Genomic DNA, 45,707 nt, shown 5'->3' with positions numbered 1-45,707 from the left:
AGGCTATAAGGGGTCGTACGACCGCGTCGCAGCCTTCGGAAGGCGGTGGAAGGTGGGTCAGATGGAGAGGGTCAATTCTGCGAGCAAATCAACAGGCCACGCTTACGAACAGACGGGCTTGCCAATATCCAGAGGGGCCTGAGCAGCGCTTCGAGCCCCTCCTCGCACCAGACCATCCGTTTCGGATCTCCGATTTGACCAGGCGAACACCATCGCCGAAGTCCGACCAGCCGTCACATTGCACGCCCTCAAGCGGCAGATCCCGGCTGCTCCGCCTGGCTCCTGCCGCCACCCACGACCACGGTGTGAAGAAAAAGTCACGCCTCCCCTCTTGCGCGTTTTGAGCTGCACACCCCAGCTGAGCCCACCCGCACCTCTTTGAGCGACCCTTGGTTGCCTCAGGTTGGCATTTTCCCTTTTGCTTCAGCTTGCCAACCAGCAAACGGCACTTTCGTGCGATTTACTGAAGTATTTCAATCCGATTGAATCCCTGCGGGACCAACAAAACAAGACCTGCCCATCCAGCCACAGTCCGTGGCCCGTGCGGCAGGAAACAGGTCCCCGGGGCAGGACGCCGCGCGCGAAGACCTGCCCCGCATCACAACGCCATTCCATGGCGCACTTGAAAGGGAATGGCGTCAATGTGCTGGTCTATGGCATGCCGCGTTCGTACCAGCTGGATTACGACCAGGGCGGTGAAGTCGAGGGCTACTGGGGAACCTGCGGCGAGACCAGCGTAGCCAACGTCACCTTGATGGGCGGCCATGCGGCTTCGGAAAAGGAAGTCGTCCAGCGCGGCATCAAGGAAAACCTCTGCGATACCGCCGCCGAGTCCGCCGACATGCGTGGCGCCACCTCGGAAGACGACCGCCAGGCCTTGCTGCAGGACTTCGGTTTTGCCTCCACCATCGACGAGCAAGTCGATCTCGCGGCAGTCGCCCAAAGCATCAAGGACGGCAAGGGCGTCATCATCAGCGTCAGTGCCAGCAAGCTATGGGACCTGCACGAAGCGAACGAGGACACCAGCGACCACGCCATCACCGTGACCGGCGTGGCCTGTTCGGCGGCCACCGGCAAGACGGTGGGGTTCTACATCGCCGACTCGGGACGCGGCCTGTCCAGCGACATGTGCCGCTTCGTCTCCCTGCAGCGCCTGCGCGAAGCCACCAGCGTCTACGGGGCCGATACCGTCACCACCGACGATCCCATCAAGCTGCGCAACCAGGACCTGGACGCCACCGGCAATGCACTCGCCAACATCCTGGTCGGCAATCGCGGCAACAACCTCCTCACCGGCGGGCGCGGCAACGATCTGCTCATCGGCGGTGCCGGCAACGATAGCTACACCTTTGCCAAGGGCGACGGACAGGACGTGCTCTACGACCACGATGCCACCCAGGGCAACCTCGATACGCTCACCTTCAGCGACGCGAAGCAGACCAATCTCTGGTTCAGCAAGGCCGGCAACGATCTGCGCATCGATGTGCTGGGCGGTACCGACGAGGTACTGGTGAAGGACTGGTACCAGGGCACAGGCAGCGAGAACCACGTCGAACGCATCAAGACCACCGACGGCAAGACGCTCTACGACACCGACATCGACAAGCTGGTGCAGGCCATGGCCAGCTTTGCCGCGCCGTCCGCCACCCAGACCAGCTGGCCGACCACCCAGGGAGGCGATGGCAAGGTGCTGCTGGCCGTCACGCATTGAGCCAGGAAAATTCGGCTGGTTTCGACATAAAACTTCACCAAGCCTGAACAGGGATGCCGTCCCAGGGCGGCATCCCTGGCTTGCCCGCAGGAAGCTTCATTTCGGGCCGCAACCACCTTCATCCGGCCATCCTCACGGTTCAATTCACCGTCCTGCAGCCCTTAACTGCTACAATCCGCGCCTTTGCCGGCCGGGTTGCCGCGCAGTCTCACCATCGGAGGACCACCCATGCCCACCCAGGAAGAATTCGACGCTTTGAAGCAAAGCCACAACGCGCTGTTGAACAAGTTCATCGAGAACAACACCGCTGACCAGATCCTGTTCTCCACCCTCTTCACGGCCGCGGCCGTGCTGTCCAAGGATGGCAAGCAGTTCACCGCAGGCGCCATGGGCATCGCCCGTTCGCTGGCCGCGCAGTTGAATGCCGGGGGCACCATGCCCCAGGCCCTGCTGGAGACGGTGGAAACCCGCATCGCCACCATCGAGGCGCTGCTCAAGGACAAGTTCGACTGAGCCGCCCGCGTCCAGCAAGCCGGATCTCCCATGGCCGTCGATCACTACGAGAACTTCCCGGTGGCCTCGCTGCTGCTGCCGGCCCGCCTGCGCCCGGCGGTCACGGCCATCTATGCCTTTGCCCGCAGCGCCGACGACATCGCCGATGAAGGCGAGGCCCAGCCCGAGGAGCGCTTGGCCGCCCTGCATGCCTATGAGGCCCAGCTCGACCTGATCGCGCAGCAGTCACCCTGCACTCACCCCATCTTCAAACGGCTGCAGCAGACCATTGCCGAGCATGACTTGCCGCTGCAACCCTTCCGCGACCTGCTCTCGGCCTTCCGCCAGGATGTGGTGACTACCCGTTACCCCCGCTATACGGACCTGCTGGACTACTGCCGCCGCTCCGCGAACCCGGTAGGAACCCTGATGCTTCACCTGTACGGCGGAGCAAATGAAGAAAACATCCGGGACTCGGATGCCATCTGCAGCGCCTTGCAGCTCATCAACTTCTGGCAAGACGTCGCCATCGACTGGCAAAAGGCGCGCATCTACCTGCCGCTCGAAGACCTGGAGCGCTTCGGGGTCAGTGAAACCGACATCGCCCAAGCCCGCAGCGACCAGCGCTGGCAGCAGCTCATGCAGTTCGAGCTCACCCGGGCGCGCACGCTGATGCTCTCCGGTGCGCCACTGGCGCGCCGCCTGCCGGGCCGCATCGGGCTGGAACTGCGCATGGTGGTGCAAGGTGGCCTGCGCATCCTGGAACGCATCGAGGCGGTACAAGGCGATGTGTTCGGCCGGCGCCCCAAGCTGGGCAAGACGGACTGGCTCATCGTGGGTTGGCGCGGGCTGACCCGCTAAGCCAGATCGGCAATGAAAAAACCCCGTCCGGCGCATCGGCCAGGCGGGGCTTCAACAACAAACCAACAACAAACGGCGGCGCGCAGCTTCAGACCAGCAAGGCGGCGGTCAGGGTACGGATCTGTTCTTCCGAATCATCCAGCATCTCGCGCAGCGAACGGTCCCCGATATAGTCATCCACCAGGTTCTCGCCACCGATGCCGGCTTCAGCCACGGCAGTGCGCTGCAGCGGCGAAGGCACTGGCGACAATTCCTTGGCCAGCAGCAGCACGTCGCCGATGGTCTGGGGCGGCAGCACCCGCACGCCATGCCACAGGGATTCGATGGCGTCGACCACCGGCTGCGGCACGCCCAGCTTCTTGAGCACGGCGCGGCCGATCATCTTTTCGCCGTATTCCATCCAGTCCTCGGTGCCACCATCCAGCAGGCCCGGGAAGTCATCCGTGCGCGAGAGCAGGTAGAAGCCGCCCACTTCATGCACGATGCCGGCAAACATCGCCGTCTCCGGATCGGCCTTGGTCAGCTTGGAGGTCAGCACATAGGCGGTGGCCGCCACGTGGGCGCAGTGCTCCCACAGCTGGGCCGACTTGATGCGCATGCCGGGGTTGTTGATGGTGCGGCCCAGCTGGCGCACGATCACCGAGGTAGTGATGGTGTTGAGGGTACGGAAGCCCAGCCGCATCACGGCCGCCCGCACGTTGTTGATCTCGCCGCCGGAGCGGTTGTAGGCCGCCGAATTGGCGATGGCCACGGTGCGCGCCGAGACCAGCGGCTCGGCCATCACCAGCTTGGCGGCCAGCTCCAGGTGGCATTCCGGGTCGGCCAGGGCCTTTTGGAGCTTCAGCGATGCGCTCACGTTGGCCGGGAATACCAGCTCGCCGCGGCCCGCCTGCGAGGCGATGTTGCGAAAAATTTCCAGTCTGTCCATAGTGTCTCCAGCCTCCAGGGGGCCATCGTCGATGACCGGGGTTGCCGATGTGCCGCGCCTGCGCCGGGTGTATCCGACGCTGCGCCACGTCTGCATAGCTTAACGGCAGAATTCATCCGGATTTGATGTCATGTGAATTTGTTTTTCCGGAATGCGCTTGACCCGAGCTTAATGGACAACGCCGGGCCCCGCAATAGAGGGCTTGGAGGCACTGTTTCAAGAGCGGGTCAGCCACAGGCGGCATTTGCCCTGCCGGGCGCACTCGGCTAGCATAGCGCCTTTGCCGCAGGGGGCCATCAGGCCGCCTGCCCCATGCTTCAACCGCCCGCCACGCATCCATGTCTCCAGACGAATACTGCCAGCAGAAGGCCGCCGCCAGCGGTTCCAGTTTTTATTACAGCTTCCTGTTCCTGCCGCCGCAGCGCCGGCTGGCAATTACGGCGCTGTACGCCTTTTGCCGCGAGGTCGACGATACCGTCGATGAAATCGAAGACGCCATGGTGGCCCGCACCAAGCTCATGTGGTGGCGCAAGGAAATCGCCGCCATGCTGGAAGGCCAGCCCACGCACCCGGTGACCAAGGCCCTGCATCCGCACGTGGCCACCTACCAGTTGAAGGGCGAACACCTGCAAGCCATCATCGATGGCATGGAAATGGACCTGGACCAGACCCGCTACCTCGACTATCCCGGCCTGCAGCGCTACTGCTGGCATGTGGCAGGCGTGGTGGGCGTGCTCTCGGCCAGCATCTTCGGCCATACCCAGCCCGGCACCCTGCTCTTCGCCGAAAAGCTGGGACTGGCCTTCCAGCTCACCAACATCATCCGCGATGTCGGCGAGGATGGCCGCAAGGGCCGCATCTACCTGCCCGTCAATGAGTTGCAGCAATTCAACGTCACTGCCGCCGACATCCTCAACGCCCGCCACAGCGAGCGCTTCGAGGCATTGATGAAGTTCCAGGTCGAGCGCGCCCAGGCCGTCTATGACGAAGCCTTCGCCCTGCTGCCCAAGGAAGACCGCCGCGCCCAGCGCCCCGGCCTGATGATGGCCGCCATCTATCGCACCCTGCTCGACGAGATCACGCGTGACGGCTACCACGTGCTCAACCAGCGCATCTCGCTCACCCCCATCCGCAAGCTCTGGCTGGCCTGGAAGACCTATGTCTTCGGCTGACCGGGCCATCTCCCGATGAGCGCCCCGCGCCATTACGCGGTCATCGGCGCCGGCTGGGCCGGATGTGCCGCTGCCGTGGCGCTGGCTGCCGCGGGCCATCGGGTGAGCCTGTTCGAGGCTGCGCGTACCCTGGGCGGGCGCGCACGCCGGGTGGAGCTGGACGACCGCGCACTCGACAACGGCCAGCACATCCTGCTGGGGGCCTATCGCTCCACGCTGGCGCTGATGAAACAGGTTGGTGTCGATCCGGCCAGCGCCTTGCTGCGCCTGCCTTTGCAGATGCGCTATCCGCTGGCCACCGGGGCTGAGGGCATGGATTTCGTGGCACCCCGCCTGCCGGCGCCCTGGCATGTAGCGGTGGCGCTGCTGCGGGCCAAGGGGCTGGCGCGCGAAGACAAGATGGCGCTGGCGCGCTTTTCCACCACGGCACGCTGGATGGGCTGGCAGCTGCACCAGGATTGCAGTGTGGCCGAGCTGCTGCAACGCTATGAACAGACCCCGCGCCTGATCCGCCTGATGTGGCGTCCGCTGTGCATCGCCGCGCTCAATACGCCGCCGGAACGGGCTTCGGCGCAAGTCTTCCTGAAAGTCTTGCGCGACAGCCTGGGCGCGCGCCGCGCTGCCTCCGACATGCTGATTCCCCGCGTCGACCTGGGCGCGTTGCTGCCCGATGCGGCCGCGGCCTATCTGGGCAAGCGCGGCGGTCTGGTGCAGGCCGGCGTGGCCGTGGCACGCCTGCTGCCGGGCAATGACGAGGGCAGCTGGCGGCTGGAAGACCGGGCCGCTGAAAGCCTGGGCGAATTCGCCGGGGTGGTGCTGGCCACCGGCCCCGACGCCGCCGCGCAGTTGCTGGACGGCCTGCATGACACGGCGCTCCTGCAGGCACTGGAACACGAACCGATCACCACCTGTTACTTGCAGTACCCGCCCGGCGTGCGCCTGCCGGCCCCCTTCCTGGCGCTGGCCGATGATGCGCAACGCCAGGCCTGGGGCCAGTTCGTGTTTGACCGTGGGCAACTGGGCGGCGAGGCGGGCTTGCTGGCTGTCGTCGTCAGCGCTGCCGGCCAGGCCATCGCCGATGGCCACGCGGCCCTTGCCGACGGCATCACGCGCCAACTGGCGAGCGACTTCGGCGATACGGCCCTGGCCACGCCCGGCTGGAGCCGCGTCATCACGGAAAAGCGCGCCACCTTCGCCTGCACCCCCGGCCTGCAGCGTCCCGACAATACCGGCATGCCCGCCGGACTGGCACTGGCCGGGGACTATGTGGCCGGGGACTATCCTGCCACCCTGGAAGGCGCGGTGCGCAGTGGCATGGCAGCGGCGCGGCTGCTGGCGGCCTGATCGTAAAATTTTCATGGGTGGTGGCAAAGGGATTCACCCCAAGCCCGGCAGGTATGCACTAGCATAACGGGCATTGAGCAATCCCTTGTCCGCAGCCCGATTTCGGTACCTGCCTGCAATCCCAACACACGGCGGCCCCGGCCGCACCCAAAAATAACGGAGAAAAAACACCATGCCGGTCATGACCTGTATCGAAGACTTCCGCCTGCTGGCCAAGAAGCGCGTTCCCAAGGCGTTCTACGATTACGCCGACAGCGGCTCCTACACCGAGAGCACCTATCGCGCCAACAGCCGCGACCTGGCCTCCTTGAAACTGCGTCAGCGCGTGGCCATCAACGTCGACGAGCGCAGCACCCGCAGCACCATGATCGGCCACGACGTGACCATGCCGGTCGCCATCGCGCCCACCGGCCTGACCGGCATGCAGTGGGCCAATGGCGAAATGCTGGGGGCCATCGCGGCCGAAAAGTTCGGCATCCCCTTCACCCTCTCCACGATGAGCATCTGCTCCATCGAGGACGTCGCCAGCGTGACCACCAAACCCTTCTGGTTCCAGCTCTACGTGATGCGCGACCGCGGTTTCGTGCAATCCCTGATCGACCGCGCCAAGGCCGCCAAGTGCTCGGCCCTGGTGCTGACGCTGGACCTGCAGATCCTCGGCCAGCGTCACAAGGACCTGAAAAACGGCATGTCCGTGCCCCCCAAGCTGACCCTGGACACCCTGCTCGACCTGGCCAGCAAGCCTGGCTGGGCGCTGCGTGCCCTGGGTGGCCGCAAGACCTTCGGCAACCTGGCCGGCCACATCAAGGGCGGCGAAGGGGCCGGCGGCGTGCAGACACTGTCCAAGTGGACCGCCAGCCAGTTCGACCCGACCCTGAACTGGGAAGACGTCGCCTGGATCAAGCAGCAATGGGGTCGCAAGCTGATCCTGAAGGGCATCCTCGATGTGGAAGATGCCAAGCTGGCCGTGCAAAGCGGTGCCGATGCCATCGTGGTCTCCAACCACGGCGGCCGCCAGCTCGATGGCGCCATGTCCTCCATCGAAGCCCTGCCGGCCATTGCCGAAGCCGTGGGCGACCAGATCGAAGTCTGGTTCGACGGCGGCATCCGTTCCGGCCAGGATGTGTTGAAGGCGGTCGCCCTGGGCGCACGCGGCACCATGATCGGCCGCGCCTTCCTCTACAGCCTCGGCGCCATGGGCGGTGAGGGCGTGTCGCAAATGCTGGAGATCATGCGCAAGGAACTCGACGTCAGCATGGCCCTGACCGGCACCAAGGACATCCAGGACGTTGGTCCGCAGATCCTGGTGCGCTGAAGCGGCTGTCCATGAAAAACGTCCCGGTCCACCGCGAGGTGGCCGGGACGTTTCTTTTTGCCCAGGCGTATGCGCGGCGGGCTTACTGGCGCGGTTTGACGTTGAGCACGTCGATCACGCCCTCCTGCCCGTAGCGCCGGGCCAGGTCCATGGCGGTCAAGCCATCCTTGTTCTTGAGCGTGAGGTCGGCGCCGTTGTCGCGCAGCACTTCCACGGCCGCAACGCGGCCGCGCATGGCGGCCAGCATGACGGGTGTCATCTTGTCGTCGGGGGATTCGGCATCGACATAGGCCGAGGCATCCAGCAGCAGCTTGACGATCTCCGAGCTGCCATTGATGGCGGCGTAATGCAGGGCGGTCCACCCGGGCCGGTTGACCTCGACCTCGCGCGCCAGCAACAGCTTCACGACCGGGATATTGCCGTAGAAGGAGGCCAGCATCAGCGGCGTGTCACCATTGGTGGCCTGGGCTTCCAGGTTCACATCGGGCGCATTGACCAGCACGTCGAAGGCCTTCATCGAATCTTCACGGATGGCCAGCATCAGGCCGGTATAGCCACGTTTGGGCTCGATCAGGTTGGGCCCCATGCCGCGTTGCATCAGCTGCTTGAGGAAATAGACGTTGTCCATGCGGATGGCCTGGAAATAATCTTCATAGGCACCCGCGCGAGCGGCCCCCGGCAACAGCAGCGAGGTATATAGGACGATACGGCCGATGCCGCCGAAGCGGGCGCGCAGCTTTTCCAGCAGGGTCATGGCTTGATTCCGAACAGCTTGAAGAAATTGTCAGAGGTCTGGCGCGCCACGTCGGCCGCGCTGATGCCGCGCAGGTTGGCGATGAATTCACCGACATGGCGGACGTAACCCGGCTCGTTGGTCTTGCCCCGGAAAGGGACCGGTGCCAGGTAGGGCGAATCGGTTTCGATGAGCATGCGCTCCAGCGGAATGGTGCGGGCGACTTGCTGCAGGTCCTTGGCCGACTTGAAGGTCACGATGCCGGAGAAGGAGATATAGAAGCCCAGCTCGATGGCCGCATCGGCCACCGCCTGCGATTCCGTGAAGCAATGCATGACACCGGCCACGCCGCCCGCCTGCGGGCTGGCACCCTCTTCCTGCAGGATGCGGATGGTGTCTTCCGAGGCTGAGCGGGTATGGATGATGAGCGGCTTGCCCGTTGCCCGCGAGGCGCGGATATGGGTGCGGAAGCGCTCCCGCTGCCATTCCAGGTCGCCCTGCAGCCGGTAGTAATCCAGCCCGGTTTCGCCGATGGCGACGATGCGCGGATGGTCAGCCAGGCGGATCAGCTCATCGAGCGTCGGCTCGGGGGTGTCTTCGTAGTCCGGGTGCACGCCGACCGAGGCGTAGACGTTGGGATACTGCTCGGCCAGGGCCAGCACCTGCGGGAAATCCGGCAGGTCCACCGACACGCACAGGGCATGGCTGACCTGGTTTTCGGCCATCTTGCCGAAGATCTCGGGCAAGCGCGCGGCCAGGTCGGGAAAATTGATGTGGCAATGGGAATCGATATACATGGCCGCTATTGTAAAGCCATGCCGACAGGCTGTCGCCCCTGCTTGGCGGGTGCTTACCTTTCGTTACAGGGCGCGGCGATGGCCGCTCAGCGCGCCACCGGCCGCTTGGCCAGCTTGCGCTGCAGGGTGCGACGGTGCATGTTCAGCGCCCGCGCCGTCGAGGAAATATTGCCTTCATGCTCGGCCAGCACGCGCTGGATGTGCTCCCATTCCAGGCGCTCCAGCGACAACGGCGAGGCTTCTTCCACCGGCAATGCCGGCTCAGCGACCGCCTCGCCTTCGGCCACGTAGGACAGTGCCGAGAGGATGGAATCCACATTGGCCGGCTTGGCCAGGTAGTTGTCGGCGCCGGACTTGATGGCCTGCACCGTGGTGGCGATGCTGGCATAGCCGGTCAGCACCAGGAGGCGCGCCTGCGGCAGCGCCTGGCGCAGCGGCGCGACCCACTGCAAGCCGGAATCTTTCTCCAGCTGCAGGTCGATGGTGACGTAATCGAAGCGTTCGCGGCGTGCGGCTTCCTGCGCCTCTTCGCCGCTATGGGCAACGACGGCACGAAAGCCGCGCCGTGCCAGCGAACGTGCCAGCGTGCTGGCAAAGACGTCATTGTCATCGAGGATCAGGAAGGCGGCGCTCATGAGGAAATCCGTAAAACCAGGAGAATGAAAAGTGGGGGCTCACACCAGGGGGAAGCACAATCGCGCGACCGTGCCCTGCCCCGGTGAAGAGCGCAGCTTGAGCTTGCCGCCCAGGTGGGTGGCACTGGCCGAGGCCAGCATCAGCCCGATGCCGGAGCCGCCCGAACTGCTGGCCACCGGCCCGTGGCCCAGGCGCTGCAACAGCTCCGGGCTGATGCCTGCGCCATTGTCGGAGACCTCGATGATGGCCATGGTGCGCCCCGCCTTGCCGGCGGTGGCAGATCCGCCCTCGCCCGCCTCGTCCGGCGCCAGGCGGATGCGGATCTCGCCGCGGTGGCCCAGGCCGCGCACGGCGTGGGCGGCGTTGTCCAGCAAGGTCAGCAGGATCTGTGAGAGGTCCTGCAACTGGCTGGCCTGCCAGCCCGGCTGATGCACCTCGGCCGCCAGCAGCACGGCCGGATGGCGCAACCGCCAGCCCTCCAGCAGGCTGGTGAGCCAGGGCGTGATGGGCGCGCTGTCTTCGTTGCGCGCTTGGGCATCGGCGTCGAGCCGCATGTTTTCCAAGGCGGCCTTGCAGACGGCGATCTGCTCCTCAACCACGCGCACGTCTTCCTCATAGGCCGCCAGCGCGGCATTGCTGGCCATGTCACGGCGCAGTTCCCCGGCGATCACGGCCACCGTGGACAGCGGCGTATTGAGCGCATGGGCGGCGCCAGCGGCCTGGGTACCGAGGGCGACGATGCGATGGCTCTGCAGCTGGCGCTCGCGTGCCTGTGCCAGCTGCCCGTCGCGCAAGCGCACGGCGGCCGCGATACGGCTGACGAACCAGGTGATGAGCAAGGCCGAGATCGAGAAATTGATCCACATCCCGGCCAGGTGATAGGCCATCGCCTGCCCGTGGTCGTGGATGTGCAGCGGCTGGTAGAAGTACACCAGCCCCGAGTAGCACCCCAGCGCGCACACGGCCAGCAGCAAGGCATAGGGCCAGGCCAGCGTGGCTGCGCCTGCCGCCAGTGCCGGCAGGTAGAAGGAAACGAAGGGATTGGTCGAGCCGCCCGAGAAATACAGGAGCGCCGTCAATACCGCCACATCCAGCAGCAATTGCATGAACAGTTCGGCCTGCTCGGCCGGCCGCGCCCAGCGCATGCGCAGCCAGGTGGCAGCGTTGATGAGGGCCTGCAGGGCGATCAAGGCCAGCAGCGCCGGCAGGGGCAAGACGATATGCAGCCAGGCATGCGCCCCCGCCAACACCAGCAGCTCGCCGGCCACCATGGCCCAGCGCAGCCAGTACAGCCGCGAGAGCAGCAGGTGCTGGGGCTGGTTCACCTGATCCTGTACGGGAATGAAGAAGGAGGTCAGAGACGTCATGCCCGGATTATACGATCCGCTGCCCCGCTTCCCATCGGGCGCGGCGATTTGCCGCAGCGGTCCGGCCTGCCTGGAGAGCGCACGCGTCGACTACCGTCGGACAGCAAAAGATGCACAGGTGACAAACCTTTCATGCAAACCACGCAGAAAGTGAAATATTGAACGCTAATGATAACGATTTGCACTTATACTTGGCGCCGTTTCGCTTTCAACCGTTCATTTCTCGCTGAAATTCCTGAAAGAATCGTCATGACTCCAGTTGCTTCTCCCCGCCTCCATCCGCTCGCTGCCGCCCTGGCGCTGGCCTTTTTCGTTCCGCTGCCGGCACTGGCGCAGACTGCCGAGACCGGCAGCGCCACTGCAGCTGCGACTTCCGCTGCCCAGCCGCTGCCTACCGTGACGGTCAATGCATCGGCGGATGCCTCCGCCGATGGCTTGCCGGCCGAATTTGCCGGGGGCCAGGTGGCGCGCGGCAGTCGCCTGGGCGTGCTGGGCAATGTCGACAACCTGGACAGCCCGGTCCGTTCGGTGGCCTATACCCAGCAGCTCATTGCCGACCAGCAGGCCCAAGGCGTGGGCGACGTGCTCAAGAATGATCCCGTAGTGCGGACCACGCGCGGCTTTGGCAACTTCCAGGAGTCGTACATGATCCGCGGCTTCATCGCCAACTCGGACGACCTGATGTACAACGGCCTGTTCGGCATCCTGCCGCGCCAGTATGTGGCCGCCGAGATGATGGAACGGGTCGAGGTCCTGTACGGCGCCAGCGCCTTCCTCAATGGCGCCACCCCGGGCGATGCCGGCCTGGGCGGGACCATCAACATCGTTCCCAAGCGCGCCGCCAACGAACCGCTCACTGATGTGACCCTGGGCTACGGTTCCGGCAACAGCAAATCGGCCGCACTGGACGTCTCGCGCCGTTTCGGTCCGCAAGATCGTATCGGCGTGCGCGTCAATGTCGCGCGCCATGCCGGCGGTACGGGCGTGGACAACGAGAAACGCGAGACCAACCTGTTCTCGCTGGGCGTGGATTATCGCGGCAATGACTTCCGCCTCTCGGCGGACTTGGGCATACAGGAAAACAACCTCAACAACATGCGCCCCAGCGTCACCCTGGGCAGCGGACTGACCAGCCTGCCTGCGGCCCCGAGCGGTTCGGCCAACTATGCCCAGCCCTGGTCGTACTCCAACGCGCGCGACATCTTCGGCACCGTGCGCGGCGAGTGGGACTTGTCTTCCAGCACCACCGCCTGGGCGGCCTTCGGCGCGCGCCAGGGAACGGAAAACAATTCGCTGTCAGGCGTGCGCGTGAACAATGCCAGTACCGGCGCGGCCTCCACCTACCGCTTCGACAACGCCCGCCAGGACGACGTCGCCACCGGCGAAGTGGGCGTGCGCACCAGCTTGAAGACCGGTACGGTCTCCCACAAGCTGGTGGCAGCTGCCTCGGCGTATTCACTTGACTCGCGCAATGCCTACGGCCTGTCGCCCTCCTATGCGCTGGCCACCAACCTCTACAACCCCAGCAGCTACGCCCGGCCGGCCCTGACTACATTGGGCAACAGCCTGGCCGATCCGCAGACGACCATCAAGACCAATCTGCTCAGTGCCGTGGTCTCCGATACCCTGGGGTTCTACGACGACCGCCTGCTGGTGACCGTCGGCGTGCGCCAGCAACAGCTCAAGTCGGACACCTACGCCTACAACACCCACCTCAACACTGCGCACTACGACCAGAGCGCCACCTCGCCGATGGCCGGTGTGGTGTTCCGGCTGGCGAAGAATCTTTCCCTCTATGGCAACTACATCGAGGGCCTGCAGCAAGGCAAGCAGATCACCGACACCACCGCCGCCAACTACGGGCAGGTGCTCTCCCCCTACAAATCCAAACAGAAGGAAGTCGGCGTCAAATATGAACTGGGAGGGCTGGGCCTGGGCGCAGCTTTCTTCACTACCGACCGGCCGCTGTCCTACAAGGATGCCGTCACGCGTATTGAATCCACCAACGGCAAGCAGCGCAACCGGGGCGTGGAGCTGACGGCCTATGGCGAGCTCGCCAAGGGTGTGCGCCTCCTGTCGGGCCTGACCTTCCTGGATGCCAAGCAGGTACAGACCAGCGGCGGCGTCAACAATGGCAAGTATGCGATCGGGGTGCCCACCATGCAGGCCAACGCCGGTCTGGAAGTCGATGTACCGGGCGTGCGTGGGCTGACCGTCAATGGTCGCGCCACCTATACCTCGACCCAGTACGTCGATGCAGCCAACCAGCTGGAAGTGCCGTCCTGGGTCCGCTATGACCTCGGCGCACGCTACCTGACCGACATCGGTGGACGCGCCGTCACCTTCCGCGCGGCCATCGAAAACCTGGCCAACCGCAATTACTGGCAATCGGCCGGCGGAGCCTCCAATTCGGGCTATCTGGTCGCAGGCAATCCGCGTACCTTCACTACCTCAGTCTCGGTCGCCTTCTAACGGGCCTGCAGGATTGTCCAAAAAAATCGCCCGGCGTCCCCTCCAGGGGAAGCCGGACGATCTTGCATGCAACACGCGCAGCGTCAGTCGAAGAGCCGCGCGTAATCGATCAGCATTTCTTCAATGAACAACTTGGCCGACAAGGGATGATCGGCGATGGCGCGGCGATCGCCCATGCCGCGCAAGGCCTTGGACACCGCCAGCACATCGACCCGCTCGGCCAGACGTCCCAGTTCCTTGCCATAACGCGGGTAGTAGCGCACCACCCCGGCCGACTTCAGCGAGAGCAAGTCGTACAGCCAGCGCTGCACCCAGCCGACCAGGTCAGCCGCCGGCGTCTTCTGCAATTTGTCGGCGGCCCGCAAGGCACCGTCAACGCCCGGCTGGGCCAGGTGGCGCAGCAATTCATCCAACGCTTCACGGCCCTCGCCCTGGGCGGCTTCCAGCGCGGCCAGCGGTGCTCCGCCCTGCTCGGCCAGCCAGGCATCGGCATCCTTGACGCCCTGCTGCTTGAGCCAGGCCAGCGCCTCATCATGGCCGGGCGCGGTCAGGGCGAACTTGCGGCAGCGCGACAGGATGGTCGGCAGCAGCCGGTCCAGGCGGTTGGACAGCAGCAGGAACATGGTGCCCGGCGGCGGCTCTTCCAGCGTCTTGAGCAGGGCGTTGGCCGCTGCCGTGTTGAGCGCTTCGGCCGGATAGAGCATCACCACCCGCAAGCCCGAGCGGTGGGTCGACACGTTCATGAAATCGGCCAGCGCACGGATCTGGTCGATTTTGATGTCCTTGGAGGGGGCCTTGCTGGCCTTGGCAGTTTTCTTTTCTTCACCTGCCTCGTCTTCAGCGGTCTCATCGTCCAGGACTTCGGGGCGCACGCGCCGGTAGTCAGGGTGATTCGATTGCGAGAACCAGGTGCAGGAGGCGCACACGCCGCAGGCATGGGCTTCCGGGGTGGGCGATTCGCACAGCAGGGACTTGGCGAAGGCTTCGACGAACTGCGTCTTGCCGGTACCGGCCGCCCCATAGAACAGCAGCGCATGCGGCAAGCGCTCGCGCAACTGCTGCAGCTGGCGCCAGCTCTCGCCCTGCCAGGGCAGCAATACCTCGGAAGAAGTCACGGACATGCAGCCTCCCTTACAGCGCTGCCACGATGGCGCGCAGTTCTTCCTGGATCACCGGGATGGGACGCGTGGAATCGATCAGGCGGAAACGCTGCGGGAACTGCGCGGCGCGGCGCAGGTATTCGGCGCGGGTGTTGGCGAAGAAGTCGGCTTTTTCCTGCTCGAACTTGTCCAGCGTGCGCTCGGCATCCAGACGCGCCCGCGCCACTTCCAGCGGCACATCGAAGAGCAGCGTCAGGTCCGGTTGCAGATGGGGATGGACCCATTGTTCGAGGCTGTCCAGCTTGTCCAGCGCCAGCTTGCGGCCACCGCCCTGGTAGGCGAAGGTAGCGTCGGTGAAACGATCCGAGATGACCCAGTCGCCGCGCGCCAGCGCCGGCTCGATGACCTGGGCCAGGTGTTCGCGGCGCGAGGCGAACATCAGCAGGGCTTCGGTTTCCAGGTGCATCTTGTGATGCAGGACCAGTTCGCGCAGGCGCTCGCCCAGGTCGGTGCCGCCGGGTTCGCGGGTGGCGACCACGGCCAGGCCGCGCTGGCGCAGCAGATCAGTGACGAAAGGAATATGGGTCGACTTGCCGGCGCCGTCGATGCCTTCGAAGGTGATGAATTTGCCTGATGCCATGAAGGTATCGCTACTCAATGAATAAAACGTAAAAGAAAGACCGGCTCAACGCTGGTAGCGGTTCACCGCCTGGTTGTGCTCGTTCAGGTTGCTGGAGAAATGGCTGGTGCCATCCCCGCGCGCCACGAAGTATAAGGCCTCGGTCTTGTCCGGGTTCAAGGCGGCGGCCAAGGAGGCCGCTCCGGGCAAGGCAATCGGCGTGGGCGGCAGCCCTGCGCGCGTATAGGTGTTGTAGGGTGTGTCGGTGAGCAGGTCGACCTTGCGGATCTTGCCCTGGTAACGGTCGCCCATGCCGTAGATGACGGTCGGATCGGTCTGCAGCAGCATGCCGGTGCGCAGGCGGTTGACGAAGACCCCGGCCACCATGCCGCGCTCGGATTTCTGCCCGGTCTCCTTCTCGACGATGGAGGCCATGGTCAGTGCCTCATAGGGTGTGCGGTACGGCAGCGAGAGATCGCGCCGTGCCCAGGCTTCGTTGAGCTTCTTGCTCATGAGGGCGAAGGCCTGCTTGTAGACCTGCATATCGCTGGCCCCCTTGGCGAAGAGATAGGTATCGGGGAAGAACAGGCCTTCCGGATAGGTGTACTCGTTGGTCAGCTTGGCCAGGATCTGCTGGTCGGTCCAGGTGGCGGTGTCATGCTTCAGGGCGGGTTGATCGGCGATGGCTTTGCGCATCTGCTTGAAGGTCCAGCCTTCGATGACGGTCAGCGCTTCCTGGGCGAATTCACCGCGTACCAGTTGCAGCAGCAGGCGCTGCGGCGTGTAGCCGGGCTTGATCTCGTAGCTGCCGGCCTTGATGCGGCCGCCTTCGCCGGACAGGCGTGCGTAAAGCGCAAACAGGTCGGGGTTGACCGGTACGCCGGCAGCGGCGATCTGCTGGGCGGCACCATTGACGCCGGCACCCGGCGTGATCGTGAAGGCAATGACCTGGCCGCTGGGGTCGACGATGGGCTGCTTGGACCAATACACGCCCGCCCCCGCCACCAGGGCCGCCAGCACCAGCAATGTCACAAATAACTTCTTCATACCAGAGGCGAAATCCTTGTTGCTCCGACGCGATTTTTCGGAGATCACTATAATCGAGGCATCAATGATAATCGCTGGCACGACAGTTGCCTAATTTGCCGGACAGACCGACCTGGCAAGACGTAATCCGTAAAAGATTTCCTATGACAGAAATGACCTCCTCGCACTCCGGCTGGCGTGACTTCCTGGCGCAACAAGGCGCCCAGTTCGACGCCGAGAGTGCCGACGTAACCGGCTTCGGTGCTACCGCCCTGGCACCGCAAAGCCTGGAAAGCTTCATGAGCCCGCTCACCAGCCTGGGCCTGATCACTGCCACCGGCGAAGACGCCGCCAGTTTCCTGCACGGCCAGCTCACCAATGATGTGCAACAGCTCGACGGCAGCGCCGCCCGCCTGGCCGGCTATTGCTCGCCCAAGGGCCGCCTGCTGGCGACCTTCCTGATGTGGCGCGACGAGCAGGCCATCTGGCTGCAATTGCCGCGCAGCCTGCAGCCGGCGATCCAGAAGCGCCTGCAGATGTTCGTCATGCGGGCCAAGGCCAAACTGGCTGATGCCAGCGATGAGCGGGCGATACTGGGTCTGGTTGGACCGGCCACGACCAATGCGCTGGCGGAGTGGTTCCCGGTCCTGCCGGCAGCCCCCTACGGCAAGATCGACAACAGCCATGGCACGTTGATCCGACTGGCCGATGCCGCCGGCAGTGCGCGCTATCAGTGGATCGCCGCGGTCGATACACTCACCGCCGCCTGGCCCAAGCTGACCCAGCACCTGACGCCCACGGCCAGCCTGGCCTGGCGGCTCTCGGAGATCCGTGCCGGCGTGCCGGGGATCGTGCAAGCCACGCAGGAGCAGTTTGTGCCGCAAATGATCAATTTCGAGCTGATCGGGGGCGTCAACTTCAAGAAGGGCTGCTATCCCGGCCAGGAAATCGTGGCGCGCAGCCAGTACCTGGGCAAGCTCAAGCGCCGCACCATGCTAGCCACCATCGCCAGCGCCGGGGTGCGCGCCGGCCAGGAAGTCTTTGCGGCCGCCGATCCGGGGCAGCCCTGCGGTATGGTCGTCAATGCCGAAGCACTGGACGCGGACCATGCACTGGCGCTGGTGGAAATGAAGCTGGCCGCCGCCGAGGATGCCGTGCACCTGGGTGCGGCCGACGGCCCGGCATTGCATTTCCACACGCTTCCCTATGAGCTGGCCGATCCGCAATAAGCGGCGCGCCTTCGCTACCGTGCAGCCATAGGGACGCAACCATGGATCTCTACATTTACTACCGGGTCGACCGCGCACACGCGACGCCCCTCTTCGGCAAGATCAAGGGCGTGCAAGCCATGCTGCAAGCGCGCCTGGGTATCGCTGGCGCGCTCAAGCGCCGTCCCGGGGAACAGGACGGCCTGCAGACCTGGATGGAAATCTACCAGGGCATCCTGCCGGCTTCGGCAGAAGACTTCACGCGGACCCTGGACCGTGCGCTGGAGGATTCCGGCGCCGCTGCCCTCATCCGCGGCGAACGCCACGTCGAACAGTTCGAGGATGTCGCGCCATGTGCCTGATCATCTTCGCCTGGAAAGTCATCCCCGGCATGCCTCTCATCCTGGCGGCCAACCGTGACGAATTCTATGCCCGCCCCGCCGCCGATGCCGGCTGGTGGACCGACCATCCCCAGGTCTATGCCGGGCGCGACCTGCAAGGGGGCGGCACCTGGCTGGGCGTGACCCGGGACGGACGTTTTGCGGCGCTCACCAATGTGCGCGCGCCTTCGGAGCGACGCGCCGACGCTCCCACACGTGGGCAGCTGGTGGCCGACTATCTCGCCGGCGACCTCGATCCACAAGCCTACCTGCGCCAGATCGAACCGCAGGCGCAGCGCTACAACGGCTTCAACCTGCTGCTGGGCAACCGGGAAACGATGGTGTGGTATTCCAACCGGGGGCAGGACGATCCGCGCAACGGACAGCCCCTCGAATATGGCGTCTATGGGGTATCGAACGCCTTGCTGGACACCCCCTGGCCCAAGCTCACCCGTGCCAAGGCGCAATTCGCCAGCCTGCTGTGCCAGGGCGCGCCGGAAGAGACTTTTTTCGAGATGCTCACCGACGGCACCCGCGCCAATGATTGCCGCTTGCCCGATACCGGGGTGGGATTGGAAAAAGAGCGCATGCTCTCGCCCATCTTCATCCGCTCCCCGGACTACGGCACCCGCTGTTCGACGGTGCTGCGCGTGCCCATCGTCGGTGAACCGGTGTTGACCGAGCATGTGGTCGATCCTATGGCGATGCAATATAGTGCCGAGCCGGCCACGGACAAGGCTTGCAAGATTGCGTGCAAACCACGCGTGCAGGAAACTTCACCAAGAGACGGTCTGCAGGACGAGACCGTGCGCCCAGCCTGATTACGCGGCTTCACATGAGCACATCAAGAAATAAGCAAATCGAATATCTGATATACGAAAGATAAATTGGCTGAATTTGGTGCGGAGCAGTAAAGTTACACCTGTCTCCTCCAATTTCCTCCTAAAGAATTGGATTGAAGCCCACACCGCAAGGTCGTGGGCTTTTTTTTCGCCTGTGCCATTCGTCCCGGCAAACCAGCTGGCCCGACCGCCCACGCAGGTGAAAAAGACAAAGGCTGCCCGCCAGCGGACAGCCCTTGGTTCTTCCCGGCAGCGTCGACGATCAGGCGCCCAGTTCCAGCGCTTCCAGCAGCATCTCTGCCACACGTTCGGAGGACTGCGGATTCTGGCCGGTGATCAGCTGGCCATCACGGATGGCAAACACCTGCCAGTTGTCGGTCCCTTCAAAGACACCCCCCAGCTCACGCAGACGGCTTTCCAGCAGGAAGGGCACCACTTCGGCCAGTCCGACTTCACGCTCTTCGGCATCGGTGAAGGAATTGACGCGCTTGCCGGCCACCATCGGCTTGCCATCGGCCTTCACGGCCGAGACCAGGCCAGCGGCACCGTGGCAGACTGAAGCAATGAACTTGCCGGCGGCATAGGCGCTTTCGACGGTCTTCTTGACGTTGGCATCGGTGGGCAGGTCCCACATGGTGCCGTGGCCGCCGGGGAAGAACACGGCGTCAAAGGCGGCGACTTCGATCTCGCCCAGGGGGCGCGTGGCCGCGATGCGTTGCTGCAGTTCCTCGTCAGCCAGCATGCGTTCGACGATGGCATCGTTCTGGCCTTGCGGCTTGACGCTGCCCGGATCGATCGGTGCCCGGCCACCGGCGGTGGACGCGATGACCACCGAAGCACCGGCATCCACCAGGGCGTAGTACGGCGCCGCCAGCTCTTCGGCCCACAGGCCGGTCGGCTTGTCGGTATCGCCCATGCGGCTGCTGGAGGTGACGATCATCAGGATATTGGGCTTTTTCATGTTGTTCCTTTCTTCACGAGGGAGGGATGGCATCTGCATAAAAACAGCATTACCACGCTGGCCACCACTTTATTCCCATCACCATCGAAGATAAACTGCCTCCAACTCAAATCATTCATTACCTCACTGAACAAATGCGCCACTTCGACCCGGTCCAGCTAGGCAGTATCGAATTGTTCTGCAAGGCGGCGGAACTGGGCAGCTTCACCGCCGCCGCCGAGGCGCTGGGGGTGACGCCGGCCTCGGTGAGCCGTTCCATCAGCCGGCTGGAGGCCAGACTGGGTGTACGCCTGTTCGCCCGTACCACGCGCCAGATCCGGCTGACCCGCGAGGGCGAGCTGTATCACGAACAATGCCGCCAGGCGCTGGAACAGATCGCCGAGGCCGAACGCATCCTCACCGGCCAGCAGAAAGTGCCCAGCGGCCCCCTGCGCATCAGCGTCGGCACGCCCTACGCGCACTACCGGCTGCTGCCGCTGTTGCCGCGTTTCCAGGCGGCTTACCCGCAGATCGAAGTGGAACTGAGCATCGCCAACCGCGTGATCGACTTCGTCGAAGAGGGCTACGACCTCGCCATCCGCCTGGGCGTGCCCCAGGATTCGCGGCTGATCGCCCATACGCTGGAGGAAGCCACGCTGGGCGTCTTTGCGGCGCCCTCCTATCTGGCGCGGCGTGGCACGCCCGCCAGCGTGGAAGCACTGAAGGAGCATGACTGCATCCAGTTCATCCTGCCCAGCACCGGGCGCGCGATGCCGTGGATCTTCAAGGACGGACAGGGACGCGACATGGATTTCCATTTCCAGAGCCGGCAACGCATCCATGACGATGTACTGGGCTGCGTCAACTGGGCCATCGCGGGCGGGGGCTTGTTCCAGATCTATCACTTCATCGCACAATCGGCCGTGCAACGCGGCGAGCTGGTGGAAGTGCTGCAGTCAGCCGGACACCGCACCCGGCGCTTCTCCATTTTGTATCCGCACAATCGCCATCTGTCGGCGCGGGTGCGGGCGTTTGTGGATTTCGTGATGCAGGCAGTGCGGCCATAAAACATCGGCCCCATCGCCACGCCAATCAAGACGCGGGGATGGGGCCGATGAGGCAACGAGTGCGGGAATGTTTCCCGCCTCCCTGCTTAGTGATGCATCTTGGCTTCCGTACGATCCAGGATCGCTTCCGGTGCTTGTGCGTCTTCCACGGTCTCGTTGTTCAAGACCTTGTTGAGGCGCTCGCTGTCCAGTTCACCGCTCCACTTGGCAACCACCAGGGTGGCCACACCGTTGCCGATGGTATTGGTCAGCGCGCGGGCTTCCGACATGAAGCGGTCGATACCCAGGATCAGCGCCAGGCCGGCGACCGGCACGTGGCCCACGGCCGACAGGGTCGCCGCCAGCACGATGAAGCCCGAACCGGTGATGCCGGCTGCACCCTTGGAGGTCAGCAACAGCACGCCCAGGAGCGTCAGTTCCTGCACGAAGGTCATGGGGGTGTTGGTCGCCTGGGCGATGAACACGGCCGCCATGGTCAGGTAGATCGCGGTGCCGTCCAGGTTGAAGGAGTAACCCGTCGGGATCACCAGGCCGACCACGGTCTTCTTGGCACCGGCGTTTTCCATCTTGGCCAGCATGCGCGGCAGCACCGATTCCGAGGACGACGTACCCAGCACGATCAGCAGTTCTTCCTTGATGTACTTGACGAACTTCCAGATCGAGAAGCCGTGCAGGCGGGTGATGATACCCAGCACCACGAAGATGAACAGCAGGCAGGTCAGGTAGAAGGTACCCATCAGCTTGGCCAGCGAGAACAGCGATCCGACGCCGTACTTGCCGATGGTGAAGGACATCGCACCGAAGGCACCGATCGGGGCCACCTTCATGATCGCGCCCACCACCGAGAACAGCACGTGCGAGATCTTTTCGATGAAGTCGAACACCAGCGTGCCGCGGCCGCCGAACTTGTGCAGCGCGAAGCCGAACAGCACGGCCACCAGCAGCACCTGCAGCACGTCACCCTTGGCGAAGGCGTCCACCATGCTCGTGGGGATGATGCCCAGCACGAAGTCGGTCACCGAACCCATCTTGCCCGGCGCGGTGTAGGCGGCGATGCTCTTGGTATCCAGCGAAGCGGGATCGACATTCATGCCCACGCCCGGTTGCAGGAAGTTCACCAGCAACAGGCCGATGATGAGGGCCACGGTACTGACGATTTCGAAATACAGCAGGGCCAGGCCGCCGGTCTTGCCGACCTTCTTCATGTCTTCCATGCCGGCGATGCCGATGACGACGGTACAGAAGATCACCGGCGCGATGATCATCTTGATCAACTTGACGAAGCCATCGCCCAGCGGCTTCATGGCTTCACCGGTGGACGGATAGAAGTGGCCCAGCGCGATACCGATCACGATGGCACACAGGACCTGGAAATACAGGGATTTGTAAAGGGGCGGTTTTTGCGCCGACATAGTGCTTTCTCCTTGAAACATGGATGACCGGCGGGTCCGTGGAGACCTGCCGCCTGCCATTGTCGGATCGTCGTCCGTTCTGGCGGGTGCTTATTGTTTGTCCGGGAGAACTCCCCCTCCCCGGTTCGGCCGCAAGTATCTCGCAGTCATTTCCGGGCGGGTATTGTGGGAAACCACATAGCGTCACTAAAGAGGCAGGCAAACAGCTTTATTCTTCATTCTGCATAGCAACAAGATTCGCTATATTCTGTGCTGGACTGAACGGAAACTCTTGCTCCGGACCCAGTCGGCACTCACAAGGAAAACATCGTGCAACGAAAACTGACGGTCACCGCGCGCCTGGCCATCCTGGTGGCGGTACTGTGCGGCAGCGTGCTCCTGCTGGCCTGGCGCGACATGCAGGGCATGGCCTCAAGCAATGACAAGCTGCGCTATGTCTATGAAGACCGCACCATGGCGCTCATCCACATCGCCCGAGTACGCGACGCCCTCTACCTCAATCGCGACGTCATGGGCCGCGCCCTGATGATGGCCAATGTCCCTGCTCCCGCCGGTGACGACAGCAGCAGCAGCGATCGCATCAAGCCCCTGCTGGAACGCATTCCGGCACTGGACGCCGCCTTCGAGCAAGGCTGGCAGGCCTACCGGGCGACCCGGCTGGAGCCGGAGGAGCAAACCGAGGCAGAACGTTTCGAGCAGAATTGGCGGCGCTACGTCGCCCAACGCGCGCAAGTGCAGGACCTGCTGCGCAGCAACGAGCCGCTGCAAGCCAATCGCCGATGGACCGCGCTGACCGGCGAACTGGCGGGCCTGGCGACCCAACTGGCCAAGCTGGGCCAGTTGCAGGAGAGTTTTACGCGCAACTCCTATGAAGCCGCCCTGGCCGACTACCGGCAACTGCGGACCCACAACCTGCAAATGGCCGGCCTGGCCCTGGCCATTGGCGTGGCCATCGCGCTCTGGATCATCCTCAGCCTGCGCCGCCAGCTGGGCGGCGAGCCCGATTATGCCGCCCACATCGTGCACCAGATTGCCGACGGCAATCTCGGTGTGCCCGTGAGCTTGCGCCGTGGCGACCGCAGCAGCCTGCTCTATGCGATGCACGGCATGCGCGACCGGCTGACCGACATCATGCGCAGCGTCACCCTGCTCACCCAGTCCCTGGGCGACTCTGCGCGCCAGCTCAATGCCACCGCCCATGCGCTGGCCAGTGCCTCCAGCGAACAGGCTGCCGCCGTGGAGGAAGTCCACAGCGCCATCAGCAGCATCAGCCTGGCCATCCAGCAAACCGGCGAACATGCGCGCCGCACCGACCAGATTGCGCTGAACGCAGCGGCCGATGCCGACCAGAGCGGCGCAGCCGTGCAAAGCACGGTAGCCGCCATGCGCGGCATCGCGCGCCAGGTTGGCGTGATCGACGACATCGCCTACCAGACCAATCTGCTGGCATTGAATGCGGCCATCGAAGCAGCGCGCGCCGGTGAACATGGACGCGGTTTCTCGGTGGTGGCCGCTGAAATCCGCAAACTGGCCGAGCGCAGCCAGGGCAGCGCCCAGGAGATCAGCGTGATTGCCCAGCAAAGCGTGGAATTGGCCGAAGCGACCAGCCAGCGCCTGGCCGCCGGCACGCTCAACGGCATTCGCGAGGCCTCGCAGCAGATCAACCAGATCACGCTGTCGGCACGCATGCAGGAGGAAGGGGTGCAGGAGATCGGTTCAGCGGTGATGCAGCTCAATGACACCACCCAGCGCAATGCCGCCGCCTCCGAGGAACTGGCCACCACCGCCGAAGTGGTGGCCGAGCGGGCGCGCGACCTGAGCGCCCAGCTGTGCTACTTCAAACTGCACGAGATCAAGCCGCTGGCAACCCCAGCCTCACCGGCCTGAACAGGCCCTAACCGGCCGCCCCTTGCAGCCGGGCGCGCATGGTGATGTGGGGGATGCCGGCTTCCATGAACGGCTCGCCCTCGCGCGCAAAGCCGTAGCGCTGGTAGAAGCCCTCGGCGTGGTTCTGCGCATTAAGGATGACCTCGGCATCGCCGCGCGCGCGCGCCGCCGCGATCAACACCTGCAGCACTGCCCCGCCTACGCCCCGTCCGCGTCCGGCCTTGCGCACGGCCATGCGGCCGATGTGGCCATCCGGCAGCAAGCGGCCGGTGGCCAGCGGCTGGCCGGCCTCGTCATAGGCCACCGCATGCACGCAATGCGGGTCCATGTCGTCGAGCTCGATGTCGGCCGGCACTTTCTGTTCGTCGACGAAGACCTCGAAGCGGATGGGTTGGGCGTGGGCGCGCAGCTCGTCCCAGCTGCCAGTGATGATGTTCATGTGGGGTATTCCAGCAAAGTAGGGAAAGAACGCCGGCCGCGGCTCACTCGTGATCCAGCTTGCGCGAGATGTCCAGCCGGCGGATCAGCTTGAAGGTGCCCATGGCCTTGGCCACCAGGCGATCGCCATTGAACAGTTCCGCCTGGCAGAAGCATATCGTCGTGGAGCGATGATAGGTATGGCCGCGCGCGATGATGGTTTCGCCGGCATGTCCGGCCGGTTGCAGGAAGCTGGTACTCATCTCGACCGTGGCCGAGGATTTGGCATCCGGCGCCCCCGAGCGCGCCGCCAGGCCCATGGCCACATCCAGCAGGGTCATGCTGATGCCGCCCTGGGCCACGTGCCAGCTGTTCATGAACTCGGGCTTGAGCGTGAGCGCCATGACGGCGCGGTCATCGCCGTATTCCAGCACTTGCACGCCCAGCGCTTCCAGGTACGGATTCCCCTGCGGGAATACCTCGGTGATGGGCAGACTCATGCCTGCCTCAGATTTCGTAGTCCATGCACTGGCGCGCTTCGCGCACGGCACCGATGAAGGGCTTGATGGCCACGTGGTCCGGATGTTCCTGGTAGGCGTCCAGGGCTTCACGCGAAGCAAATTCCGAATAGAGCACCACATCGTAGGTGGCTTCCAGGCCCGGCTGGGCCAGCACGGCTTCGAACTTCAGGATGCCCGGCACCACGTTGGCGCAGCTGTCCAGCAAGGCCTTCATCTTGAGCAGGTTGGTGGCCTTGTCGGCGCCTTCTGCATGGTCTTTCAGTTTCCACATCACGATATGCTTGATCACGGTAGGACTTCCTGGTCAAAAATGAACAATCCGTAATGATAAGCCAAACTGTCTTTGCATCAGGCGCCTGCCTTGCCTGAGTTGCGCTGGGCGATCTTCATGAAGGAGCCGACCAGCCGACCTTCCCTGCGCTCGGCCAGGCAATAGACGTAGGTGTGGGTGCTGACCGGATCGCCCTCGATGCGCACCATGCGGAAACGTTCATCCGCAATGAACTCCGCCTCGGAAACCGCCCCCAGGCCCAGTCCCCGCGCCACCGCCTCGCGCAAGGCTTCACGACTGCCGATTTCCATCACCACCCGTGGGCTTGCACCGGCCTGCTGCATGGCTTTCTCCAGCGCCAGGCGGGTGGTGGAGCCTTGCTCGCGCATGAGCATGGGCTGCTGGTCGAGCTCGGCCAGGGAGACCGCATCGCGTTGGTAAAAGGGATGACTGCGATGGGCGAACAGCACCACCGCATGGTCGGCGTAGGGCACCGCATGAAAGCGCACATCGTCGGTGAAACTGGCCAGCACCGCCACGTCAGTCACGTAGTTTTCCAGGTCCGCCAAGGATTGCGCGGAGTTGCCCAGCTTGATGGACAGCTCCACCTGCGGATAACGGGCGCGATAAGCATCGACCATCTCGATCACGTGGAACGGGCCGACCGCGCCGATGCGCAGGTGGCCCACGTGCAGCGCGCCCGAATTGACCAGCAGGTTCAGGGCATCGAGCTCAAGCTCGGCGATGTTCTGTGCAATCGGCAGCAGGCGCTGGGCGGTCTCGGAAAGGTCGACCCGCCGGCCGCGGCGGAAGAACAATTCCACGTTGTGTTCGCGCTCCAGCGATTGCACCTGGGTGGTCAGCGTGGGCTGGCTCACGCCCAGCGCCCGGGCAGCCGCCGAGAAGCCGCGATGGCGGGCGACGGCCAGGAAAGCGCGCAATTGGGAAGGGGTCATCTATAGATCCTATCAATAGCTTTATCCGATTTTCACGATTATATCGATAACAGGGGCGTCACAATGTCTCTTTAAGCTTCTGTCCTGTCGGCGCCGCATCAACCGCAACGGCTCCTGACGAGTGCCATGGCCAACCCACCGGCCCGCTGGCGCCCCGCTCACCACGTCCCGTTCCCGGGACGCCCTCAACAAGGATGCAATCATGCTGCGACGTAGCTTCTTCGCCCTGTGCCTGGGCGCTCTCACCTCTGCCTTGCTGGCCGGGCCGGCAGCCGCAGTGCCGCCGCTGACCGTCGGCCTGATCCCGGCCGAAGATTCGCAGGCCATGCTGGAAAACAGCAAGGCCGTCATCGACAGCCTGCAGCAGCAACTGGGCATGCCGGTCAAGCCCTTCATCGCCACCGACTACAACGGCATCATCGAAGCGCTGCGCTCGCGCAAGCTCGACGTGGCTTATCTCGGCCCCTTCTCCTACGTGCTGGCCAGTTCGGTGGCCAACGTGGAAGCCTTCGCCGTGGCCGAGACCAAGAAGAGTGGCCGCAGCTTCTACAAGAGCCTGATCATCACCCGCAAGGAAAGCGGCCTGCAGAACCTGGAACAGTTGAAAGGCCGCACCATGGCCTTCGTCGATCCCTCGTCGGCCTCCGGGCACCTGTTCCCGAGCGCCGGCCTGCAAAAACTCAACATTGATCCCAACAAGTATTTTTCGCGGGTGATCTTCTCCGGCTCGCACGACGCCAGCATCCTCGCCGTGGCCAACAAGAAGGTCGACGCAGCCGCCGTGGCCGATCGCATCCTGGCCGCTGCCGTGGCCAAGGGCGTGGTGCAGCAGTCGGAACTGAACGTGGTGTGGACCTCGCCGGACATTCCCGAATCGCCCATGGTCTGGCGCAAGGACCTGGACCCGGCCCTGAAGCAGAAGATCGCCGCCGCCTTCGCCGGCATCAAGGACGTGAAGTGGGGTGACCAGGGCGTCCTGAACGGTTTCGTCCCCACGACCGACGGCGCTTACGACGTGGTGCGCGAGACGGCCAAGATCCTGAACCTGGACCTGAAGGCCATGAAATGATCCACATCCGCGGCCTCGCCAAGCAATATGGCAGCCATGCCGTATTGCGCGGGATCGACCTGGACGTGCCGGCCGGCCAGTTCCTGGTGGTGCTGGGCCCGTCCGGGGCCGGCAAATCGACCCTGCTGCGCTGCCTGAACGGACTGGTCCAGCCCAGCGCGGGAGAAATCCGGGTGGCCGGCTTCGATGCCACCGACACCGGCGCCCGTCAGGTACGCCAGTTGCGGCGCCAGGTGGCAATGATCTTCCAGCATCACAACGTGGTGCCGCGCCTGTCGGTGCTGAAGAACACCCTGACCGGCCGCCTCGGCCAGGTTTCCCTCCTGGCCTCGATCCTGCAGCTGTTCTCGCGCCAGGACATCGCCCTGGCACTGGAATGCCTGCGCCGGGTGGAACTGGAACACAAGGCGCAGCAACGCACCGATGCGCTTTCCGGCGGCCAGCGGCAGCGGGTCGGCATCGCCCGCGCCCTGGCGCAACAGCCGCAGGTGATCCTGGCCGACGAGCCCATTGCCAGCCTGGACCCCAAGACCGCGCGGCTGGTGCTGCATTACCTGCGTGCCGCCTCGCGGGAGCTGGGCATCACCGTGCTCTGCAACCTGCACCAGGTGGATTACGCCCGCGAATTCGGCGACCGCATCATCGGGCTGGCCGGGGGCCGCCTGGTCTTCGATGGCACCGGCGAAAGCCTCGATGAGCGGCATCTCGACGCCATCTACGCCGGAAAGCCGGAAATGAACGATGCCGAATCACCCCTGATGGCATCGGACGCGCAGGCAGGCATAGGAGCACTGACATGAATTTTTCTTCCCCGTCCGCCACCGCATCAAAACAGCGCGGCTACCTGTGGACCGGTCCGCGTCCGGCGACCCTGCGCGGCTGGTTCGGCTTCCTGGCGGTGTTGCTGCTGGCGGCCTGGATCCTGGCCTGGAGTGCTGCCGGCACGCAACTGTCGTGGAGCGAACTGGCCAACGGCCTGCCGCAGATCGGCGACTTCCTGGCGCGCTCCTTCCCGCCCAACTGGGGCTTGCTGCCATCACTGCTGGCGCCTGCCATCGAAACCTTGCAGATCGCCCTGTGGGGGACCTTGCTGGGTGTGCTGGGCGCCGTGCCGGTGGCCTTGCTGGCCGCGCGCAATCTCAACGGCAACCGGTCCCTGCATGCGCTGGTACGCCAATGCCTCAACGTCACACGCAGCATCAATGAACTGATCCTGGCACTGGTGTTCGTCTCGGCAGTGGGGCTGGGGCCCTTTCCGGGAGTGCTGGCGCTGGCCGTGCATGGCGTCGGCATGATCAGCAAGTTCTTTGCCGAGAGCATCGAGGAAATCGACCAGGGCCCGCTGGAAGCCTTGCGCGCCACCGGCGCCCGGCCCTTGCAGGTGATCGTCTTCGGGGTGCTGCCCCAGGTGGCCACGGCCTGGATCGCGACCGTGCTCTACCGTTTCGAAGTCAACCTGCGCCAGGCCACCGTGCTGGGCATGGTCGGTGCCGGCGGACTGGGCTTTGAACTGGTCAACAGCCTCAAGCTGTTCAAGTACCAGGACACCGCCACCTGCATCGTCGTGGTGACCCTGATGGTGGTGGCAGCGGATGCCCTGTCGAGCCGGTTGCGGCGCATGATCCAGGACGGCCACGCCCACTGACCCCGCCCTTTCCCGTTTTGATGCAAGAAGAGAAAAAAACCATGTGGCATTTCCATAATCCTGTCGATCTCCATGCTGGCGCAGGCAGCCTCGCGCAATTGCCGACACTGCTGGCGGGCCGACCGGCCTTGCTGATCACCTTTCCCGAAGCCGCTGACTTGGGGCTGCAACAGAAGGTCGCCGAACTGCTCGGTGGACAGCTGGTCGGCATCGACAACAGCGTCCAGCCCAATCCTGACGTGAGCTGGCTGGCCAGCATGTACCAGCGCGTGTGGCAGCGCCACGCCGAGGTACCCTGCCTGATCGCCCTCGGCGGCGGCAGCGTCATCGATTGCGCCAAGGCCATGCTGGCACCGACGCCATCGGGGCGCTTTGACGAACTGCTCGCGCATCTGCGCGAAGACAGCTGCTTTGAACCCGACCCGGCGCAGCTGAAATCGCTGATTGCCATCCCCACCACGGCCGGCACCGGCAGCGAAGTCACCCCCTGGGCCACGCTGTGGGACGCGCAGGGCGGGCGCAAGTATTCGCTGCATCGTCCCTGGACCTGGCCGCAGGCCGCCATCATCGATGCCAGCCTGATGCTGAGCCTGCCCGCCCCGGCGACGCTGGCCAGCGGCCTGGATGCGCTCTCGCATGCGCTGGAGGCGATCTGGAACGTGCATCGCAATCCGGTCTCCTCGACCCTGGCCTGCAGCGCCGCCCGTACCATCGTGGCCACGCTGCCGGCGCTCGTACGCAAGCCTGGCGACCTGGCCCTGCGCGAACAGATGGCATTGGCGGCGCTGCAGGCCGGCCTGGCCTTTTCCAATACCCGGACCGCGCTGGCGCATTCCTTGTCCTATGACATCACGCTGCAGCGCGGTGTCCCGCATGGCATTGCCTGTTCCTTTTCCCTGCCGCACATCCTGCGCCTGGCGATGGGACGCGACGGCGCGGTCGATGCCCTGTTGCTCCAGATCTTCGATGCCAGCAGTACCGAGCAGGCCGTCGCGCGCCTGGGCGGCCTGCTCGAATCGCTGGGCGTGTCCACCGATCCGGCCCACTACGGGCTGGAAGGCCGCTGGGAAGCAGCCGTGCAGGCCGCCCTGTGCGGCCCGCGCGGACGCAACTTCATCGCCGCAATTCACTGACCTCTGCTGACCTACCCCAAGGAGAATCCCATGCAACCATCCCTCGCCCGTCCGCGCAACCTGCAAGCCGTCATCTTCGACTGGGCCGGCACACTGGTCGACTTCGGTTCGCTGGCGCCTACGCAAATCTTCGTCGATGCCTTCAAGAGCTTCGGCATCGACCTCACCCTGCAACAGGCACGCGGCCCCATGGGCCTGTCCAAGTGGCAGCACATCCGCGTGCTGCTGGACGATACGGCCATCGCAGCACAATGGCAGCAGCACAACGGCCGGGCGCCCTCCGACGCGGATGTCGATGCCATCTACGCCCGCTTCATGCCGATGCAGATCGCCAAGGTCGGCCAGTATTCGCAGCCCATCGAGGGTGCCGCACAGGTGCTGGCCTGGCTGCGCGGACAGGGTCTCAAGATCGGCTCCTGCTCCGGCTATCCGCGCCAGGTGCTCGACGTGCTGCTGCCGATGGCGGCCGACGACGGCATCCGCCCCGACCACGTGGTCGCGGGTGACGAGCTGCCCGCCGGCGGCCGGCCCGGTCCCTACATGGCACTGGCCAACATGCTGGCGCTGAAGATCGATGACGTGGCCGGCTGCATCAAGGTCGACGACACCGTCCCCGGCATCGAGGAAGGACTCCGTGCCGGCATGTGGAGCGTCGGCATTTCGTTGTCGGGCAATGAAGTCGGGCTGACCCGCGCAGAACTGGACGAGCTTGCGGCAGAAGACATCACGCGCCTGAAGACGCAGGCCGAGGCTCGCCTGCGCGAGGCCGGCGCGCATTACGTCATCGATTCGGTGGCCGATCTGCCACAAGTCGTGGCGCACGTGCGCGCGCGCATGGCCATCGGCGAACGTCCCTGAACAGGGCCCGCCAGTCGTTGACAAGCCCGGCGCCGGGCTCATAGAATTGCCCGGCAGATTTTTTAGATAAGAGACCATCTGTAGGATGGTCTCACCACGCGCGCAGTTTGCTACGGCCTCTTACAGACATTTTCAGGAGAGCCATGTGCAAACTGCAGTCCCCCTGCGCGGCATCGACGATGTCGTCGCCTTCATCGATTCCCGTCCCGTCCTTTCTGGCCATGCTGGCCTGGTGTGGTGGCTGCTGCTGGGCGGGCTGTTCCTGGAAGCCCTCTCCCATTCGGCCGTCAGTGCAGGCCTGGCGCCCATGAGCCGCCAGCTCGGCCTGGGTCCGCCCGAGATTGGCCTGCTGGCCTCCGCTGCCGCCCTGGCCTCCTTGCTGGCGCATCCCCTGGGCGGCTGGCTGGCCGATCACTGGGGCCGGGTGCGGCCCTTGCTGCTCTCCAAGATGCTGGCCCTGGCAGGCGCCGTACTGGTGGCCTGCGGCCAGGACGTTGCGGACATCGTGATCGGACGCATCCTGACCGGCCTGGCCTTCGGCCTGGATTTCGCGGTCGCCATCGCGATGCTGGCCGAGCTCACCCCGGCGCGCCTGCGGCACCGCCTGAACCTGTGGCAGGCCCTGTGGTACCTGGCCGTCTGCGGCAACCTGCTGCTCACGCTGGCGGCCGATCAATGGGTGGCCGACGACAGCCTGTGGCGCTATCCGGTCGCCGCCACGGCGGCGGCAGCGCTGCTGCTGCTGAACCTGCAGATGCTGTTCCTGGTCGAGAGTCCCTGCTGGCTGGCGCGGCAGCGGCGCTGGCAGGAGGCCGCCGATGCCATGGGACAGCTTTATCAGTGCCACCGCTTCACGGTGCCGGACGCGCTCCTGCACCAGCCCGTAGCGCCCACGCCGTCCTTGCTCCCGGCACCCGCCCCGCGCTTGGCGCGGCTGATGCGCCGGCCCTACCGCCTGCGTATGGCATTGGCCGCCGCCGTGCAAGCCGGACAGGCCGTGCAGTACTTCGCCGTCGGCTGGTACCTGCCCCTGCTCAGCTTGGACCTGTTCGGCGACGATCCGCGCCAGGCCACGTGGGGCACGCTGCTGTTCAACCTTGCCGGGCTGTGCGGCGCGCTGCTGGCGCCCTCACTGGCACGGCGGCTGGGCCTGCGGCAGGCGTGCGCTTGGGGCTTCGGGGCGACCTGCCTGGTACTGCTGGCGCTGGCGGGCTCGTGGTCGCGTGTGGGGAATTGGCAAGCGCTGCTTCTGCCGGCGCTGTTCCTGCTGTGTCATGCGGCCGGACCGGGAGGCAATGGCAAGAGCCTCTCGACCTTGTCCTTTCCCAGCGAACTGCGGGGACGCGCCAATGGCGTGACCGGGGCGCTGGGTTCGGGCGGGGCGGCATTGGGCCTGTTCTCCTTCCCGCTGCTGCAAGCTTGGCTGGGTACGGCGCATTGCCTGCTGCTGGTAGCGATGATCGCGCTCATGGCCTGCCTCACCTGCTGGCGGCTACGCTGGGATCCACAGCGCGCCGGCTTTCATCCGGATCTGGAAGGCGCGGGCCCGCACGTCTCCGCGTCCGACGCACACGGCATCGCCACCGACAGAAGACGCCATGAACGCCCGTGAGGCCATCCTGGCCATCGACGCCGGCACCTCCAGCACGCGGGCGGCGGTGGTCACCGCCAATGGCCTGGTCACCTGCCTGCATCGGCGCCCGCTGCCCACCCACTCGCCGCGCAGCGGCGTGGTGGAACAGAATGCTGCGCTGATCTGGCAGCAGACCTTGACGGTCTGCCGCGCCGCCCTGCACCAGGCACGCCAGAAGGGCCTGCGGATCCGCGCCATCGGACTGTGCAACCAGCGCGCCAGCGCCGTGCTATGGGATACCGCCAGCGGCCGCCCGCTGGCCCCTGCGCTGGCCTGGCAGGACAGCCGCCACGCTGCCGACCTGTCGGCGCTGGCACCGCACTGGGACCCTCGCTTGCGGCACCGCCTGGGCAGGCCGGTCGGCAGCCGCTCGCCCTACCTGTGGGCCGCGCGCCTGTTGCGCAGCCACCCTGCCGTAGCCCGGGCCTGGGAACGTGGACAACTGGGCTTTGGCAGCATCGATACCTGGCTGCTGTGGCAGCTCAGCGGCCGCCGCCTGCTGGCCACCAGCGCCACCAATGCCACCGCCTGCAATGCCTATGTACTGGCCCACCATGCCTATGCGCTGGACTGGCTGGATGCGCTCGATTTCCCGCCCGCCTTGCTGCCCGCGCTCTACCAGGATGCCGACGATTACGGCAGCAGCGATGCCAAGGTCCTGGGCGCGGTCCTGCCCATCCGCGCCTGCGCCGGCGACCAGCTGGCCGCCGCCATCGGCCAGGGATGCCTGGAGGCGGGCCAGGCCCTGTGCCAGCACGGCACCGGCAGCTTCATCGATGTGCTGGTCGGCCCCCGCGCTGCGCCAGCCGCACTGGATGGCGAGCGCAGCGGCAGCGTGGTGGTGACGGCCCGGCGCCAGAACGATGTCTCGCACTTCGCCCTGGAGAGCTACAGCGCCACCACCGGTGCCGTCCTGGCCTGGGCCTGCCAGCGCCAGCGCTGGTTTCCCGATGCGCGGCGCTTGCTGGCCCTGGCCGGCAGCGTGGAGTCGGCCGGCGGGGTCAGCTTCGTCCCGGCACTGGCCGGGTTGCAAGCCCCCCAGCGCAGCAGTACCGCGCGTGCCGCCCTGCAGGGCCTGTCGCTGGCTACTGGCCGCGCGGAAGTGGCCCATGCGTTGGTAGAGGGCATCGCCCAAGTGGTTGCGGCCTGCGTCAGCGCCAATGCCGAGGCCGCCGGACTGCCGCTGTCACAGGTCATGACCGGCGGCACCCTGGCCACCAGCGACCTGCTGCTGCAGATGCAGGCCGACCTGACCGGCGTGCCGGCCTGCCGGACCCACCAGGCCGCCCATGCCAGCCTGCGCGGCATCGCCTACCTGGCCGGCAGCCATGGCCTGCTGTGGGACGACCTGTCCCACGCCTGCGCCCGCACTCGCCTGCAAGCCGTGTTCAAGCCGCGCATCGACTCCGGAGAACGCGCTCGCCGCCGTGCCCTGTGGCAGGCCCGCCTGTGCGCGGAACTGGAACATGGCTGGCCGGAGGGCGGGCGTTGAGTGGTCCCGCCTGATCTGCACCAGCCCCTTCTTTTACCCCCCTTGCATCCCCTTTTTTCACCCACCAGGAATCCCAATGCGTGCCCCCTCCCCCTCCGACGTCGCTTCTTCTGCACTGCCCCCCGACCTGTCCCTGCAATCCAGGCTCAGGCGCCACCCCGTCATCGCCGCGCTCTATGGCACGGCGCCTCTTCCCGTCTTCCTCGACAGTGCCGCCGAAGTCGGCATCCTGGCGCATGTGGAGCTGAGCGAATTGCAGGCCGTCATGACCACCTTGCACAGCGCAGGCAAATTCATTCTCCTCAACATGGACACCTGTGAAGGACTGGCGCACGACAAGGCCGCCATCGATTACCTGGCCGGAATCGGCGTGGCGGGGCTGGTGTCCACCCGGGTGGCTACGCTGTTGCGGGCCAGTCGTGCCGGCATGATCACCATGCAGAAAGTATTCGTGACCGATCGCACCACCTGGCCGCGCAGTCTCAAGGCACTGGAACAAAGCGCGCCGAACCTGGTGCAGCTGATGCCGGCACCGATGCTGTCGCGCCTGGGTGCGGCCGACCGCGAGCAGCTGCCGCCCATCGTGGCGGCCGGCTTTGTCTCCAATGAGAAGGAGGCGCGCGCCGCGCTGGCCGCAGGCGCGATCGCGCTCTCCACCAGCGAGCAGCGCTTGTGGAAGCTGCCTGCCGGTGCGCTGGGCGCACCTTGAGCACGGGCTCAGGGGCGGCGGGGACGGGGCTTGGCGGCCTTCGCTGGCTGGTCGGCAGCCGCCGCTTTCTTGGGCTTGGCTGCGGGCTTTGCTGCGGGCTTGGCGACCGCCTTGGCCGCCACGGCTTTGCGGGGCGCACGCTTGGGCGCTACCGCTGGCGCCGGATCTGGCTGGACCGTCGGCAGCGCCTCGCCGTCTTCGCCAATGGCCGCGGTGAGCTTGCGCGCCAGCGCAATCACGCGATCAGGCTCGGCATCCAGCGTGCCCATGAGCAGCTCGATGATTTCCGAGCGCGGGTTGGCCAGGGTCGGTTCAATCATCATCACCGCTGCGGCCAAGGCCAAGGCACGCTCGCGGCTGGCCTTGTCCGGCAGCATCTGCCCCAGCGCGTTGAGCGCCTCGACGGGCGCCACCGCAGTGATGCGGGCCTGCTCCTTCAACAGCTGCACCCAATTGGTCTGCGGCGAGACGCTGGCATGCATGTTCGGCAGTTGCGCCAGCAGCCGCGCCAGGCGCAGGCTGCGCCGTTCGAAGGCGCCGATGGACACCATGCCGGCAATGACGATGCGGCATACCGCTTCGGCGAAGCCGCCGTCGGCGATCTGGCCGATGACGGTATCCCGGTAGCGGCCCAGTTCCTGCTGCGCCCAGCGCTGGGCAAGCTCGGCATCGGGCTCGCGCGGCGGCAGCCAGGCACCCAGGCCGTTGGGGCCGAACAGGCGGCGCGTCATGCGCACCGTGCGGGCATCGCGCTGGTCGCGCCAGGCGTTGAGTTCGTCGGTGATCTTCTGCGCCATGCGGCGCTCGTATTGCTTCAGCGGATGGTCCGGGTCGAGCTCGACCCGATGGGCGCGCGCCGCAGCAGCCTGCTGGCGGATGAAGGCGGCCGCCGGATGCTTGTCGGAGAACAGTTGCCGCTGCATGCGCAGCGGATTCATGCGCATCAACGCGTTGGCGCTTTCGCGGGTGGCGCTCATGCGCACCCACGGGCGCACCCAGGTCTTGTACCACTGCGCATTGAGTTGCGACCACTGGCTGATGGTCGAGAAGAGCGACTCCTCCTCGCGGCCTTCGGGATTGAGCTTGCGCAGGTCTTCCATGGTGCGGTGCTGGTAGTGCACCGTGTAGTCACCCGGCTCCAGCGCATCCCAGCGCTGGCTCGCGCGATCGTCCTTGCGTTCCAGCTTCATCTCGTAGAGCCCTGGTGGCAGGCTCTCGATGACGTCCAGCGAACTCACCAGCTGGTCGTGCTCCTTCAACGCCACCGATCCGCCCACGAAGATGCCCAGGTGGCCCACGCTCTCGTGCAGCACGTAGATGATGGTGCGTCCGGCCGCCGCGATGGCGCGCTCGTCGCCCCACACATCGATGATCCAGTTCAGTGCCTGCGGCGGTGGCGTGATGTTGTCCCCCCATGAGGCGAAGACCACGATGGGTGCGGTGATGTCGCGCAGATTGACCGGCCTGCCCTTGACTTCCAGCTCCCCGCGCGCCAGCTTGTTGCCCACGAAGAGATTCTCGGTGATGGCCTCGATCTCGGCCCCGGTCATGCGGAAGAAACCGCCCCACCAGCGTTCGAATTCCAAAAAGCGCGGCGCTTCCTGGTCAACCCCGGCCCACAGGTTGTAATACTTGCTCCAGAAGGTGTTGGCCGGATTGAGTTTCTCGAAATTCTCGACCAGGTAGGCGCCATCGAAACGGTCGGCCCCGAGGTCGGCAGCCAGCGAGGCCAGCCAGGTCCCGCCGAGGTTGGCACCGCTGTAACGCATGGGGTTCAGCGTGGAACTGCCAGCCCAGTAGGACGCCGGCGCGCCGACCATCATCAGCGGACCAAACAGCTCCGGCCGCACGGCATCGAGCGTCATCATGGCCCAGCCGGCCTGGCAATTGCCGATCACCACCGGCTTGGCCGGGCATTGCGGATGGCGGCGGATCACTTCTTCGAGGAAGCGCGCCTCGGCATCCATGACGGTGACCAGCGTCTGGCCATCCTCGGGCTCGGGACGGAAAGTGACGAAATACACGGTATGCCCGGCCTTCATCGCCATGCCCACTTCCGAATCGAACTTGAAGCCGCCAATGCCGGGCCCGTGCCCGGCACGCGGATCCACCACCACCACGGGACGCGCCTGCGCATCGACGGGCAGCCCCGGTGGCGGCTGCAGCCGCAACAAGGCGTAATTGCAGGGCTCGGGCAGGTCGTGCCCGTCCAGCACCAGCTCATGGTCGAATTTCAACAGCGGTGGCGTACCCTGCTCCAGATGCTCCAGATAGTCATTGCCACGGTCGAGCAAGGTATCGAGGAAGAGGAAACTGCGCTGTACGCAATCCTGTACATAGTTCGGGACATCGCCCCAGGCCGCAGCGGGCGTGGCGGGCTGCAGAGGGGGATGGAGGTCGGACGTCTTGCGGCTTGCCATGGGTGCACTCCGGTCAAGTAAGAGTTCCATCATACTGACCTGGATCGTCAGCAAATCGTCCGATCTCTGCGACAATGGAACCGCAATTCACGGAATTGGACGTGAAAACCACTAAAACCATTGCACGGAGGAACTTTCATGGAGCTCAAGAGCCTGGTGGACCAACCCGGAAAGTTGCCGACCATTCCCAAGGTGGTCCAGCAGCTGATGGCCAGCTTCAACAGCGAGGAAGTGTCCGCCCACGAGATCGCCCAGCAGATCGCCGCCGACCCGGCGCTGACCGCCAAGGTGCTGCGGCTGGCCAACTCGGCGTTTTTCCATGCCTCGCGCACCATCGGGACAGTCGACGATGCGTTGCGCATGCTGGGCTTCATCATGGTGCGCAACCTGGTGCTGGGCAATGGCATGGTCGCGGCCTTCAAGAGCAGCCGCGGCATGGACTTGCAGCAGTTCTGGCGGCATACCCTCTACACCGCCGTGGCGGCGCGCTGGCTGGCGATGCATGCCGGGATCAACGGCGAAGACAACGGGGATGCCGTCTTCACGGTAGGGATGATGCACGGCATCGGCCAGTTGCAATTGCATGCCGTAGCCCCGGCCGCTGTCGCCCCGCTGGACAAGCAATGCAATGTGCTCGACGCCGGCCGCGCCGAACAGGAAAAGGCGGCCTGGGGCTTCCACTACGCCGATGTATCGGCCGAACTGGCGACGATCTGGCACTTCCCGGATGCGCTGGTGACCGCACTGCGCTCGGTTCCCGATCCGCTGGGCGCAGGCCGCCTCGATCGTGCCGCCGCCTGGGTGCACCTGGGTGCGTGGGCTGCGCGCGTGACCGTGCTGTCACTGGAGGACGAGGCCGCACTGGCCACCTACCCGGCAGCCGTGGGCAAGAAGCTGGGGGTGGACCCGGCGTGGATGCCGGTGCTGGTCAAGCACGCCCCTGACAAGGCCGAACGCGCCATGCCTTCGCTCACGGAACTGGCGGCGGGGCTGGACGCGATGCTGGAGTAGCCGGCGCTATCTGGCCTCAGGTCGCGCAAATACTGCAGCTGTGTCCCTTGCAGTTGTGCAGCACGCTGCTGCGGCCGGCGCCTGCATGCGTCCCCGGCCCGGTCGCACCCTGCCCGGCTAGCTGCTCGGCACCGTTGCGGGGCTGCCAGCGATGCTTGACCTGCAAGCCCACATGGCCGCCCGTGGGCATGGGCGAGGCCGCCGTTTCCTGCTTGCAGTAGGGACAGCAGGTCTGGCCGTGCAATCCCTGCAAGGGAATCAGGCGCTCGAAGATGCCTTCGCAATGGCTGCAACGAATGTCGTACAAGGGCATGGCGCCTCCTTCATCAATCCTGTGTCTCGAAAAAACCCGGCCAGGCCTGCGCCCGGCCGGGAACACACACGTCACTGCGTTGATCGCTAGCCCTTGCGGCCCCAATACGATTTGTCATTGAGCATGCCCTTGGGCGTGATGTCCTGATCGAAGATGGAGGTCGGCAAGGCCACCGTGCAGGCGCAGTTGGGGATGTCGACGATGCCGCCGATGCGCCCTTCCACCGGTGCGGCGGTCAGCAGCATGTAGGCCTGGCTGCCGGTGTAGCCGAAGTGGGTCAGGTAGTCGATGGCCTTCAGGCAGGCCTGGCGATAGGCCACGGTGGCATCGAGGTAGTAGTTCACGCCGTTTTCCACGCTGATGCCTTCGAAGGTCAGCCACTGCTCGTAATGCGGCTTGACGATGCTGGGCATGAAGATGGGCGAAGTGATGTTGTACTTGGCCATGCCGCCCTTGATGAGGTCAAAGCCGACGTGGCTCACCCCATCCATCTCGATGGCACCGCAGAAGCCGATCTCGCCGTCCCCCTGCGAGAAGTGCAGGTCCCCCATCGAGAAGCCCGCGCCCTTCACGTACACCGGGAAGAAGATGCGGGTGCCCGCCGACAGGTCCTTGATGTCGGTATTGCCGCCATGCTCGCGCGGCGGCACGGTGCGGGCAGCGACCTTGGCCATTTCGTCGAACTTGGCGCCGGTCAGGCCGCGCAGCACGGCGGTGCTGGGGTTGGGCGGCTGGGCCAGGCCCTTGGCGGCCAGCGGCGCTTCGCGGCGATTCCACTCGGCCAGCAGATCGTGGGAAGGCAGGCAACCCATCAGACCGGGGTGGGTCAGGCCGGCGATGCGCACGCCCGGGATATGGCGCGAGGTGGCATACAAGCCCTTCAGGTCCCAGATGGCCTTGTCGGCTTCGGGGAAGTAATCGGCCAGGAAGCCGCCACCGTTTTCCTTGGCAAACACGCCGGAGAAACCGACCGGGGTCACCGGCTTGATGTCCAGCAGGTCGATCACCAGTAGGTCGCCGGGCTCTGCCCCTTCCACGTGGAAGGGACCGGTCAGCGGATGGGCGCGGGTCAGGTCGACGTTCTTGACGTCGGAGACATCGTCGGTGTCCTGGATCTGCGCGTCCAGGAAGTCCAGCGACTCGATCAGGATGGATTCACCCGGCTTGACCGAGGCCAGGAATGGCAGGTCCGGATGCCAGCGGTTGTGGCCCAGTTCAGCCTGCTCTGCCAGCGGGACGCCGGGCTTGATCTTGAAGTGTTGCATGCGATCTCCTTGGTGGTGGGTGTGTGATGAGGCCTTGCGCCTTCGGCCTCAGGCTGCCGGCTCGGTAGGGATCCCCGGCATCGGGCATTCGGGCGTACCGGCACTGTTGCGCGTCAATGCCTCGACCTGGGCGCGCGCGGCCTGCGGGTCATTGACCCAGGTGCGATAGAAGTCGAAGGGACACGCGGCCACGCCCGCCGGCGATTCGCCCGAATTGATCTTGCCGGTGTAGCCGCGATGCAGCAGCTTGTAGAGGTGGTTCTGCGATTGCCAGTTGCGGCGCGCATCGCGGATGGCCGAGACCGACAGTTCGGCATACTGGATGCCCATCTCCTCCGTGCCGCATTCGCCCAGCGTGCGGCCATCGAAACCGACGATGGCCGAATGGCCGAAATAGGAATAGACGCCATCGAAACCGGCCGCATTGGCCACGGCCACATAGAGGTTGTTCATCCAGGCCATGGCCTTGGAAACCATGATCTGCTGTTCCTTGGCCGGATACATGTAGCCCTGGCAGCGCACCACCAGTTCCGCGCCCTTCATGGCGCAGTCGCGCCAGATCTCGGGATAGTTGCCGTCATCACAGATGATGAGGCTGATCTTCAAGCCCTTGGGACCGTCGCAGACATAGGTGGTATCGCCCGGATACCAGCCCTCGATGGGCGTCCACGGCATGATCTTGCGGTACTTCTGCACGATCTCGCCCTGGTCGTTGATGAGGATCAGCGTGTTGTAAGGGACCTTGCGCGGATGCTCTTCATGGCGCTCGCCGGTCAGCGAAAACACCCCCCACACGCCGGCGATGCGGCAAGCTTCGGAAAAGATGGCCGTCTCGTCGCCGGGGATGGTGGCGGCGGTCTCGAACATTTCTTCACGGTCATACATGATGCCGTGGGTGGAATACTCGGGGAACACCACCAGGTCCAGCCCCGGCAATCCCTGCTTCATGCCGACCAGCATGGCGGCGATTTTCCTGGCGTTCTCCAGCACCTCGCCGCGCGTATGCAGGCGCGGCATCTTGTAGTTCACCACGGCCACGCCGACGGCGTCGCAGCTGGCTGAAATGTCTCCGTGTCGCATGGGCTTGCTCCTCTGAAAAGACGGTCGGATCAGACCGACAGATACTTGCTGATGGTGGGCGCATCGACGTTCTCGCGCGTGTCTTCGTAGACGAAGCGGCCCTTGTCGATGACCAGGAAGCGATCGGCAATCTCCAGCGTGAAGCTCAGTACCTGCTCCGAGACCACGATGGTGAGCGCACGGATCTTGCGGATTTCCTTGAGGCTCCTGGCGATGTCCTTGATGATGGAAGGCTGGATGCCTTCGGTCGGCTCATCCAGCAGCAGCACGCGCGGATTGGTGGCCAGCGCGCGCGCAATGGCCAGTTGCTGCTGCTGTCCGCCGGACAGGTTGCCGCCCTTGCGGGTGCGCATGTCATAGAGCACCGGGAACAGCGAATACAGCTCGTCGGGCACCTTGCCCTTGGCCGACGCGGGCAGGCCGGTCTGGATGTTTTCCAGCACCGTCATGTGTGAGAAGATCATGCGCCCCTGCGGCACGTAGGCCACGCCGCGCTCGACGCGCTGGTGGCTTTCCAGGCCGCCCAGTTCCACACCATCGATGCTGATGCTGCCGCCGCGCAGCGGCAGGATGCCCATCAGGGTCTTGAACAGCGTGGTCTTGCCCATGCCGTTGCGGCCCATGACGGCGACGATTTCTTCCTTGGCCACCGACAGGTCGACATCGTGGATGACCTTGCTCTGGCCGTAGCCGGAAGCGAGTTGCGAGACTTTGAACATGGCAGGCTCCGGGGATGAGGGAAGTTCAGTGACCGAGATAGACATCGATCACCTTGGGATCGGACTGCACCTTCTCCATGCTGCCTTCGGCCAGGATCTTGCCCTGGTGCAGCACGGTGACCTTGTGGGCGATGCTCTTGACGAAATCCATGTCGTGCTCGATCACCACCACCGAACGGCCCTGGCTGATGCGGCCCAGCAGTTCGGCCGTCTTTTCGCGTTCGGACACGCTCATGCCGGCCACCGGTTCATCCAGCATCAGCAGCTCCGGCTCCTGCATCAGCAGCATGCCGATTTCCAGCCACTGCTTCTGGCCATGCGAGAGCAGGTCAGCCTGGGTGTGCAATTGCGCTTCCAGGAAAATCTCCGCCGCCACCGCCTCCACCCGCGCCACCACATCCGGCGAACGCTTGAAGGTCAGCGCGCCGAACACCTTGCGGCCGCGCGGGAAGGACATCTCCAGGTTCTCGAACACGGAAAGGTTCTCGTAGATGGACGGGGTCTGGAACTTGCGCCCGACACCCACCCGCACGATGGCGTGCTCGCTCATCTTGGTCAGTTCGTGATTGTTGAACTTGATGCTGCCGGAAGTGGCGCGGGTCTTGCCGCAGATCAGGTCCAGCACCGTGGTCTTGCCGGCACCGTTGGGTCCGATCACCACGCGCACCTCATTGCGCTGCACGTAGAGATTGAGCTTGTCGACTGCCTTGAACCCATCGAAAGACACGGTCAGGTCTTCGATGGCCAGGACCGGATGGGCATCCGATTCGAAACCGATGGCGTGTTCGCTCATTTGCTGGCCTCCAGGGTCGCGCCTGGCTCGATGCCATCACGCTTGGGTTCAGGGGTGGATGGTCGGGAGACCGGCTTGGGGACTTCTGCAGCGACGGGGGCTACCGGTTTGGATTCACCGCGCAGCTTGGTCATCAGGCGCTTGCCTTGGGACTGCCAGAGCCCGGCCAGGCCATTGGGGAAATACATCACCACCGCGATGAAGAGACCGCCCATCAGGAACAGCCACAATTCGGGGAAGGTTTCGGAGAAGTAGGTTTTGCCAAAGTTCACCAGCAGCGTTCCATACACCGCGCCCAAGAGCGACATACGGCCTCCCACTGCAGCAAAGATCACCATTTCGATGGAGGGCACGATACCGACGAAGGACGGCGACATGAAGCCCACCTGCAACGTGAACATGGCCCCGCCGATGGCCGAGAACATGGCCGCCGCGCAGAAGACGAAGACCTTGAAGCTGGCCACGTCATAGCCGGAGAAGCGCACCCGTTCTTCCTTGTCGCGCATGGCCACCAGCAGCCGGCCCAGCTTGGAGCCGAGCACGTAGCGGCCGAACAGGATGCAGCCGAACAGCAATCCCGCATTGACGAAATACAGCACCAGCTTGGCGTGGTCGGTACGGATGTCCCAGCCCATCAGGGTCTTGAGGTCGGTGATGCCGTTCACACCGCCGGTCAGACCCTGCTGGCCGATGATGAGGATGGACAGGATGGCGGCGATGGCTTGCGTGACGATGGAGAAATACACATCCCCCACGCGCCGCTTGAACATCGCCAGCCCGATCAGCATGGCCAGCACGGTCGGCACCACCAGCACCGCAAGGATCGTGAAGGCGAAACTGTGGAAGGGCTCCCACATGGCCGGCAAGGCGGTGATCTGGTTCCAGTCCATGAAGTCGGGGATGCCCGGGGTGGACTGGATCTTGGTGCTGATGGGGTCAGAGGCTTCGAGCTTGAGGAACATGGCCATGCAATAGCCGCCCAGCCCGAAGAACACGCCCTGCCCCAGGCTGAGGATGCCGCCGTAGCCCCAGCAGAGCACCAGGCCCACGGCCACGAAAGCATAGGACAGGTACTTGCCCACCAGGTTGAGTCGGAACATGTCCAGCGTCAGCGGGAACACCACCAGCAGCAGCGCTGCCATCACCAAGAGGCCAAGCGCACCGGAGCGCCCGCCCAGCAGTTTTTCATAGGCTGCATTCATCATCGGACCTCGCTCATGTAGTTGGATCGGGAGTGGCCATGCTTGACATTCATTTGCGCACCTTCGCCGAGAACAGGCCTTGCGGACGCAGCATCAGGATCAGGATCACCGCCGACAAGGTCAGCACCTTGGCCATGGAGCCGGTCAGGAAGAATTCCGCCGTGGATTGCGTCTGCGCAATCGAGAACGCCGAGGCGATGGTGCCGATCAGGCTTTGCGCGCCGCCGAAGACCACCACCAGGAAGGTATCGACGATGTAGAGCGATCCGCTGGTCGGGCCGGTGGAACCGATGGTGGTGAAGGCCGCCCCGGCCACGCCGGCGACGCCGCAACCGAGTGCAAAGGTGGTGCGGTCGACCTTGCGGGTGTTGATGCCCACGGCCCCGCTCATGACCCGGTTCTGCATCGTGGCCCGCACCTGCAAGCCCCAGCGGGAGCGGAACAGCAACACGAAGATGGCACCGGTCAGCAAGACCGTGAGCCCCATCATGAAGAGACCGTTCAACGGGATGTCGATGGCATCGGTAGGCTTGAAGGAGCCCATGAGCCAGTCCGGCAAGGTGGCGCTGACTTCCTTGGCGCCGAAGATGGAACGGAAGGTCTGCTGCATCGCCAGCGACAGGCCCCAGGTGGCCAGGAGCGTATCGAGCGGACGCTTGTAGAGGCGGCTGATGAGCAGCAGCTCGGTGAGATAGCCCACGCCATAGGCCACGGCGAAGGAGAGCACGATGGCCACGAAGAAATAGAACGGCTGCAAAGCCGGGGCATAGGTGGTGGTCAGGTGCGACAGCAGGTAAGTGATGTAGGCACCGATGGTGAGGAATTCACCGTGGGCCATGTTGATCACGCCCATCTGCCCGAAGATGATGGCCAGGCCCAGCGCCATCAGCAGCAGCACGCAGAAAACCGAGAGGCCGTTGAAGCCCTGCATGGCGAAGATCGCGCCGAATTCGGATAGAGAAACCATGATGACTCCCGACGGGGCAGAGTTGCAGATTGGAGGAAGGGCGGCGGCACCCGCATGTCACTACAGGCGCCACCGCTTTGCTGCACGAAGGGCCGGTGCGGCACCGGCCAGGCCGCCTTACTGGTAGCCCTTGGGGAAGGGATTCGGCTCGATCAGTTCGGACTCGTAGACCACCTTGAACTGGCCATCCTTCTGCGCCTCGCCGATGCGGGTCTTGCTCCAGAGGTGATGGTTTTCGTGGACCTTGACGTAGCCTTCGGGCGCGGTCTTGAGTTCGATGCCGGGCGAGGCGGCCACCACCTTGTCGACATCGAAGCTGCCGGCCTTTTCCACGGCGGCCTTCCACAGCCAGGGGCCGAGATAGGCTGCCTGCGTGACGTCGCCGATGACCGAATTGGCGCCGAACTTGGCCTTGAACTCGGCCACGAATTTCTTGTTGTTGGCGTTGTCGAGACTCTGGAAATACTTCATCGAGGCAAAGAAGCCTTCCACGTTCTCGCCGCCGATGCCCAGCATTTCATCCTCGGTCACCGAGATGGTCAGCAGGTTCTGGGTCTTTGCGGTCACGCCCGCGGCCTTCAGCTGCTTGTAGAAGGCGACGTTGGAGCCGCCGACCACGTCGGCGAAGATCACGTCGGGCTTTTTCAACTTGATCTTGTTGATGAGCGAACCGAATTGCGTGTTGCCCAGCGGGTAGTATTCCTCGCCCACCACCGAGCCCTTGAGCACGTTCTCGATGTGCTTGCGGGCGATCTTGTTGGAGGTACGCGGCCAGATGTAGTCCGAGCCGACCAGGAAGAAGGTCTTGGCCTTCTTTTCCTTGGCCACCCAGTTCAGGCCCGCCAGCACCTGTTGCGTCGCCTCCTGCCCGGTATAGAACACGTTCTTGGATTGCTCCAGGCCTTCGTAGAAGGTCGGGTAATA

At 64.7% G+C, this 45,707-nt stretch carries 44 protein-coding genes (1 of these 44 running past the window's edge); 21 read left to right on the top strand and 23 right to left on the bottom strand.

The genetic code is table 11. The features are described 5' to 3' along the window. Positions 1–613: 613 nt before the first annotated feature. From CEJ45_RS02285 to hpnC, 3 genes are all read left to right on the top strand, one after another. Entirely contained in the window at positions 614–1,711 is a 1,098-nt protein-coding gene (locus CEJ45_RS02285; protein ID WP_241517263.1) for a calcium-binding protein, read from the top strand. Positions 1,712–1,939: 228 nt separating this feature from the next. Continuing rightward, complete coding sequence (locus CEJ45_RS02280; protein ID WP_088753610.1) at positions 1,940–2,224, top strand: hypothetical protein; 285 nt, start codon at positions 1,940–1,942, stop codon at positions 2,222–2,224. Positions 2,225–2,254: 30 nt separating this feature from the next. After that, entirely contained in the window at positions 2,255–3,064 is an 810-nt protein-coding gene (gene hpnC, locus CEJ45_RS02275; protein ID WP_088753609.1) for a squalene synthase HpnC, read from the top strand. An 88-nt stretch (positions 3,065–3,152) separates the two neighbouring features. Here hpnC and CEJ45_RS02270 read toward each other — a convergent pair whose 3' ends face one another. After that, entirely contained in the window at positions 3,153–3,992 is an 840-nt protein-coding gene (locus CEJ45_RS02270; protein ID WP_088753608.1) for an HDOD domain-containing protein, read from the bottom strand. A gap of 338 nt (positions 3,993–4,330) precedes the next feature. On the opposite strand from CEJ45_RS02270, the gene hpnD reads away from it, so the two are divergent. From hpnD to CEJ45_RS02255, 3 genes are all read left to right on the top strand, one after another. After that, positions 4,331–5,164: a presqualene diphosphate synthase HpnD gene (gene hpnD / locus CEJ45_RS02265; RefSeq protein WP_034331572.1), complete on the top strand. Its 834-nt coding sequence runs from the start codon at positions 4,331–4,333 to the stop codon at positions 5,162–5,164. Positions 5,165–5,179: 15 nt separating this feature from the next. Continuing rightward, a complete protein-coding gene (gene hpnE / locus CEJ45_RS02260) occupies positions 5,180–6,508 on the top strand; it encodes a hydroxysqualene dehydroxylase HpnE (protein ID WP_088753607.1) in 1,329 nt (442 codons plus the stop codon). 172 nt (positions 6,509–6,680) lie between these two features. Further along, on the top strand, positions 6,681–7,823 hold the full coding sequence (locus CEJ45_RS02255; protein ID WP_088753606.1) for an alpha-hydroxy acid oxidase: 1,143 nt from the start codon (positions 6,681–6,683) through the stop codon (positions 7,821–7,823). Between the two features lie 82 nt (positions 7,824–7,905). On the opposite strand, the gene CEJ45_RS02250 is transcribed toward CEJ45_RS02255, so the two are convergent. From CEJ45_RS02250 to CEJ45_RS02235, 4 genes are all read right to left on the bottom strand, one after another. After that, the gene (locus CEJ45_RS02250) at positions 7,906–8,577 is read right to left on the bottom strand and encodes an ankyrin repeat domain-containing protein (protein WP_034331576.1); all 672 of its coding nucleotides are present in this window, start codon (positions 8,575–8,577) and stop codon (positions 7,906–7,908) included. Beyond that, entirely contained in the window at positions 8,574–9,353 is a 780-nt protein-coding gene (locus tag CEJ45_RS02245; protein WP_088753605.1) for a TatD family hydrolase, read from the bottom strand. The genes CEJ45_RS02250 and CEJ45_RS02245 overlap by 4 nt, the downstream gene beginning before the upstream one ends. 86 nt (positions 9,354–9,439) lie before the next feature. Beyond that, positions 9,440–9,988 carry a response regulator transcription factor gene (locus tag CEJ45_RS02240; RefSeq protein WP_088753604.1) on the bottom strand — a complete coding sequence of 183 codons (549 nt, stop codon included), beginning with the start codon at positions 9,986–9,988 and terminating at the stop codon, positions 9,440–9,442. Between the two features lie 39 nt (positions 9,989–10,027). Then, a complete protein-coding gene (locus tag CEJ45_RS02235; protein ID WP_088753603.1) occupies positions 10,028–11,356 on the bottom strand; it encodes an ATP-binding protein in 1,329 nt (442 codons plus the stop codon). A 249-nt stretch (positions 11,357–11,605) separates the two neighbouring features. Between CEJ45_RS02235 and CEJ45_RS02230 the strand changes: the two genes are divergently transcribed. Then, the gene (locus CEJ45_RS02230; protein ID WP_088753602.1) at positions 11,606–13,828 is read left to right on the top strand and encodes a TonB-dependent receptor; all 2,223 of its coding nucleotides are present in this window, start codon (positions 11,606–11,608) and stop codon (positions 13,826–13,828) included. An 83-nt stretch (positions 13,829–13,911) separates the two neighbouring features. On the opposite strand, the gene CEJ45_RS02225 is transcribed toward CEJ45_RS02230, so the two are convergent. Genes CEJ45_RS02225 through mltG form a run of 3 tightly spaced genes read right to left on the bottom strand, consistent with a single transcriptional unit; the run spans position 13,912 to position 16,594 of the window. Next, a complete protein-coding gene (locus CEJ45_RS02225; RefSeq protein WP_088753601.1) occupies positions 13,912–14,949 on the bottom strand; it encodes a DNA polymerase III subunit delta' in 1,038 nt (345 codons plus the stop codon). A 10-nt stretch (positions 14,950–14,959) separates the two neighbouring features. Beyond that, complete coding sequence (gene tmk, locus CEJ45_RS02220; RefSeq protein ID WP_088753600.1) at positions 14,960–15,568, bottom strand: dTMP kinase; 609 nt, start codon at positions 15,566–15,568, stop codon at positions 14,960–14,962. A 45-nt stretch (positions 15,569–15,613) separates the two neighbouring features. Beyond that, the gene (mltG, locus tag CEJ45_RS02215; protein WP_088753599.1) at positions 15,614–16,594 is read right to left on the bottom strand and encodes an endolytic transglycosylase MltG; all 981 of its coding nucleotides are present in this window, start codon (positions 16,592–16,594) and stop codon (positions 15,614–15,616) included. 143 nt (positions 16,595–16,737) lie between these two features. Here mltG and ygfZ point away from each other — a divergent pair, with 143 nt between their 5' ends. Genes ygfZ through CEJ45_RS02200 form a run of 3 tightly spaced genes read left to right on the top strand, consistent with a single transcriptional unit; the run spans position 16,738 to position 18,982 of the window. Continuing rightward, positions 16,738–17,802 (top strand): CAF17-like 4Fe-4S cluster assembly/insertion protein YgfZ, encoded by a 1,065-nt coding sequence (gene ygfZ / locus CEJ45_RS02210; RefSeq protein ID WP_088753598.1) that lies wholly within the window; start codon positions 16,738–16,740, stop codon positions 17,800–17,802. A gap of 41 nt (positions 17,803–17,843) precedes the next feature. Then, positions 17,844–18,143, top strand: a complete 300-nt coding sequence (locus CEJ45_RS02205) for a DUF4936 family protein (protein ID WP_088753597.1) — start codon at positions 17,844–17,846, stop codon at positions 18,141–18,143. Further along, positions 18,134–18,982 carry an NRDE family protein gene (locus CEJ45_RS02200; protein WP_088753596.1) on the top strand — a complete coding sequence of 283 codons (849 nt, stop codon included), beginning with the start codon at positions 18,134–18,136 and terminating at the stop codon, positions 18,980–18,982. The genes CEJ45_RS02205 and CEJ45_RS02200 overlap by 10 nt, the downstream gene beginning before the upstream one ends. Before the next feature lie 283 nt (positions 18,983–19,265). Here CEJ45_RS02200 and CEJ45_RS02195 read toward each other — a convergent pair whose 3' ends face one another. Continuing rightward, positions 19,266–19,964 carry a type 1 glutamine amidotransferase domain-containing protein gene (locus CEJ45_RS02195; protein WP_088753595.1) on the bottom strand — a complete coding sequence of 233 codons (699 nt, stop codon included), beginning with the start codon at positions 19,962–19,964 and terminating at the stop codon, positions 19,266–19,268. A gap of 134 nt (positions 19,965–20,098) precedes the next feature. On the opposite strand from CEJ45_RS02195, the gene CEJ45_RS02190 reads away from it, so the two are divergent. Continuing rightward, on the top strand, positions 20,099–21,010 hold the full coding sequence (locus tag CEJ45_RS02190; protein ID WP_154135496.1) for a LysR family transcriptional regulator: 912 nt from the start codon (positions 20,099–20,101) through the stop codon (positions 21,008–21,010). 86 nt (positions 21,011–21,096) lie between these two features. On the opposite strand, the gene CEJ45_RS02185 is transcribed toward CEJ45_RS02190, so the two are convergent. Then, positions 21,097–22,422, bottom strand: a complete 1,326-nt coding sequence (locus tag CEJ45_RS02185; RefSeq protein ID WP_088753593.1) for a dicarboxylate/amino acid:cation symporter — start codon at positions 22,420–22,422, stop codon at positions 21,097–21,099. A gap of 309 nt (positions 22,423–22,731) precedes the next feature. Here CEJ45_RS02185 and CEJ45_RS02180 point away from each other — a divergent pair, with 309 nt between their 5' ends. Next, complete coding sequence (locus tag CEJ45_RS02180) at positions 22,732–24,309, top strand: methyl-accepting chemotaxis protein (RefSeq protein WP_088753592.1); 1,578 nt, start codon at positions 22,732–22,734, stop codon at positions 24,307–24,309. Between the two features lie 7 nt (positions 24,310–24,316). On the opposite strand, the gene CEJ45_RS02175 is transcribed toward CEJ45_RS02180, so the two are convergent. Genes CEJ45_RS02175 through CEJ45_RS02160 form a run of 4 tightly spaced genes read right to left on the bottom strand, consistent with a single transcriptional unit; the run spans position 24,317 to position 26,474 of the window. Beyond that, entirely contained in the window at positions 24,317–24,748 is a 432-nt protein-coding gene (locus CEJ45_RS02175) for a GNAT family N-acetyltransferase (protein WP_088753591.1), read from the bottom strand. 43 nt (positions 24,749–24,791) lie between these two features. Further along, entirely contained in the window at positions 24,792–25,226 is a 435-nt protein-coding gene (locus tag CEJ45_RS02170; protein ID WP_088753590.1) for a PaaI family thioesterase, read from the bottom strand. A gap of 7 nt (positions 25,227–25,233) precedes the next feature. Then, on the bottom strand, positions 25,234–25,536 hold the full coding sequence (locus CEJ45_RS02165) for a Dabb family protein (protein WP_088753589.1): 303 nt from the start codon (positions 25,534–25,536) through the stop codon (positions 25,234–25,236). A 59-nt stretch (positions 25,537–25,595) separates the two neighbouring features. Then, entirely contained in the window at positions 25,596–26,474 is an 879-nt protein-coding gene (locus tag CEJ45_RS02160; RefSeq protein WP_088753588.1) for a LysR substrate-binding domain-containing protein, read from the bottom strand. 202 nt (positions 26,475–26,676) lie between these two features. Between CEJ45_RS02160 and phnD the strand changes: the two genes are divergently transcribed. The 8 genes from phnD to CEJ45_RS02120 all read left to right on the top strand — a co-directional run bounded on the left by phnD (position 26,677) and on the right by CEJ45_RS02120 (position 35,013). Then, the gene (gene phnD, locus CEJ45_RS02155) at positions 26,677–27,543 is read left to right on the top strand and encodes a phosphonate ABC transporter substrate-binding protein (protein WP_088753587.1); all 867 of its coding nucleotides are present in this window, start codon (positions 26,677–26,679) and stop codon (positions 27,541–27,543) included. Next, positions 27,540–28,343 carry a phosphonate ABC transporter ATP-binding protein gene (phnC, locus tag CEJ45_RS02150; RefSeq protein ID WP_088753586.1) on the top strand — a complete coding sequence of 268 codons (804 nt, stop codon included), beginning with the start codon at positions 27,540–27,542 and terminating at the stop codon, positions 28,341–28,343. The genes phnD and phnC overlap by 4 nt, the downstream gene beginning before the upstream one ends. After that, positions 28,340–29,188: a phosphonate ABC transporter, permease protein PhnE gene (gene phnE, locus CEJ45_RS02145; RefSeq protein WP_088753585.1), complete on the top strand. Its 849-nt coding sequence runs from the start codon at positions 28,340–28,342 to the stop codon at positions 29,186–29,188. Before phnC ends, phnE begins: the two co-directional genes overlap by 4 nt. A gap of 41 nt (positions 29,189–29,229) precedes the next feature. After that, positions 29,230–30,321, top strand: a complete 1,092-nt coding sequence (gene psrA, locus CEJ45_RS02140) for an iron-containing alcohol dehydrogenase PsrA (protein ID WP_088753584.1) — start codon at positions 29,230–29,232, stop codon at positions 30,319–30,321. Between the two features lie 30 nt (positions 30,322–30,351). After that, complete coding sequence (phnX, locus tag CEJ45_RS02135) at positions 30,352–31,179, top strand: phosphonoacetaldehyde hydrolase (RefSeq protein WP_088753583.1); 828 nt, start codon at positions 30,352–30,354, stop codon at positions 31,177–31,179. 145 nt (positions 31,180–31,324) lie between these two features. Next, on the top strand, positions 31,325–32,791 hold the full coding sequence (locus CEJ45_RS02130; protein ID WP_088753582.1) for an MFS transporter: 1,467 nt from the start codon (positions 31,325–31,327) through the stop codon (positions 32,789–32,791). Next, positions 32,778–34,304 carry an FGGY family carbohydrate kinase gene (locus tag CEJ45_RS02125; protein ID WP_088753581.1) on the top strand — a complete coding sequence of 509 codons (1,527 nt, stop codon included), beginning with the start codon at positions 32,778–32,780 and terminating at the stop codon, positions 34,302–34,304. Before CEJ45_RS02130 ends, CEJ45_RS02125 begins: the two co-directional genes overlap by 14 nt. A 76-nt stretch (positions 34,305–34,380) precedes the next feature. Further along, entirely contained in the window at positions 34,381–35,013 is a 633-nt protein-coding gene (locus CEJ45_RS02120) for a glycerol-3-phosphate responsive antiterminator (protein ID WP_167386280.1), read from the top strand. An 8-nt stretch (positions 35,014–35,021) separates the two neighbouring features. On the opposite strand, the gene CEJ45_RS02115 is transcribed toward CEJ45_RS02120, so the two are convergent. Beyond that, positions 35,022–37,433 carry a DUF3141 domain-containing protein gene (locus CEJ45_RS02115; RefSeq protein ID WP_088753580.1) on the bottom strand — a complete coding sequence of 804 codons (2,412 nt, stop codon included), beginning with the start codon at positions 37,431–37,433 and terminating at the stop codon, positions 35,022–35,024. A 138-nt stretch (positions 37,434–37,571) separates the two neighbouring features. Here CEJ45_RS02115 and CEJ45_RS02110 point away from each other — a divergent pair, with 138 nt between their 5' ends. Beyond that, complete coding sequence (locus CEJ45_RS02110; RefSeq protein ID WP_088753579.1) at positions 37,572–38,444, top strand: HDOD domain-containing protein; 873 nt, start codon at positions 37,572–37,574, stop codon at positions 38,442–38,444. A 16-nt stretch (positions 38,445–38,460) separates the two neighbouring features. Here CEJ45_RS02110 and CEJ45_RS02105 read toward each other — a convergent pair whose 3' ends face one another. The 8 genes from CEJ45_RS02105 to urtA form a co-directional block, all read right to left on the bottom strand. Further along, positions 38,461–38,757, bottom strand: a complete 297-nt coding sequence (locus tag CEJ45_RS02105) for an FmdB family zinc ribbon protein (RefSeq protein WP_088753578.1) — start codon at positions 38,755–38,757, stop codon at positions 38,461–38,463. 86 nt (positions 38,758–38,843) lie between these two features. Then, complete coding sequence (gene fmdA / locus CEJ45_RS02100; RefSeq protein ID WP_013234603.1) at positions 38,844–40,022, bottom strand: formamidase; 1,179 nt, start codon at positions 40,020–40,022, stop codon at positions 38,844–38,846. Positions 40,023–40,070: 48 nt separating this feature from the next. Beyond that, positions 40,071–41,102, bottom strand: a complete 1,032-nt coding sequence (locus tag CEJ45_RS02095; RefSeq protein WP_088753577.1) for an aliphatic amidase — start codon at positions 41,100–41,102, stop codon at positions 40,071–40,073. Positions 41,103–41,131: 29 nt separating this feature from the next. Then, complete coding sequence (urtE, locus tag CEJ45_RS02090) at positions 41,132–41,821, bottom strand: urea ABC transporter ATP-binding subunit UrtE (protein WP_008329487.1); 690 nt, start codon at positions 41,819–41,821, stop codon at positions 41,132–41,134. Positions 41,822–41,846: 25 nt separating this feature from the next. Next, positions 41,847–42,614 carry an urea ABC transporter ATP-binding protein UrtD gene (gene urtD / locus CEJ45_RS02085; RefSeq protein ID WP_088753576.1) on the bottom strand — a complete coding sequence of 256 codons (768 nt, stop codon included), beginning with the start codon at positions 42,612–42,614 and terminating at the stop codon, positions 41,847–41,849. Next, on the bottom strand, positions 42,611–43,816 hold the full coding sequence (gene urtC, locus CEJ45_RS02080) for an urea ABC transporter permease subunit UrtC (protein WP_088753633.1): 1,206 nt from the start codon (positions 43,814–43,816) through the stop codon (positions 42,611–42,613). The genes urtD and urtC overlap by 4 nt, the downstream gene beginning before the upstream one ends. Before the next feature lie 49 nt (positions 43,817–43,865). Beyond that, positions 43,866–44,783: an urea ABC transporter permease subunit UrtB gene (gene urtB, locus CEJ45_RS02075; protein ID WP_039787923.1), complete on the bottom strand. Its 918-nt coding sequence runs from the start codon at positions 44,781–44,783 to the stop codon at positions 43,866–43,868. A gap of 117 nt (positions 44,784–44,900) precedes the next feature. Further along, positions 44,901–45,707 carry the 3' portion of an urea ABC transporter substrate-binding protein gene (gene urtA, locus CEJ45_RS02070; RefSeq protein ID WP_039788032.1) on the bottom strand. Its footprint extends 450 nt past the window's final position, so the window shows 807 of its 1,257 coding nt (coding positions 451–1,257); its start codon lies beyond the right edge, outside the window; the stop codon is at positions 44,901–44,903.

It is taken from the genome of Herbaspirillum aquaticum, assembly GCF_002213425.1.
Classification (GTDB): domain Bacteria; phylum Pseudomonadota; class Gammaproteobacteria; order Burkholderiales; family Burkholderiaceae_D; genus Herbaspirillum; species Herbaspirillum aquaticum.
This window is presented reverse-complemented; position numbering and strand designations above follow the sequence as displayed.

Excerpts from the sequence above, each read along its gene's own strand:
- CEJ45_RS02285 (WP_241517263.1), top strand. The coding sequence starts at position 614 with ATGGCGCACTTGAAAGGGAATGGCGTCAATGTGCTGGTCTATGGCATG.
- CEJ45_RS02280 (WP_088753610.1), top strand. The coding sequence starts at position 1,940 with ATGCCCACCCAGGAAGAATTCGACGCTTTGAAGCAAAGCCACAACGCG.
- hpnC (WP_088753609.1), top strand. The coding sequence starts at position 2,255 with ATGGCCGTCGATCACTACGAGAACTTCCCGGTGGCCTCGCTGCTGCTG.
- CEJ45_RS02270 (WP_088753608.1), bottom strand. The coding sequence starts at position 3,992 with ATGGACAGACTGGAAATTTTTCGCAACATCGCCTCGCAGGCGGGCCGC.
- hpnD (WP_034331572.1), top strand. The coding sequence starts at position 4,331 with ATGTCTCCAGACGAATACTGCCAGCAGAAGGCCGCCGCCAGCGGTTCC.
- hpnE (WP_088753607.1), top strand. The coding sequence starts at position 5,180 with ATGAGCGCCCCGCGCCATTACGCGGTCATCGGCGCCGGCTGGGCCGGA.
- CEJ45_RS02255 (WP_088753606.1), top strand. The coding sequence starts at position 6,681 with ATGCCGGTCATGACCTGTATCGAAGACTTCCGCCTGCTGGCCAAGAAG.
- CEJ45_RS02250 (WP_034331576.1), bottom strand. The coding sequence starts at position 8,577 with ATGACCCTGCTGGAAAAGCTGCGCGCCCGCTTCGGCGGCATCGGCCGT.
- CEJ45_RS02245 (WP_088753605.1), bottom strand. The coding sequence starts at position 9,353 with ATGTATATCGATTCCCATTGCCACATCAATTTTCCCGACCTGGCCGCG.
- CEJ45_RS02240 (WP_088753604.1), bottom strand. The coding sequence starts at position 9,988 with ATGAGCGCCGCCTTCCTGATCCTCGATGACAATGACGTCTTTGCCAGC.
- CEJ45_RS02235 (WP_088753603.1), bottom strand. The coding sequence starts at position 11,356 with ATGACGTCTCTGACCTCCTTCTTCATTCCCGTACAGGATCAGGTGAAC.
- CEJ45_RS02230 (WP_088753602.1), top strand. The coding sequence starts at position 11,606 with ATGACTCCAGTTGCTTCTCCCCGCCTCCATCCGCTCGCTGCCGCCCTG.
- CEJ45_RS02225 (WP_088753601.1), bottom strand. The coding sequence starts at position 14,949 with ATGTCCGTGACTTCTTCCGAGGTATTGCTGCCCTGGCAGGGCGAGAGC.
- tmk (WP_088753600.1), bottom strand. The coding sequence starts at position 15,568 with ATGGCATCAGGCAAATTCATCACCTTCGAAGGCATCGACGGCGCCGGC.
- mltG (WP_088753599.1), bottom strand. The coding sequence starts at position 16,594 with ATGAAGAAGTTATTTGTGACATTGCTGGTGCTGGCGGCCCTGGTGGCG.
- ygfZ (WP_088753598.1), top strand. The coding sequence starts at position 16,738 with ATGACAGAAATGACCTCCTCGCACTCCGGCTGGCGTGACTTCCTGGCG.
- CEJ45_RS02205 (WP_088753597.1), top strand. The coding sequence starts at position 17,844 with ATGGATCTCTACATTTACTACCGGGTCGACCGCGCACACGCGACGCCC.
- CEJ45_RS02200 (WP_088753596.1), top strand. The coding sequence starts at position 18,134 with ATGTGCCTGATCATCTTCGCCTGGAAAGTCATCCCCGGCATGCCTCTC.
- CEJ45_RS02195 (WP_088753595.1), bottom strand. The coding sequence starts at position 19,964 with ATGAAAAAGCCCAATATCCTGATGATCGTCACCTCCAGCAGCCGCATG.
- CEJ45_RS02190 (WP_154135496.1), top strand. The coding sequence starts at position 20,099 with ATGCGCCACTTCGACCCGGTCCAGCTAGGCAGTATCGAATTGTTCTGC.
- CEJ45_RS02185 (WP_088753593.1), bottom strand. The coding sequence starts at position 22,422 with ATGTCGGCGCAAAAACCGCCCCTTTACAAATCCCTGTATTTCCAGGTC.
- CEJ45_RS02175 (WP_088753591.1), bottom strand. The coding sequence starts at position 24,748 with ATGAACATCATCACTGGCAGCTGGGACGAGCTGCGCGCCCACGCCCAA.
- CEJ45_RS02170 (WP_088753590.1), bottom strand. The coding sequence starts at position 25,226 with ATGAGTCTGCCCATCACCGAGGTATTCCCGCAGGGGAATCCGTACCTG.
- CEJ45_RS02160 (WP_088753588.1), bottom strand. The coding sequence starts at position 26,474 with ATGACCCCTTCCCAATTGCGCGCTTTCCTGGCCGTCGCCCGCCATCGC.
- phnD (WP_088753587.1), top strand. The coding sequence starts at position 26,677 with ATGCTGCGACGTAGCTTCTTCGCCCTGTGCCTGGGCGCTCTCACCTCT.
- phnC (WP_088753586.1), top strand. The coding sequence starts at position 27,540 with ATGATCCACATCCGCGGCCTCGCCAAGCAATATGGCAGCCATGCCGTA.
- phnE (WP_088753585.1), top strand. The coding sequence starts at position 28,340 with ATGAATTTTTCTTCCCCGTCCGCCACCGCATCAAAACAGCGCGGCTAC.
- psrA (WP_088753584.1), top strand. The coding sequence starts at position 29,230 with ATGTGGCATTTCCATAATCCTGTCGATCTCCATGCTGGCGCAGGCAGC.
- phnX (WP_088753583.1), top strand. The coding sequence starts at position 30,352 with ATGCAACCATCCCTCGCCCGTCCGCGCAACCTGCAAGCCGTCATCTTC.
- CEJ45_RS02125 (WP_088753581.1), top strand. The coding sequence starts at position 32,778 with ATGAACGCCCGTGAGGCCATCCTGGCCATCGACGCCGGCACCTCCAGC.
- CEJ45_RS02120 (WP_167386280.1), top strand. The coding sequence starts at position 34,381 with ATGCGTGCCCCCTCCCCCTCCGACGTCGCTTCTTCTGCACTGCCCCCC.
- CEJ45_RS02115 (WP_088753580.1), bottom strand. The coding sequence starts at position 37,433 with ATGGCAAGCCGCAAGACGTCCGACCTCCATCCCCCTCTGCAGCCCGCC.
- CEJ45_RS02110 (WP_088753579.1), top strand. The coding sequence starts at position 37,572 with ATGGAGCTCAAGAGCCTGGTGGACCAACCCGGAAAGTTGCCGACCATT.
- CEJ45_RS02105 (WP_088753578.1), bottom strand. The coding sequence starts at position 38,757 with ATGCCCTTGTACGACATTCGTTGCAGCCATTGCGAAGGCATCTTCGAG.
- fmdA (WP_013234603.1), bottom strand. The coding sequence starts at position 40,022 with ATGCAACACTTCAAGATCAAGCCCGGCGTCCCGCTGGCAGAGCAGGCT.
- CEJ45_RS02095 (WP_088753577.1), bottom strand. The coding sequence starts at position 41,102 with ATGCGACACGGAGACATTTCAGCCAGCTGCGACGCCGTCGGCGTGGCC.
- urtE (WP_008329487.1), bottom strand. The coding sequence starts at position 41,821 with ATGTTCAAAGTCTCGCAACTCGCTTCCGGCTACGGCCAGAGCAAGGTC.
- urtD (WP_088753576.1), bottom strand. The coding sequence starts at position 42,614 with ATGAGCGAACACGCCATCGGTTTCGAATCGGATGCCCATCCGGTCCTG.
- urtC (WP_088753633.1), bottom strand. The coding sequence starts at position 43,816 with ATGAATGCAGCCTATGAAAAACTGCTGGGCGGGCGCTCCGGTGCGCTT.
- urtB (WP_039787923.1), bottom strand. The coding sequence starts at position 44,783 with ATGGTTTCTCTATCCGAATTCGGCGCGATCTTCGCCATGCAGGGCTTC.